The organism is Vibrio viridaestus (assembly GCF_003856525.1).
Classification (GTDB): domain Bacteria; phylum Pseudomonadota; class Gammaproteobacteria; order Enterobacterales; family Vibrionaceae; genus Vibrio; species Vibrio viridaestus.
In genome coordinates this window covers 1-57,671 of sequence record NZ_RJVQ01000001.1, presented here as the reverse complement: position 1 = coordinate 57,671, position 57,671 = coordinate 1, and the positions used below count along the sequence as shown (strand labels likewise).

At 41.6% G+C, this 57,671-nt stretch carries 55 protein-coding genes (1 of these 55 running past the window's edge); 31 read left to right on the top strand and 24 right to left on the bottom strand.

Going from position 1 to position 57,671, the window contains the following annotated elements; genetic code table 11:
- Together EES38_RS00275 and EES38_RS00270 are read left to right on the top strand one after the other, a co-directional pair.
- Window positions 1–1,454, top strand: the 3' portion of a protein-coding gene (locus EES38_RS00275) for a sugar ABC transporter ATP-binding protein (protein WP_124935173.1). Its footprint begins 58 nt before the window's first position; 1,454 of the gene's 1,512 nt are visible here — the last part of the coding sequence; its start codon lies beyond the left edge, outside the window; the stop codon is at window positions 1,452–1,454.
- Between the two features lie 14 nt (window positions 1,455–1,468).
- On the top strand, window positions 1,469–3,511 hold the full coding sequence (locus EES38_RS00270; protein ID WP_124935172.1) for an ABC transporter permease: 2,043 nt from the start codon (window positions 1,469–1,471) through the stop codon (window positions 3,509–3,511).
- A 340-nt stretch (window positions 3,512–3,851) separates the two neighbouring features.
- On the opposite strand, the gene EES38_RS00265 is transcribed toward EES38_RS00270, so the two are convergent.
- Complete coding sequence (locus EES38_RS00265) at window positions 3,852–5,087, bottom strand: MFS transporter (protein WP_124935171.1); 1,236 nt, start codon at window positions 5,085–5,087, stop codon at window positions 3,852–3,854.
- Between the two features lie 284 nt (window positions 5,088–5,371).
- On the opposite strand from EES38_RS00265, the gene EES38_RS00260 reads away from it, so the two are divergent.
- On the top strand, window positions 5,372–5,653 hold the full coding sequence (locus tag EES38_RS00260) for a hypothetical protein (RefSeq protein ID WP_124935170.1): 282 nt from the start codon (window positions 5,372–5,374) through the stop codon (window positions 5,651–5,653).
- 94 nt (window positions 5,654–5,747) lie between these two features.
- Here EES38_RS00260 and EES38_RS00255 read toward each other — a convergent pair whose 3' ends face one another.
- Window positions 5,748–6,074 carry a hypothetical protein gene (locus EES38_RS00255; RefSeq protein WP_124935169.1) on the bottom strand — a complete coding sequence of 109 codons (327 nt, stop codon included), beginning with the start codon at window positions 6,072–6,074 and terminating at the stop codon, window positions 5,748–5,750.
- A gap of 162 nt (window positions 6,075–6,236) precedes the next feature.
- Window positions 6,237–6,893 (bottom strand): class I SAM-dependent methyltransferase, encoded by a 657-nt coding sequence (locus tag EES38_RS00250; RefSeq protein WP_124935168.1) that lies wholly within the window; start codon window positions 6,891–6,893, stop codon window positions 6,237–6,239.
- 307 nt (window positions 6,894–7,200) lie between these two features.
- Between EES38_RS00250 and EES38_RS00245 the strand changes: the two genes are divergently transcribed.
- From EES38_RS00245 to EES38_RS00210, 8 genes are all read left to right on the top strand, one after another.
- On the top strand, window positions 7,201–9,447 hold the full coding sequence (locus EES38_RS00245) for an EAL domain-containing protein (RefSeq protein ID WP_124935167.1): 2,247 nt from the start codon (window positions 7,201–7,203) through the stop codon (window positions 9,445–9,447).
- Window positions 9,444–11,354 carry a sensor histidine kinase gene (locus tag EES38_RS00240; protein WP_124935166.1) on the top strand — a complete coding sequence of 637 codons (1,911 nt, stop codon included), beginning with the start codon at window positions 9,444–9,446 and terminating at the stop codon, window positions 11,352–11,354. The genes EES38_RS00245 and EES38_RS00240 overlap by 4 nt, the downstream gene beginning before the upstream one ends.
- A gap of 215 nt (window positions 11,355–11,569) precedes the next feature.
- A complete protein-coding gene (locus EES38_RS00235) occupies window positions 11,570–12,268 on the top strand; it encodes a FadR/GntR family transcriptional regulator (protein ID WP_124935165.1) in 699 nt (232 codons plus the stop codon).
- Window positions 12,261–13,415 (top strand): aminotransferase class I/II-fold pyridoxal phosphate-dependent enzyme, encoded by a 1,155-nt coding sequence (locus EES38_RS00230; RefSeq protein WP_124935164.1) that lies wholly within the window; start codon window positions 12,261–12,263, stop codon window positions 13,413–13,415. The genes EES38_RS00235 and EES38_RS00230 overlap by 8 nt, the downstream gene beginning before the upstream one ends.
- A 37-nt stretch (window positions 13,416–13,452) precedes the next feature.
- Window positions 13,453–14,736 (top strand): ABC transporter substrate-binding protein, encoded by a 1,284-nt coding sequence (locus EES38_RS00225; RefSeq protein WP_124935163.1) that lies wholly within the window; start codon window positions 13,453–13,455, stop codon window positions 14,734–14,736.
- Window positions 14,737–14,754: 18 nt separating this feature from the next.
- Window positions 14,755–15,678 carry a carbohydrate ABC transporter permease gene (locus EES38_RS00220; protein WP_124935162.1) on the top strand — a complete coding sequence of 308 codons (924 nt, stop codon included), beginning with the start codon at window positions 14,755–14,757 and terminating at the stop codon, window positions 15,676–15,678.
- Between the two features lie 9 nt (window positions 15,679–15,687).
- A complete protein-coding gene (locus EES38_RS00215; RefSeq protein ID WP_124935161.1) occupies window positions 15,688–16,509 on the top strand; it encodes a carbohydrate ABC transporter permease in 822 nt (273 codons plus the stop codon).
- Between the two features lie 4 nt (window positions 16,510–16,513).
- On the top strand, window positions 16,514–17,599 hold the full coding sequence (locus tag EES38_RS00210; protein ID WP_124935160.1) for an ABC transporter ATP-binding protein: 1,086 nt from the start codon (window positions 16,514–16,516) through the stop codon (window positions 17,597–17,599).
- Window positions 17,600–17,663: 64 nt separating this feature from the next.
- Here the strand turns inward: EES38_RS00210 and EES38_RS00205 are convergent, their stop codons facing one another.
- Genes EES38_RS00205 through EES38_RS00195 form a run of 3 tightly spaced genes read right to left on the bottom strand, consistent with a single transcriptional unit; the run spans window position 17,664 to window position 22,424 of the window.
- Window positions 17,664–18,632: an L-threonylcarbamoyladenylate synthase gene (locus EES38_RS00205; protein WP_439333231.1), complete on the bottom strand. Its 969-nt coding sequence runs from the start codon at window positions 18,630–18,632 to the stop codon at window positions 17,664–17,666.
- Window positions 18,633–18,648: 16 nt separating this feature from the next.
- The gene (locus EES38_RS00200) at window positions 18,649–21,054 is read right to left on the bottom strand and encodes a DUF2309 domain-containing protein (RefSeq protein ID WP_166434178.1); all 2,406 of its coding nucleotides are present in this window, start codon (window positions 21,052–21,054) and stop codon (window positions 18,649–18,651) included.
- Window positions 21,054–22,424 carry an NADH-quinone oxidoreductase subunit L gene (locus EES38_RS00195; protein WP_124935157.1) on the bottom strand — a complete coding sequence of 457 codons (1,371 nt, stop codon included), beginning with the start codon at window positions 22,422–22,424 and terminating at the stop codon, window positions 21,054–21,056. Before EES38_RS00195 ends, EES38_RS00200 begins: the two co-directional genes overlap by 1 nt.
- 98 nt (window positions 22,425–22,522) lie before the next feature.
- On the opposite strand from EES38_RS00195, the gene EES38_RS00190 reads away from it, so the two are divergent.
- Both EES38_RS00190 and EES38_RS00185 read left to right on the top strand, forming a co-directional pair.
- Window positions 22,523–23,398, top strand: coding sequence for a LysR family transcriptional regulator (locus EES38_RS00190; protein ID WP_124935156.1), 876 nt, complete (start codon window positions 22,523–22,525; stop codon window positions 23,396–23,398).
- Window positions 23,399–23,477: 79 nt separating this feature from the next.
- Window positions 23,478–24,023: a hypothetical protein gene (locus EES38_RS00185; RefSeq protein WP_124935155.1), complete on the top strand. Its 546-nt coding sequence runs from the start codon at window positions 23,478–23,480 to the stop codon at window positions 24,021–24,023.
- Between the two features lie 31 nt (window positions 24,024–24,054).
- Here the strand turns inward: EES38_RS00185 and EES38_RS00180 are convergent, their stop codons facing one another.
- Complete coding sequence (locus tag EES38_RS00180; RefSeq protein ID WP_208020393.1) at window positions 24,055–24,558, bottom strand: phenolic acid decarboxylase; 504 nt, start codon at window positions 24,556–24,558, stop codon at window positions 24,055–24,057.
- 102 nt (window positions 24,559–24,660) lie between these two features.
- Between EES38_RS00180 and EES38_RS00175 the strand changes: the two genes are divergently transcribed.
- On the top strand, window positions 24,661–25,530 hold the full coding sequence (locus EES38_RS00175; RefSeq protein ID WP_124935153.1) for a LysR family transcriptional regulator: 870 nt from the start codon (window positions 24,661–24,663) through the stop codon (window positions 25,528–25,530).
- Window positions 25,531–25,585: 55 nt separating this feature from the next.
- Here EES38_RS00175 and EES38_RS00170 read toward each other — a convergent pair whose 3' ends face one another.
- The 7 genes from EES38_RS00170 to EES38_RS00140 all read right to left on the bottom strand — a co-directional run bounded on the left by EES38_RS00170 (window position 25,586) and on the right by EES38_RS00140 (window position 33,071).
- Complete coding sequence (locus EES38_RS00170; RefSeq protein ID WP_124935152.1) at window positions 25,586–26,974, bottom strand: amidase; 1,389 nt, start codon at window positions 26,972–26,974, stop codon at window positions 25,586–25,588.
- A gap of 53 nt (window positions 26,975–27,027) precedes the next feature.
- Window positions 27,028–27,846: an ABC transporter ATP-binding protein gene (locus EES38_RS00165; protein ID WP_124935151.1), complete on the bottom strand. Its 819-nt coding sequence runs from the start codon at window positions 27,844–27,846 to the stop codon at window positions 27,028–27,030.
- The gene (locus EES38_RS00160) at window positions 27,843–28,670 is read right to left on the bottom strand and encodes an ABC transporter ATP-binding protein (RefSeq protein WP_124935150.1); all 828 of its coding nucleotides are present in this window, start codon (window positions 28,668–28,670) and stop codon (window positions 27,843–27,845) included. Before EES38_RS00160 ends, EES38_RS00165 begins: the two co-directional genes overlap by 4 nt.
- The gene (locus tag EES38_RS00155) at window positions 28,667–29,485 is read right to left on the bottom strand and encodes an ABC transporter permease (protein ID WP_124935149.1); all 819 of its coding nucleotides are present in this window, start codon (window positions 29,483–29,485) and stop codon (window positions 28,667–28,669) included. The genes EES38_RS00160 and EES38_RS00155 overlap by 4 nt, the downstream gene beginning before the upstream one ends.
- Window positions 29,485–30,429, bottom strand: a complete 945-nt coding sequence (locus EES38_RS00150) for an ABC transporter permease (RefSeq protein ID WP_166434177.1) — start codon at window positions 30,427–30,429, stop codon at window positions 29,485–29,487. The genes EES38_RS00155 and EES38_RS00150 overlap by 1 nt, the downstream gene beginning before the upstream one ends.
- 33 nt (window positions 30,430–30,462) lie before the next feature.
- Window positions 30,463–31,956, bottom strand: coding sequence for an ABC transporter substrate-binding protein (locus EES38_RS00145; protein ID WP_124935148.1), 1,494 nt, complete (start codon window positions 31,954–31,956; stop codon window positions 30,463–30,465).
- A gap of 191 nt (window positions 31,957–32,147) precedes the next feature.
- On the bottom strand, window positions 32,148–33,071 hold the full coding sequence (locus EES38_RS00140) for a LysR family transcriptional regulator (protein ID WP_124935147.1): 924 nt from the start codon (window positions 33,069–33,071) through the stop codon (window positions 32,148–32,150).
- A gap of 163 nt (window positions 33,072–33,234) precedes the next feature.
- On the opposite strand from EES38_RS00140, the gene EES38_RS00135 reads away from it, so the two are divergent.
- From EES38_RS00135 to EES38_RS00120, 4 genes are all read left to right on the top strand, one after another.
- Window positions 33,235–33,783, top strand: coding sequence for a sigma-70 family RNA polymerase sigma factor (locus tag EES38_RS00135; RefSeq protein ID WP_124935146.1), 549 nt, complete (start codon window positions 33,235–33,237; stop codon window positions 33,781–33,783).
- Between the two features lie 79 nt (window positions 33,784–33,862).
- Window positions 33,863–34,846, top strand: coding sequence for a permease (locus EES38_RS00130; protein WP_124935145.1), 984 nt, complete (start codon window positions 33,863–33,865; stop codon window positions 34,844–34,846).
- Window positions 34,847–34,854: 8 nt separating this feature from the next.
- Window positions 34,855–35,094, top strand: a complete 240-nt coding sequence (locus EES38_RS00125; RefSeq protein ID WP_124935144.1) for a thioredoxin family protein — start codon at window positions 34,855–34,857, stop codon at window positions 35,092–35,094.
- Between the two features lie 83 nt (window positions 35,095–35,177).
- A complete protein-coding gene (locus EES38_RS00120) occupies window positions 35,178–35,810 on the top strand; it encodes a tetratricopeptide repeat protein (protein ID WP_124935143.1) in 633 nt (210 codons plus the stop codon).
- A gap of 23 nt (window positions 35,811–35,833) precedes the next feature.
- Here EES38_RS00120 and EES38_RS00115 read toward each other — a convergent pair whose 3' ends face one another.
- Window positions 35,834–36,439: an alpha/beta hydrolase gene (locus tag EES38_RS00115; protein ID WP_124935142.1), complete on the bottom strand. Its 606-nt coding sequence runs from the start codon at window positions 36,437–36,439 to the stop codon at window positions 35,834–35,836.
- 182 nt (window positions 36,440–36,621) lie between these two features.
- On the opposite strand from EES38_RS00115, the gene EES38_RS00110 reads away from it, so the two are divergent.
- A complete protein-coding gene (locus tag EES38_RS00110; RefSeq protein WP_124935141.1) occupies window positions 36,622–37,218 on the top strand; it encodes a HutD/Ves family protein in 597 nt (198 codons plus the stop codon).
- A 13-nt stretch (window positions 37,219–37,231) separates the two neighbouring features.
- Here EES38_RS00110 and EES38_RS00105 read toward each other — a convergent pair whose 3' ends face one another.
- Complete coding sequence (locus EES38_RS00105) at window positions 37,232–38,584, bottom strand: MFS transporter (RefSeq protein WP_243694120.1); 1,353 nt, start codon at window positions 38,582–38,584, stop codon at window positions 37,232–37,234.
- 149 nt (window positions 38,585–38,733) lie between these two features.
- Here EES38_RS00105 and EES38_RS00100 point away from each other — a divergent pair, with 149 nt between their 5' ends.
- From EES38_RS00100 to EES38_RS00090, 3 genes are all read left to right on the top strand, one after another.
- Window positions 38,734–39,681 carry an ADP-ribosylglycohydrolase family protein gene (locus tag EES38_RS00100; RefSeq protein ID WP_208020376.1) on the top strand — a complete coding sequence of 316 codons (948 nt, stop codon included), beginning with the start codon at window positions 38,734–38,736 and terminating at the stop codon, window positions 39,679–39,681.
- Between the two features lie 13 nt (window positions 39,682–39,694).
- Window positions 39,695–40,522: an NAD(+)--dinitrogen-reductase ADP-D-ribosyltransferase gene (locus EES38_RS00095; protein ID WP_166434176.1), complete on the top strand. Its 828-nt coding sequence runs from the start codon at window positions 39,695–39,697 to the stop codon at window positions 40,520–40,522.
- A 119-nt stretch (window positions 40,523–40,641) separates the two neighbouring features.
- Entirely contained in the window at window positions 40,642–41,757 is a 1,116-nt protein-coding gene (locus EES38_RS00090; RefSeq protein ID WP_124935138.1) for a Fic family protein, read from the top strand.
- Between the two features lie 20 nt (window positions 41,758–41,777).
- Here the strand turns inward: EES38_RS00090 and EES38_RS00085 are convergent, their stop codons facing one another.
- The gene (locus EES38_RS00085) at window positions 41,778–42,578 is read right to left on the bottom strand and encodes a Cof-type HAD-IIB family hydrolase (protein ID WP_124935137.1); all 801 of its coding nucleotides are present in this window, start codon (window positions 42,576–42,578) and stop codon (window positions 41,778–41,780) included.
- A gap of 133 nt (window positions 42,579–42,711) precedes the next feature.
- On the opposite strand from EES38_RS00085, the gene arfB reads away from it, so the two are divergent.
- Window positions 42,712–43,122, top strand: a complete 411-nt coding sequence (gene arfB, locus EES38_RS00080) for an alternative ribosome rescue aminoacyl-tRNA hydrolase ArfB (protein WP_124935136.1) — start codon at window positions 42,712–42,714, stop codon at window positions 43,120–43,122.
- A 75-nt stretch (window positions 43,123–43,197) separates the two neighbouring features.
- Here the strand turns inward: arfB and EES38_RS00075 are convergent, their stop codons facing one another.
- The 3 genes from EES38_RS00075 to EES38_RS00065 form a co-directional block, all read right to left on the bottom strand.
- Window positions 43,198–44,232 carry a LacI family DNA-binding transcriptional regulator gene (locus tag EES38_RS00075; protein WP_124935135.1) on the bottom strand — a complete coding sequence of 345 codons (1,035 nt, stop codon included), beginning with the start codon at window positions 44,230–44,232 and terminating at the stop codon, window positions 43,198–43,200.
- 219 nt (window positions 44,233–44,451) lie between these two features.
- Window positions 44,452–45,018 carry a PhnA domain-containing protein gene (locus tag EES38_RS00070; protein ID WP_124935134.1) on the bottom strand — a complete coding sequence of 189 codons (567 nt, stop codon included), beginning with the start codon at window positions 45,016–45,018 and terminating at the stop codon, window positions 44,452–44,454.
- Window positions 45,019–45,086: 68 nt separating this feature from the next.
- Complete coding sequence (locus EES38_RS00065) at window positions 45,087–45,884, bottom strand: M48 family metallopeptidase (RefSeq protein WP_124935133.1); 798 nt, start codon at window positions 45,882–45,884, stop codon at window positions 45,087–45,089.
- 112 nt (window positions 45,885–45,996) lie between these two features.
- On the opposite strand from EES38_RS00065, the gene EES38_RS00060 reads away from it, so the two are divergent.
- The 4 genes from EES38_RS00060 (at window position 45,997) to EES38_RS00045 (ending at window position 49,620) form a co-directional block, all read left to right on the top strand.
- A complete protein-coding gene (locus EES38_RS00060; protein WP_124935132.1) occupies window positions 45,997–46,428 on the top strand; it encodes a hotdog fold thioesterase in 432 nt (143 codons plus the stop codon).
- A 1-nt stretch (window position 46,429) separates the two neighbouring features.
- Entirely contained in the window at window positions 46,430–46,660 is a 231-nt protein-coding gene (locus EES38_RS00055; protein WP_124935131.1) for a DUF3389 family protein, read from the top strand.
- 73 nt (window positions 46,661–46,733) lie between these two features.
- Window positions 46,734–48,428, top strand: coding sequence for an SgrR family transcriptional regulator (locus EES38_RS00050; protein WP_124935130.1), 1,695 nt, complete (start codon window positions 46,734–46,736; stop codon window positions 48,426–48,428).
- Between the two features lie 304 nt (window positions 48,429–48,732).
- Window positions 48,733–49,620 (top strand): LysR substrate-binding domain-containing protein, encoded by an 888-nt coding sequence (locus EES38_RS00045; protein ID WP_124935129.1) that lies wholly within the window; start codon window positions 48,733–48,735, stop codon window positions 49,618–49,620.
- A 31-nt stretch (window positions 49,621–49,651) separates the two neighbouring features.
- Here EES38_RS00045 and EES38_RS00040 read toward each other — a convergent pair whose 3' ends face one another.
- The gene (locus EES38_RS00040) at window positions 49,652–52,324 is read right to left on the bottom strand and encodes a bifunctional acetate--CoA ligase family protein/GNAT family N-acetyltransferase (protein ID WP_124935128.1); all 2,673 of its coding nucleotides are present in this window, start codon (window positions 52,322–52,324) and stop codon (window positions 49,652–49,654) included.
- Between the two features lie 213 nt (window positions 52,325–52,537).
- On the opposite strand from EES38_RS00040, the gene EES38_RS00035 reads away from it, so the two are divergent.
- Together EES38_RS00035 and EES38_RS00030 are read left to right on the top strand one after the other, a co-directional pair.
- Window positions 52,538–53,086 carry an SPOR domain-containing protein gene (locus EES38_RS00035; RefSeq protein WP_124935127.1) on the top strand — a complete coding sequence of 183 codons (549 nt, stop codon included), beginning with the start codon at window positions 52,538–52,540 and terminating at the stop codon, window positions 53,084–53,086.
- 123 nt (window positions 53,087–53,209) lie between these two features.
- Window positions 53,210–54,211 (top strand): D-alanine--D-alanine ligase, encoded by a 1,002-nt coding sequence (locus tag EES38_RS00030; RefSeq protein ID WP_124935126.1) that lies wholly within the window; start codon window positions 53,210–53,212, stop codon window positions 54,209–54,211.
- On the opposite strand, the gene EES38_RS00025 is transcribed toward EES38_RS00030, so the two are convergent.
- Complete coding sequence (locus EES38_RS00025; RefSeq protein ID WP_124935125.1) at window positions 54,208–55,167, bottom strand: tyrosine-type recombinase/integrase; 960 nt, start codon at window positions 55,165–55,167, stop codon at window positions 54,208–54,210. The two genes, EES38_RS00030 and EES38_RS00025, sit on opposite strands and share 4 nt — an antisense overlap.
- 99 nt (window positions 55,168–55,266) lie before the next feature.
- Here EES38_RS00025 and EES38_RS00020 point away from each other — a divergent pair, with 99 nt between their 5' ends.
- Window positions 55,267–55,641 carry a DUF3319 domain-containing protein gene (locus EES38_RS00020; RefSeq protein WP_124935124.1) on the top strand — a complete coding sequence of 125 codons (375 nt, stop codon included), beginning with the start codon at window positions 55,267–55,269 and terminating at the stop codon, window positions 55,639–55,641.
- Between the two features lie 11 nt (window positions 55,642–55,652).
- Window positions 55,653–55,967 carry a stress response translation initiation inhibitor YciH gene (yciH, locus tag EES38_RS00015; RefSeq protein WP_124935123.1) on the top strand — a complete coding sequence of 105 codons (315 nt, stop codon included), beginning with the start codon at window positions 55,653–55,655 and terminating at the stop codon, window positions 55,965–55,967.
- A 62-nt stretch (window positions 55,968–56,029) separates the two neighbouring features.
- On the opposite strand, the gene EES38_RS00010 is transcribed toward yciH, so the two are convergent.
- Together EES38_RS00010 and EES38_RS00005 are read right to left on the bottom strand one after the other, a co-directional pair.
- Entirely contained in the window at window positions 56,030–56,251 is a 222-nt protein-coding gene (locus EES38_RS00010) for a hypothetical protein (RefSeq protein ID WP_124935122.1), read from the bottom strand.
- Window positions 56,252–56,407: 156 nt separating this feature from the next.
- On the bottom strand, window positions 56,408–57,271 hold the full coding sequence (locus EES38_RS00005) for a hypothetical protein (RefSeq protein WP_243694119.1): 864 nt from the start codon (window positions 57,269–57,271) through the stop codon (window positions 56,408–56,410).
- Window positions 57,272–57,671 lie beyond the last annotated feature (400 nt).

The following is a 57,671-nucleotide window of genomic DNA, read 5'->3' as shown; positions in this document are numbered from 1 at the left end:
AAAAAGTGTCAACCCGGATTCAATCCGGGTCTGTTCACGCTTTCCTAGGTGAAAATGGTGCTGGAAAATCAACAACGGTCAAAATGCTGAGTGGACTGCTTCAACCAGATAAAGGCCAACTGATGGTATTCAACAAAGAAGTTGAACTTGCCAGTCCCCAAATAGCACATGAGCTCGGAATTCAAACTGCATTTCAAGAAATGACACAGATACCGGATTTAACAGTAGCACAAAACCTTCTCATACCTTATGAACCTAAAAATCGCTTAGGTCTATTGGCCCGTAAACAGGCTGTACAACAAGCGGAACGAATTCTAAGCTCGCTTAATTTACCTGAAATAAACCCGAACTCGATCGTTGGTGATTTAGATTTGGCGTTAAGACAAAAAATTGAGATAGCTCGTGCTGTATCGCGAAACCCTAAGATCCTATTATTGGATGAGCCAACTTCAGCTTTGTCTGGTAAAGACATGGAATGGCTTGGAGGAATCATACATCGCTTAAAAGACCAGGGTACGACGATAATATTTATTTCTCACCGTATGTTAGAAGTCAGAGACTACTGTGACCGTATTTCCGTGCTGAGGAATGGTAAAACGGTACACGAAGGGCGTGTTGAGGATGTGACTGACGATGAAATTGTAAAACTGATTATTGGTCGAAGCCTTTCAGCCACTTTTCCTGACGTGAGAGACACGGCACTTTCTGGTTTGCCGCCCGCCATTAAAGCAAAAAACATCAGCGTCGGTAAAGAGCTGACAAATGTCTCGTTCGAGTTGAAGAAAGGCGAGGTTTTAGGTGTGGCTGGATTGCAAGGTATGGGACAGCTAGAAGCATTTAAAGCATGTTTTGGTGCGAGTCTCGTTACGTCTGGTTCCATCGAGATCAATGGTAAAGAGACCGTGCTCACGTCGCCATCGGATGCGATTAAAGCAGGAATCGACATTGGATTTATTCCTGAGGATCGTAAAACGGAAGGGTTATTTATGCCACTCAGTGGGCGGCACAATATTAGTCTTCCAGTCATAGAAAAGTATTCTAAATTTGGCATCGTCAATGAAGATCAAGAGTCAACTGATGTTGCTCAGTCATTGGTCACTATGCAAGTAGAAGAACGAGGGCTAGTTCAACCTCCAACGGCATTCAGTGGAGGGAACCAACAGAAGATGATTATGTCTCGTTGGTTGGTCTCTAAAAGCAAAATTTGGTTGATGTACGATCCGACTCGTGGGGTAGATATTGGTACGAAAGCAGAGATTTATAAACTGATTCGTAATTTTGTTGCTGAAGGCGGGGCTGTATTACTTTATTCCACCGAAATTGAAGAAGTAGTTAAGCTATCGGACCGCGTTATGGTGTTTTATGGTGGAGAGTTGGCGGAGACGATGGCACGAGACCATATCTCAGAGGAAGCGATCATGGAAACAGCTCTTGGACAAAACCAATTGCATTGATAGGGAGATCAAGAATGAATAACGAAATGAATCTTGGGAATCTATCCCCAGTTAGTGCAAAACAAAAATCAACCCACAGTCTCAGCTGGGTCAAGCTAAACCAAGGATTGATACTTAGTGTCGTCTTCTTTATTTTCTTATTGTCGATTGTATCTATCGTTAATGGGCGTATGCCAAGCTATTTTGGCATGAGCATGCTTATTGCCTCGTCGGCGACACTGGCATTAGCAGCCATTGGTCAGTCTGTCATCGTAATCGGTGGAGGGTTAGATCTTTCTGTAGGTGCTATTGTCAGTTTTTCACAAGCTGTACTCGCTGTCTATATTACTCAATTTGATTTACCCCCCAGTTTGTTAATTTTGATTGCGATTGGTATTGGTATGTTGGCGGGCTGTATTAACGGGTTCTTTGTCGCTGCGATTGGACTTCAACCGATTATCGTGACATTAGCAACGATGTTTACGTTACAGGGTGTCACGTTGTTAGTGCTACCACAGCCTGGCGGTATGGTACCTGACGACATGGTATCGATGCTGCTCGACGACACAATTATGGATGTAATACCCGGTCCGGTAACTATCATTGTTATTGCGTTACTTGTATGGGGGATTATTAAGCAGACGCCACTTGGAACTAGTATATTTGCAGCGGGAAGCGATCATCAATCTGCTTCTCTTGTTGGTATAAAAGTCAAAAGAGGAATTTGGTTAAGCTATGTAATTGGCGGTGGGTTCTATGGAGCCGCAGGCGCGTTCGCAGCTGCACAATCTGGGGCAGCAGACCCACTTATTGGCGCACCAATGCTCGTTTCGACTTTAACCGCTGTTATGCTTGGCGGTACATTGCTCAGTGGTGGGCGTGGGACTGCGATTGGTTCTGTCTTTGGTGCGCTCACTGTCATTTCGATGGTCAACCTATTGTTAGCCTTTGGCGCTCCGGACTTTCTTGCTTCTGGTATTCAGGCGCTTGTGTTGCTGCTTGCGGTTATTGTAAATAGGCCCGGAGCGAAGAAAACAGAAAGCGAGTTGCGTCGTTTTGGACTGATGCTAAAAAATCTGGGACGAGTTAAATCGACTGCAGTAAACAATACAGCGACTTTTGCGATACCTGGTGTGAAGACTTGGCTACCTAAGACAGATCGTAAATTCATCATACCTGCTTGGGTTGGTTTTATCATCTTAACTGGAATTGCATATGCGTATTATGGTGAGGCATTCAGTTTCATGCGTTATGCCGATCGACTGTTAGTCTTGTCTGCATTCTTAGCAATTTTAGTGCTGGGACAGGGTGTCGTTGTGATGAGTGGTGGATTTGACTTGTCAGTAGGCTGGAGTGTAACAACGTGTGGTGTTATATCAGCAATGATAATGCAGGGTTCAGACTTATCCTTAATTTGGACTATACCGATAGTTTTGCTGATCGGCGCTGCAATTGGCTTAGTTAATGGTTTATTGGTATCTGTCGTACGTTTATCTCCTATTGTTGCGACGTTAGCCATTGGTGGGATCTTGCAAAGTCTGATCATGTTCATTTCTGGTGGTACGCCATCTGGAAGTGCAGCACCATTACTGAAATGGTTCATCAACGGAAAAGTATTTGGCTCGATCTCACCCATCTCTATAGCTATCTTTGTCTTTGTGATATTTGGGGTCGTTTTACTAACGTGTACTCCATTCTCGAGAAGACTAATTGCTACTGGTACTAACGCTAAAGCGGCTTTTTTATGCGGTGTTAATGTGCGTTCAGTTACGATTATGTGCTACGTTATCTCTGGTATTTGCTGTGCACTCGCCGGAATGCTACTTACGGGATTTCTTGGTCGTGCAAGTCTAACCTTAGGTGGTAACTACTTGCTACCGACAGTGGCTGCCGTTGCGATTGGCGGAACTCTCATTTCCGGTGGTCGTGGACATTATCTAGGAATGTTTGGGGGTGTTCTTGCTCTTACAGCCTTACAAATATTACTTAGTGGCACCTCGCTACCACCAGCTGTCCGCGACATTATGTTGGGGTTAGCAGTTCTGTTCGCTGTTATCTCTTTGAGAGACAAAAACTAACAAAGCAATCCAGTATTAATTTTTTAAATCTTAAGCCAGTCAGTTTAAATCTGACTGGCTTTTTCTCATTCACGCTAATCTAAGACACTGCTACATCCCCCCCTAATTTTTTACTGTGACTATGTCAAGATATTCAAATGAATCAGTTCACTACAGGTAAATAACGTTACCAAGTGCTGTTAAAAGGAATAAGCTGGAATGAGCGTATTTGTAAGTTAGGTTTGGTCACAGGATGTAAATGTAAATAGTATGATGATAGGTATCGGTAATCTAGATCTGAAATTGCTAGAGCCCCATCAAGGAGCTCTTTAGACATTAGATAGAAAGATTCCAAAATAAGTCATTGACTAGGCTGTTGCCTCATTTTTCTGGTACAAATGATAAGAACAACTGACACAATAGCTATCCAAGCGGTAAACGAAATAATTGATATTCGAAGATTGAAATGATCGATTAGCATACCTACCAAAATAGCGGGTACAGCATTACCCATAACATAGCCAACCACATAAAAGGCTGATAAAAAGCGAGCTCGTTGTGCAGAGGGGGCATAGGTATTGACAATACCCGTTGCTCCAACAAAGGCAATTCCATAGCCTAGTCCCACGAATAGACTAAAAATTTCGTAAAAAGTGGTATATGAGAATAACGCTGATAAGCACATTAATATTTGTGCTATTGCAGAGAGTATGGTTCCCAAGGTAACAGCGGTTAGTGGATTAAACCTTCTGCTAAATACTTGACCAAAACCAGCGGAAAGTTGAAATGTTGTGATTAAAGCCGCTGCGATAAATGCATCTTTTACAAGAGCGAGGTCTGATGTAAAGAGTTGCCCTGATGACATAAATACTGCGCCTACCGACCAGCTCGTGACCAAGGTCAGTGCAGATACGATGAATGGCAGAGAGCGAAGTGGATTACTGGGAATAACATTATCTAGTTGGGCATTATTTGGGATTGCTCGCTCAACAGGAATTCGAGTTAACATAACTAATGGGATGGCGATGATAGCCATACCAATAAGCACGCAAAACGAAGACGTTGTTGCCACAAAATCTATTTTTTTTAAGAACCCGCTAATTAAAGGACCAGTCGCACTACCGAGAGTAAAAGACAGTGTCGATAAGATAGCAGTAATTTTGGGATCGCGTTTTGGATGTAACTCTAATAATGCGGCATTTGCTGAACCCAATAAGGTACCTGTCGCAATACCGGATATAAATCTACCTAAAATTAATGTGTCTATGTTTGAGGAGAATATCATCAAAGTTGCACTGAGCACGAGTAGTAAAGAGGAAAGTATAATTAATTGCCGCCTGTCCGTGACACGGTCACTAACTGGCATCATGACTAATAGAGTCATTAATACGCCTACAGCATAGGCGCTGAACATTACATTAATCATGGTATTAGAAAGGTTTAACTGTGCTTGATAAATGGAATACAGCGGAGAGGGTAATCCGCTACTCGTTAAGGAAGCTAAGATGACTAGGCAAATCCCGACTCTCGATAGCGTGGTTTTGTAGTGATATTTTGTAGGCATAGTTGTCTCGTATTGTGCTAATGAATCTTTCATGAAGTGAGGTTCTTAGTGTTATTTGGTTATAAAGAGGTCATGGTCCACACTTTGCAACAACTTGCTAGTAATAAAAATCGTCATTATTGTCTATGTTTCGATGAGCTATGTGTTTGGAGTCGCTCTTGTAGATAGGCCGCGTGACGGGTTTAACGGGTAAAGAATTGTATAATTTTGGTCAAAAATTAAGCTAGATCAAAACAAGTTCAATCTCCAATTTACGCAAAATGTATTAAACGATAGGGTGTTCTAAACCGTGCAAAATAAGCAATGGAGTGTGAGCAATGTTAAAAGCATCTAGTGAGTTAGGTAATTCCCATTTTGTCACAATGGACAAAATTGAACATAGTATTGAACATCTCGAAAGAGTCCATCACGTAAAACTTGAAGATATTCGTCAGTACGTGCTAGCTAATCAATCTACGGTGTTAGATCGCCTGAATCTAGTGTCGTGCAGTGAAAGTATTGAGAGCAAATTTAGTACGATGGAAGGAACGTTTTCTGATTTACCAAATTATCGTGATTACAGTCATTATATGTTGGAATTCGCTGTACTTGTTAGCTGAGCAGCAAAACCGATTTTGGTATGGATACCAAATCTAAAAAGCCAGACATCAAGTCTGGCTTTTTCTATTTTGCGATCAGATAACTGATTACCCTTTATTTGTGGCTCGCAAGGTAACGTTGTGTAGTGAAGTGCTCACCATTTGGTTCTTGAACCGTAATTTTAAGGCTTTGGGCTTGATCTGAGTAATTATTGACCAGAACATTACCAGATTCAGTGGTAGTGTAGGTTTTATCGAAATTAGAGCCTTTTACTTCAACCGGCACACCTTTCACTGGTTGGCCATTATTTGATACTTTGACCATTGCTTGGCTATCTAGATTGAATACTTTTACGTCGTATGATTGAGTCGGAGCTGCAAGAGCGCTTGCTGAAACCAGAGTACCTACTAGAAGAGCTGTTGCTGTAAATGCGTTTTTCATAATATCACCTTTGGAATTAGATTTTTATTCGTTATTTTCTAACTACGAGATGTATTATCCACTTTTATTGCGCACTGTTCGATAGTAATAATTCGTCCGACTAATTCAAAAAATTCGAACCGAACAAAATGAGTAATAGAATCCGGATCGAAGTTCTACGTATCAACGATTACGAATGAATTTGAGTATATACCCTTTGAATTTTGATGAAATTGAGTCAGTACTGGTGGGTTTTAATTCACTCGATATAAAACCGAACCCCTTCATTCTGCGTTTGAATTTATTTTTATTGCCTCGACCAGGATCAACGATAATTACCTCGCAATTTGGTTTTGCATGCAGTTGAATGAAGCCAGAGAGTAATTCCGCGTGACTCTCTTCATATAACAAATCACTTCCAATGATGACATCGAATAAGCCTAGATGATCGGAGTGGACTGACCAATCCGTTCTTTCAAATGGTATTGGAGACTGATGGTTAAGCGTTGTGTTTCGTTCAAGAAAGTGCTGAGATTCGGGGTGATAGTCTGTTGCCGTAATATCTTTATGGAGTTTGTTTAGTAGAAGACTTGAAAGTCCGATACCACAACCCACTTCTAATATCTTTTTCGTTCCTAACTTAGAGTGATACATATACTGAGCGAGTATGACACTTGACGGCCATACTACGCCAAAAATGGGCCAAGTGGCTGAACTAATACCCAGATTTTTTGCAGTATTTTCGGGGTCGTAATATTCTTGACGGTTTCGCAGAGTGCAGAGGTGTATGTCAATGTCATCGAACTCGATGGTTTGATAACGTAATCTTAAGTGTTCCATAACCTATAAAAACTTCACGCGTAGCCAAGTATGTAAGGTAAGTGACTTTACGTGTCAATTGTTGGGTGTAAATAGCTTAAACCTATTCGACTACATTGCAACCTCTCACGTATGACCGCTAGATTTTTTCCTTTTATATTCACAGAGTAGGTGTAATTTCTTTGCAAACGATTATTTTGGACTCTTCCACTTTGCAACAATATGCACTTGATACTAAATTTATATCGTTGTAACAAAAATAATAACAATATTCCTATTTGTGTAGTGAATGTAATGTAGTGGATACGGGTATAAGGTTGGCTGGCTTATGTCACAAGAGAACTTTGTGTTTCTTGAAGATGATAATGAAGACTTTGATTCCAGTTCTGTCGAGCAGCGGTCAGAGTTGAATTTGGGTAAAATTCTAACAGTTGATGATGATAAAAGTTATCAACAGAGTTTGTTGTATGCGTTAAATGATTTGGCTGTCATAGGGCAAAAGGTCCAAATAGTAACGGCCAACTCCGGAGCCGAAGCCGCATCTATACTTTCTCGTGATAAAGATATTTCAATTATCTTGCTTGATGTCGTCATGGAAGAAGATGATTCAGGTCTGAGACTGGTTGAGACAGTCCGTAATGTTCAGGGAAATAGTTTAGTCAGAATTATCTTGTTGACTGGGCAGCCGGGAGTTGCGCCACGTAAAGAAGTGTTGGCGAAATACGACATTAACGAATATTGGAATAAGTCAGACATAGACCACGATACCCTAAGAGCTGTTGTCACAGCTAATCTACGCTCTTGGCAGTCTATGCATGAGTTAGAACAAGCGCGATTGGGTTTGCAAATGGTTGTCGATGCTTCACGACAGCTTGCGAGCATTTATGATCGTGATGTGTTTATTCAACTCGTCCTTTGTGAGATAGGAAAAATAATTGGTAGTGGTGAACCAGTATCAATCTGTCTTGCTGAGAGGAATTCAGGGGGAGATTCTCAGTATAACAATGATATAAGAGTCGTAGCGTGTGTTGACGACATCGATGGATGTATTGCAGGTCAGCAACTGCCGCATAGTTTGCGAAGTCGTTTCAATAGCCTTTTGGGAAAATCAATTGAGACCAAAAATCATCAATTTGAAAAAAATCTTTCTGTATTGTATTTGAGTACTGACGTAGAAAATCATCTAGCGATACTGGTACTTGTTGAAACGCATGTTCACTTGAATCGATACCATATGTATTTACTTCAGGTGCTGAGCGAAAATATCAGTTCAGGATTCATGCAGATATCGTTAGTGAACAAGTTATCAAAACTTGCGTATCGTGATTCAGAATTACCGATTTATAACCAAAACTGGCTGCTCAGAGAACTTGATTCAATGAACGAAGTTGATGCAAAGCAATCTGAGCTCATTATGTTTAAGATTGATAACTATGACTCGCATGTATTGTCTTACAGTGAAGCAGTACTCTTTGAAGCATTATCTAAATTATATCAGCTAATAGATGACAGGCTGGGTGATAAGCTAAATATTGCTAGAATCGCCAAGGACTGTTTTGCCGTAATAGCGCTGAAAAGCAGCGATATTCAGAATAGTGCAATTATCGGCCTTTGTGACGAAATACTAGATGTTAATAAGCTTACGATTCGTCTTGCCATGACTTCTGCTCGTATTGATCTCCAATTAGTTCGTAATATGAGTCCGTTACAAGCCCTCCATTTATCGAAAAGTATGCTTTATAACGCTCAACAAAAAGATCAGAAACTTATTATCTATAAGCCCGAATATAGTGAAAAACTGCTTTACGATTACAAGATGGTGGCAGACCTTAGACAGGCAATAATAGACGATGAATTTTGTGTCGCATTGCAACCTAAAGTTGAACTCGCATCGGGTAAAGCTGTTGGATTTGAGGCGTTGATCCGCTGGAGAAAAGGGAAGTCATTTATTTCTCCTGGTGAATTTATACCGCTTGCTGAACAAACAGACTTGATTACTGAACTGGATATGAAAGTGATTGATTTAACCGTCGATGCAATCCAGAAATTACAAAATGCAGGTTATGCTCTGCCAGTTTCGTTCAACGCAACCGTCAAAGATTTACAAAATTCCCAGTATATAAATTTATTATTAACCGATGTCGAAAATGGTTTAGTTTACCCTGACATGTTGGAGCTCGAAGTCACTGAAACACAGGCAATGGCTTCATATGATGATGTCGGTCCAATTTTAAATAGATTACACGATTTAGGTATCAAGGTTAGCATTGATGACTTCGGTACTGGGTATTCATCATTATCACATATTTCTCATTTATCAGCTGACACCATCAAAATTGATATCACATTCGTTAGACATATAGAGACTGATAAGGCCAGCCAGCAAGTTGTCGATTTGGTGATAAGCCTTGCAGAACAACTCGAGTTTTCAATCGTAGCTGAGGGGATTGAAAATGAAGCCCAAAGGCTGGAACTGATGAGTAGGGGATGCAAGTATGGACAAGGCTTTTTATTTGGAAAACCTATGCTAGTAGAGGATTTGATTTTATGGCTAGGTGAGAATCAGAATAAGTGAATACGAATTCCATTTATTTATCGAAAGCAGCAAAAAACAGTAGCCGCCCTTTGATCATTTTGGGTTCGCTAGCATCTATATTGATCGGCTGGATGACGTATGAAGGTATCTTAGATGGTGAACTAGACAAAATTATTAAAGTTCAAGAGATGCAATTGACACGATCTCAAGTCGTCTTTGGTCGTGAGATTGGTGATATGGAACACACTATAACTCTTCTTAAGAATATGCCATCGTTCAAGAGTGCCATTGGTGTTGGTCAGGAAGTAAATCAAGAACTAGCAGGCCAGTTGTTTAGTCAATTTATATCAAGCGTTGATTCGCTACTGCAGGTTCGCTGGCTGGATAAGTCAGGGATGGAAATAATTCGGGTTAATAGTGAAAATGGGGTCGCGCAGATTGTTCCGAAGCCATTTTTACAAAATAAAAGCAACCGTTACTACTTTACTCAAGGGATAGCGGTTCCGGAAGATAAAGTTTACCTTTCTCCACTAGACTTAAATGTTGAGCATAAAAAAATCGAAATTCCATTACGTCCAACCATTCGTGTCACAACTAGGACTGGAAAACTCAATCGCTTACCGGAAGGTTTAATCATACTTAATTATGATATTGGCTATATTCTCGATTATATTCGTTCGTTTAATACCGATGTATCAAAAATCGAAATCGTTGACTCAAAAGGCTTCTGGATCATTAACCCAAATAGGGAGTTAGAATGGGGTCTGGATTTAAAACAGAAGCAACATAATATGAAAATAATGTTTCCGCAATTATGGGAACAAATGCAAACTCGTTCAAATACTAGCGGTGCTATTGTTGATGTGGGTATGCTGAGTTATCAATGTAATGATATCGATAAGTCTTTTGTTAAAAGTGCATCGTTTAGTAATGATAGCCAACTCTGCTTTATATCAGTAACACCAGAGAAAGTACTGATATCATTAAGGTGGCAGGCTGGCTGGAAAGCTGGAATATTTTCTATTTCAATCTTTTTGATTTGGTTTTGGTTACTGAACCGCGAGAAACGAATGAGTCAAGAGCTGATTGACTTGAATTCTCAATTGAATATTGAAAAACGTCAGATAGAAGAAACGTCTAAATATAACCAGGCGTTATTAAAACAGCAGCAGACGTTGCAAGACGATTTAGTTGAGTCACGTAAGTTATCCGCTCTTGGTATGATGGTCGCTGGCGTGGCACATGAACTTAACACGCCTATCGGCGCTGCGATGATGGCAGCGTCAAAAATGAAAGTTGATCACGAAGCATTAACTGTCGCTTTTAAATCAGGACTCACAAAAACAGCGTTGGAAACGTATTTGAAAAATAATGCCCTTGGTTTAGATCTCGTTGAACAAAATCAGAATCGAGCTTCGTTGTTAATCAAAAGCTTTAAGCGACTTGCTATCGATCGAGTGAAAGACGATGTGGTCGCTTTTTCGCTAAAACAGGTTATCGATGATTTACTTCGGACGTTACACTCCACGTTTAAATTCCCAAGCTTAGAAGTGAAGTGTGATGTTGAAGACATAGTATTAAGTGGCTATCCGGGAATATTTTCCCAAATTCTACAAAACCTCATTACCAATGCGATAACCCACGCATTTACACCTGAACATGACAATAAGCTATCGATTACCGCTTATCACATTGCTGATATGGTGGAGATTTCCGTTGCTGATAATGGTAAAGGGATTTCACCAGAAATGAAGCAAACCATCTTTGATCCTTTTGTGACTACAAAGCGTTCTCAGGGAAATACGGGGCTTGGAATGCACTTCGTACATCAATGGGTAACCAAATCACTCAAAGGTACTATTCAAATAGAATCGACTTTAGGTAAGGGAACGACATTTTATATCTCGATACCGCGAGAGATAAAAGTGAACCTGCCTGAAGATTGATCCGTATTTCTCTACTAGATCATTTGATTCTCGATCTGCCCTAAAGTAGAACAAACAACATCCATGTTGGTTCAATTTTGATTATCTATGAAGAAGGTGATCATGCTCTAACTCCAATTAATTTTCATAATTTCATATAGATAAGACATATATACGTACTTTGGTATGCACTTTGCTTACAATTGGTAGAGTTGTTGGACCAATTTTGTGAGCATATGAATAAAGCACTTCAACCAATTAATGTTAAACGTACTGATACATTAGTTCTCGATGAACTGACGCGGTATGTTGCCAATAACAATATTCAGCAAGGACAAAAGCTTCCAGCTGAAAGAGAACTTGCTATCGCATTACAAGTCAGTCGTAACACTGTGAGAGAAGCATTAAAAGAGTGGGAGGCTTTGGGTATCGTAACTAAGGTTAAGGGCAGTGGTACCTACCTAACATCGGATGTGACGATGAACGATAGCCACTTATCTCTGCGTTTTAAAAATGATTCAGAGAATATGTTACATGCACTAGAACTCAGACGCATCATTGAAGTTGAAGCGAATTGCATGGCTGCTAAGAGGGCGACAGATGATCAGATCGTACAAATTGAAAAGCAACTGGTCGTCATGGAAAAAGCACATATTTTACATGGTTCAGCAGGAAGAGAAGATTGGGAATTCCATCTGTCCATATACGAAGCGTCTGGAAACCCTCTTGTAATACATATTATTGCTGCATTTTATGATTCTTTACACGCCTTTTTCGAATCACCAATTGAACAGGCATTATTTAGCGATTCGTTTCCGTTACATCGCAAATTATATGAGGCGATAGCCGCACGAGATATTGAATTAACACGAGCCGTCAGCCACAGCATACTTGACATCACAGAAAGAGATATGAGGGAAATTATCCATGGATGAAATGAGTTTAAATACTATCCTGACACACGATGAAAAATATCCAGAGGGTTCGATAACACCGCCTATATACCAATCATCATTATTTGCATTTACTGACTATGATTCGATGATTGAGAGATTTGAGGGTAAAAGCACCAATTCACTCTATTCAAGAGTTGATAACCCAACAGTCAAAACCTTAGAAAAGAAAATCGCCCAGCTCGAACATGGTGATGGATGTATTGCATTTTCAAGTGGAATGGCAGCAATCAGTAATGCGATTCTTAGTGTTGTTAAACCAGGCGACAAAATAGTGTGCGTAAATCATGTATACCCTGATGCGTATCGCTTTATGCGAGGATTTTGCCAAAGATTTGGGATGGAAACCGTATTTGTCGACGGCACTTCTTTAAGTGCGATCGAATCGGCCATCGAAGGCGCCGCCCTCCTGTATCTGGAAAGCCCCAACAGTTGGGTTATGGAAGAACAGAATCTTAGCGCCATTGCAGAAATAGCAAAACGAAAAGGCGTCGTAACCGCTATCGATAATAGCTGGGCATCTCCGCTATATCAAAACCCGCTTGATTTGGGTGTCGATATCGTTATCCATTCTGCATCTAAGTATATCAGCGGTCACTCCGATGTTGTCGCTGGACTCGTGATCTCTTCGCAACCGTTTATCGATAAAATCAAAAAGAATATAAGCCCATTTCTTGGCGGTAAACTCTCGGCATTTGAGGCCTGGTTGATACTCCGTGGTTTACGAACAATTCACCTTCGGATGGAGCGTCATCAGGAAAATAGCCTATATCTCGCTCAGAAGCTCCTCGATCATCCTTATGTTGTTTCGGTCATGCATCCGGGAATGAATACCTCGGAAACCTCATCACTTAAAGGATTTAGTGGTTTGTTTTCCATCAATGTAAAAGAGCAAGTCAATATAAAGCAGTTTTGTAATGCGCTTGAGATATTTCGGATGGGAGTCAGTTGGGGTGGGTATGAAAGCTTGGTTATGCCAGCGATATCTGTACTGAATCAAGAAGGAGAATTCAACTCCGCGAAAGATTTTGGAGTAAGCCCACAAACCATTCGGCTTTCTATCGGCCTAGAAGATAAAGATGATTTATGGAAAGACATCAGGAATGCAATAGATAAAGCGACACTCTAGTCAATTGAAGAAACATCTAAATAAAAGGGAATTTAAGATGAGCTTGAGATTAAATACAAAGAAGTCACTACTGCTAACCGCTATTTTGTCGATCACTGGTACTCATTATGCCTGTGCTGAAACTAATTTAACGTTGGTCGAAGTGATTACCAGTCCGGCTAGAACCGAATTGTTACAGTCAATATTGACTGACTATAAGAAAGATCATCCAGATACGAATATTGAAGTTATCTCTTTGCCATGGGGACAAGCATTTGAAAAATTGGGCACGATGATACAAAGCGGACAAATCCCTGATGTGGTCGAGATGCCTGATACATGGCAGGGGCTTTATGCTGGCAATCACATGTTGGTCAATCTTGAGGACAAGTTAAAAGCTTGGGATGAAACACCTAAACTTACGGATAAAACACTGGCGATGGCTCGTTTAGCAACAGGTGAGGCAACAATGGTACCGTATGGCTTCTACTTGAGAGCGCTATTCTGGAATAAAAAATTATTTGAGAAAGCAGGTCTTAGCGGTGCGCCTAAAACGATGGATGAATTCAAAGAGTACGCTCAAAAGATCAGTAGCCTTGGTAACGGTGTCAGTGGTTATTGTTTACGTGGCGGTGTAGGTGGTACCAATGCATGGATGATGTTCATGGCCGCGATGAATGGGACAAATAAATTCTTTGATGATAAAGGCAAGAGCACGCTTTACAGTGATAAGGCATTAAGCGGCGCACAGATGCTGGTCGATATCTATAAGGATGGCGGGGCGCCCAAAGACAGTGTGAACTGGGGCTTCAATGAAATAGTGTCGGGATTCTATTCTGGTAAGTGTGCAATGTTAGATCAAGATCCAGACGCATTAATCGCAATAAAAGACAAAATGCCCGAAAGTGACTTTGGCGTTGCACCTATGCCGGTCGGCCCGAGTGGCAAAGCTTACCCAACAATTGGATATACAGGTTGGTCTATTTTCAAAAAAAGTGATCATCAAGATGAAGCATGGGACCTAATCAAGTTTATTTCTAACGAGAAGAACAACCTTAAATGGTCAAAATTTGTTGGTTCGCTACCAATTTATACCGATGCAGTTAAAGACGATTACTACCATTCTGCAGCATTTAAAGGTTGGTTTGAAGAATTGAGCAACCCGAATTACGTTCCTCTTACCATGCCTACTCAACTAAAAGGTTGGGGTTATTTCAACTCTGTGATTGTTAAAGATAGTTCACAAGAAGCTTTACTCGGACAGCGCTCAACGAAAGAGTTAGTGACTGATTGGGCTGACTATCTAACCAAAGAATACAAGAAATGGGCAAAAGCTCAGTAAATTGTTAAAGGACTTAATATGATCAGTAGCATCTCTACGACGCCATCGACATCATTTTCGATATCGCGCAGAGTGAAAGCTGTGTTAGAACCCAGGGCTTATCTAAGCCCAGCTATTGTTCTAATTCTGGCCCTCATTTTCGTGCCAATGATTATCGGAGTATCTTACGCTTTTCAACAAATCGAGCTTCTTAATCCTTTTGAAACTGGCTGGGTTGGCTTAGAGCATTTTGAAACGATGTTTGATGATAGACGTTTTGGCTCAGCACTTTGGCACACGCTGAATTGGACATTTACTTCTGTCGTACTTCAGTTTGGCTTCGGCTTGGGTCTCGCGCTGTTATTAAATCGTCCATTTAAAGGAAGGCGTTTCGTCCAAGCTCTGGTGTTTCTTCCTTGGGCGATTCCTGCCTTTCTCTCTGGTTTATCATGGGCTTGGCTATTTAATCCGGTGATAGGTATTTTGCCTCACTGGCTCGCGGACCTTGGTGTTATTTCAGAACCTTTTAATATTTTGTCGGATCCGGATTTAGCGATATATGGGCCGATCATTGCTAACGTGTGGTTTGGTATTCCTTTTTTTGCGATTACGTTATTAGCTGCCTTGCAATCAATACCTAAAGATCTGTACGAAGCAGCTTCAATCGATGGTGCATCGGCTTTCCAACAATTTAAACGAATAACATTGCCCTTTCTGGCACCAATGATAGCAATTACGGTCATGTTACGAACCATATGGGTCGCCAATTTTGCCGATTTAATTGTTGTTATGACTGATGGTGGTCCCGCGGGGTCGACCAACACACTCGCAAGTTATATTTTTACAACAGCATATCGCCGTCTTGATTTTGGCTATGCATCTGCCATGGCCGTTTTTCTGCTTGTTTTAATGATCTTATACGCTGGTATCTTACTGCGTATTCGAGCGAATCTATTAAAGTGAGGAAATGACATGCTACTCAGAGTAATAGGGCATCGTACTGCAATTATCGCGTATCTGTTCTTCGCACTATTTCCAATATATTGGTTACTAAAAATATCCGTAACGCCAGATCAGTTACTTTACAGTGAAGGTGTAAGATTATGGCCAAGCGGTATTACGTTTGAACATTTTAAAAATGTATTAAAAGACACTGATTTTCCTACATTTTTCAAAAATAGTGTTTTAGTCTCATTAGGTACAGCTCTTGTCACGACCGTTATAGCAGCGTTAGCCGGATATGCATTTTCCAGATTTGAATTTCGTGGGAAAGTTATCGTAGTTACGTTGTTACTTTTCAGTCAAATGTTCCCAGTACTAATGGTACTACCTCCGATTTATAAGATCTTAGCGCCACTGGGACTAACGAACAGTCTCACGGGATTAGTAATTATTTATTCGGCTTTTAACGTGCCATTTGCAACGTTCGTGATGCAATCTTTTTTTGATTCTATACCGAAAGATTTAGAAGAGTCGGCCATGTTAGAAGGGTGCACTCGTTTTCAGGGATTTTACAAGATACTCGTTCCACTAACGCTACCTGGAATGGCAGCGACGCTCGGATTTGTGTTTACCGCTGCATGGAGCGAACTTCTATTTTCATTGATGCTGATTAATAAAAACGAAGTCATGACATTCCCTGTTGGGTTGCTCAGTTTCGTATCAAAATTTGCAGTTTCATGGGGCGATATGATGGCCGCTGCGGTCATGGCATTAATTCCCGCGTGTTTATTTTTTGCTGTTATCCAAAAATATCTCGTTCAGGGACTAACAGCCGGAGCCGTAAAAGGATAGCGATATGTCACGGATAGATTTAAAACAGGTAGAAAAACGCTACGGCGATGTGGAAGTATTGAGAAATATTAACCTCAACATAGAAGAGGGTGAATTCGTTGTCTTGGTTGGACCATCTGGATGTGGGAAATCAACATTACTGCGCTCAATTGCTGGTCTTGAAGATGTCACCGATGGAAACATTGAGATTGGCGGGAAGATCATGAATGATATCGCACCCAAAGACCGCGACATTTCGATGGTTTTTCAAAGCTACGCATTGTATCCCCACCTTTCGGTAGCTCGTAACATGGGCTTTAGCCTAGAGGTACGAAAGTTACCCAAAGACCAGATTGAAAAAGCAGTAAATGAAGCCGCTGATATACTCAATTTAACGCATCTTCTGGATAGGAAGCCAAAGGAATTATCAGGTGGTCAACGTCAGCGTGTCGCGATGGGGCGAGCTATCGTCCGTGATTCGAAAATATTTTTGTTCGATGAGCCACTATCTAATTTAGACGCTCAGCTACGTGGGAAAATGCGCGTCGAAATTAAAAACCTTCATAAGCGACTTGGTAATACAATCGTATATGTCACTCATGATCAGGTTGAAGCTATGACGCTTGCAGATAAAATTGTTGTGCTCAATCATGGTTTAATTCAACAGGTTGGGACTCCACTTGAATTATATGACAATCCGGTTAATAAATTTGTAGCTTCTTTTATTGGTTCGCCGTCAATGAACTTTCTGGACGGTGAGCTCGTTTATCACGATCAACACGTTTGCTTTTGTATTAATGAAACGTCATTAATTCCAATTCCTCAGAGTGATATCACGATAAATCAGTACGGTAATGTGGAAATAGGGATTAGACCAGAGAATATGGTTATCTGTGAAAAGGACGAGCCGTATTCAATACCGGTAAAAGTTAGTTTAATCGAGCCCACAGGTATTTCTGAGTTAATCCATGGAAAAATTGGAGACCAATACGTTACGATTTTTAGTACCGAGCGTTGTGGGGCGGACGTTGGCGACACAATTTATATTAACTGCCAGCAAGATAAAGCACTCTTGTTTGATAAAAGTAGTAAGAAACGCGTTATTATTTAATAAGTTAAGAGCCCCTTTGGGGCTCTATTATTATTGGGGCTCTATTATTATTGGGGCTCTATTATTATATTGGTAGTGCTGCCCGACTGATTCGGTCATTAACAGCATTCCAATCTTCTCCTTTCGGTGGCGTTTCTAGCCATATTTCATCTGCGTTGAGCTTGTCTGCTTCTGCTAGATATCGATACAGTTTTGCGCCGAATTGGTTTGCATCATGGGGCATTGGTATAGAAGACACTCCATCAACAACGCTGATTTCCGAAGTATGAAGTACAACTAATCTTCGTCCTGTATCTCGTTTAAGCAGTGAGTCACTGATATTCTCAACCAAACGAAGAAGTGTTTTAGGTTGGTAGTGGCTTCCAACGTTTCCTGGCACCGATACGTCGTGATGTTCAGGGTATCCGACTGGCATCTGAATGATGTTACTGATTTGACGAGCAGTAATTGGGCCGGCGCGGAGAATATTAATGTCATCGGATGTTAGGTCCAATATTGTCGACTCAAGTCCAAACAGGCAGTCGCCACCGTCAATAACTGCGTCTATTTTTCCATCTAGCCCTTTTAAGACCTGATTTACGTTAGTCGGACTCAATTGCTTATAGGGATTGGCTGATGGCGCAGCAACCGCTAATTTATGTTGTTCAAGCAACTGGAGTATTACCGGGTGAGAGGGCATGCGTATAGCGATCGTATCGAGTCCACCAGTTACTACTGGGGAAACATGTGGTGCTTTTCTCAGTAAGAATGTCAGAGGACCAGGCCAAAACGTCGCCGCAAGATTATAAGCAATGTCTGGAATATCGGTTGCCCAATCAGCAAGTTGAGAGATATCCCCTATATGAACGATAAGTGGGTGATTAGCGGGTCGGCCTTTCGCCGCAAAGATACGTTTAACAGCATCCGGTTGAGTTGCGTCTGCTGCCAGGCCATATACTGTTTCCGTTGGAACTGCGACAAGTTTGCCGCTACTGAGTAACTCAGCAGCGGCTTGAGTATCTTGAGTATTGCTACTCAGAACTAGTGTTTTCAACAAATTATCTCCGGTACTACTTCTGTATCCAGTGTTTCTTGTGGTATTGCCAAACTTGGTTATTCTCATCGATTTGATATAAGAAGAGCCAATTATTATCGATAAGCGATGACACATCGCTATGACGAGCCATGATTGCTTCGATTGCTTCCTTCGGCGCCTGAATAAAGGTGCTTAATCTTACTGGTTGATGACGATACTGTTTTCCATCATGAACCGATTGAGTCGACAGCCCAATACGCAAGTCACCCCCGTTGCCTTCAAAAACACCAATGTGTCCACCTACAACGTTATGCAGTAGTTTATTGCCACTACCATATTTCTCGGGAATTGTGACCGATGCATAATACTGTAAATTTATCCAGTTCATAACCAGCAATGGTGCTGTCATGATTCGTTCTAGCTGCGTGAACTCAGGATCTTGGCTTACATGATATTCATGCAAAAAGGCACGGCCGGAGAAATCGATATCTTTTGTTAGCGTTCTTGGAGCAATAAATACGCCTGCGTTGTTACATAAGCCCCATTCAGGCCTCATTTGTGCCCAGTTAGTCGCTCTTTGTTTAAAGAAACGGTTCACTTCATTTTGAGTGGGTGCTTCTTGAGTATCAAATTGCTTAGCACGGTTATTACGTGCAAGGTTTGATGCTTCATTGATTTCCGCAAGCCAAATAGCGTCCGCTGGTGCATCGAATACAGTAATATCATCGGTCGTGGTATTGTGAATCGCCGCATAGAAGTGGGTATCGTCAGGCACGGTAACATCAAACAGTTTCATCGCCTTCCGAACATCCACGTCATTTAAAAGATGTGCTAAGACTTTAACATTGACTTCTCCTGTTTGACCTCCGCAGGCACCACAATCGAGGCTAGATGATGTGTGGTTATTACATGTTTGACTACCATGTCCGGTGAGAAGAATGTTCTTAGCCAAGCGTTGGCTAATTCCCATTGCTTTGAGAATACCAGCACCTAACTCTGCTTTTTGCTCGACGGATAATGCGATTTGATTCTGTTTCAATTCCCATTGATCATTCGGACGAGCATCACGGTTAACCGGATTCTCTGTTCCATGTTGAAGTACGACACGTTTGAAGAGGCTGACTAGTTTTAATAAGCCACCAGCTTCAACCATACCGAGGTTTGAGGAAGGTTTTTCAAGGCTATTTTGCCATCCTAACTGGGTTAAACGCAGCCAACGCTCTGGTTGCATTTTTGTCTGTTGAGCGACTAAATTAGGTGCTAAAAGTCCTGGTAGCTGAGGTCTTAAAATACTTCCATCACGTGTTTGATAGGCAATCGGAATACCAAAGAAACCCGCAAAGCCCAATGTTTCGATACCTTTCACTTTGGTCTCTAATGCTCGGCGCATAGGTTCTGATCGAACATCGATACAAAAGATCGCTTGCGTGTCCGGACGAGTAAGTTGGTCGGGTTTACTTACCGCTTTAACTTGTTCGATCCACGATGTCTGTATGCTGAGCTCTAAAGCGCGTTGCCAAATCCATAACGGTTCTGACTGCTTTTCTGCCATATAGTACATCTGAGTGATATTCGATGCTTGATTACGAATTACATGGCGTATATTTAACGCTGTTTCAGGACGTTTCTTGAGAAGCCATTGCATTAAAACAGTATCCCAGGCGAGAAGTATTGCCGTTAGACCCAGTGTGTGTGGTACAACCGTATCTTGTTGTTTTAAACCCGCTTGCCAATCTAGCCACGATTGCCAACCAGCCCAACCCGATAGTTGGTGGAGTGATGCGCGCATAAAGGCATATGTGCCATCTTCGTCAACCCACACATCTTGCCACTGGTTACCCGCCAGTTCGAACAAATCCGATATTGTAGCGGGAAGTGCTGAAAAGTAGCTAAGAAGATTCACGCCTAATAGTGTTTTGATCCCTTTGTCACGACTAACAACTTCTAGCCAACTTTGATAAAGATGCTCTCCATTTTTTTCATTCGAATCAAAGCGCTCAGGATATTGGTGATATAAAGCAATAAACTGACTGACTTGTTGTACGATTTCTTGAGCCCAACTATGTCCTTGTGCTGATGGAATCTCTTCATCCATCAACATCGCCAGCGTTTTCCAACGAACGCTGAGTGACGAGTCCTTATCGATATCTTCTTCTAGCTGTTTAGGCGTTAGTTTCGTCCCGGACAATTCGACAGCCTGAGCTAAGTGGATAGGCTGAATTTGTTTTTTCCAAAGCTGGCGATAATAGTCCTTATTCATCAAACCTGTTTCGCCAGTTATTACTGCTTGCTCAGCAAGCGCTTTTTGTACTCTTTCATGGCGTAGAGGCCACCATGGGTTAACTGCAACCGATTGATCCAGCGGCCACGCAGGGGCGATAGTTGATGAGACACGTTGTGCAAGTTGTGCGTATGGAAGCGCTATTTTTTCTTGAATCATTATTTTGCCTCTGGTTTTTCTTGCCATTGTTCGTGTTGTAATTTGATTAGTGATTCGCTTGGCCACCATTTCAGTGTTAAACGTGTAGCCCATTCATCCAAATAAGCTCCCGCGTTTAGCCATATAAACAGTCGTTTCACCCAACGAATGTGAGGCCAGTATTGCAGTGCAATTGAAAGACTGAACAAGGATGCGAATAATAAGGCGACGAAAATGTCAGCATATATATTGAGTGGCGTATCCAGCCCTACAAGTACCGCAAGGTGGTGTTTGGCTGTCGTATATAGTGTAAGTAACCCTGCCGCAAACAGCAGAGTAATGATGACGCGCGGTACAAACGCTCTATCGAATCGAGTCAGACTTGGTAGAATCAGTGCAGCAAGAGCAAAGAGCACAAGCATGGTTGCTGCAGCGCTCGTCATGACGGCAAATTGCCATTGTGCAATCGCGAGTAATAAACACGAAAGGACCAAGGACGCTGTCCAATGCCCAACTTTAGGTTTCACCTCACCAGCCAGCTTCGCTGCCAGATAGTGGTTTACAGTATTGCCACTATTTAGGAACGAGTACGCTTTATAAAATGAGTGGGCAAAAAGATGTAGGAGGGCCATTTCATAAAGCCCCAGCGCGATTTCCACTAACATCAAACCCATTTGTGAGCTTGTAGACCAAGCTAATTTTACTTTGACGCTAATTCTTGTCGTACTCACTAGCCCAGCGATGATCGTACTCACACCCGCAAGAACTATCACTAACCAGCATGCTAGGCTGCACAAAGCCAGGACAGGTGCGAAGAAAAGCAACAAAATGCCGCCTAAATTCACAATACCAGCGTGTAACAATGCTGAAACTGGAGTTGGTGCCTCGACGACTTGTATTAACCAGCCGTGCATTGGTAATTGAGCACACTTGATTAGAGCAACTAGAGCGAGCAGCACGGCTGCGATGGTTAAATTAATTGTCCCATGGCTAAGCAGAGCCGCTTGCGCAGTAATATCGCTGATATAAGGTGTATTAAATTGGCTATAAAGAGCGACAAAAGCACCTGCGAGAAGCAGTTCACTGAAACGTGCGAGTAAGAATTTCTTATGCGCGGCCAATTGAGCTCGTGCCCTGTTGGGATAAAATAGAATAAGGCGGTGAAGACAGAGGCTGACGCTAACCCAAGCGGCCCAGAATACCAACAGATGGTTACTGACGATCACGACCACAACTGCTGATATGGTCATGAGTAACGAACGGATAAACCGAGAACGGTCCGCTTCGCCACTAAATGCGACCCAGCTATAACGTAATATCGTAAAACCCAAAATCGCGATCAAACCCAGTAACATGAGTTTGAGGGGTGTAACTAAAAACACTGAAAACATGACAAATCTCACACATCAAATCTTGTGTGTATTTTGAAATTCTTAATTCGTTAAGTAAAATATATAATTCTTTAGTAATCGTTCACTTTTAGAGAATCATGGGCAGACTTAATTACCACCACCTGTATTATTTCTGGCAAGTAGCCAAACAGGGCAACCTTACACAGACAGCGCAGAGACTGCATATTTCTCAATCAGCATTGTCGGCACAGATAAAGCAATTAGAACAATCATTGGATGTTCAGTTATTTATGAGGCAGGGCCGTTCACTCATTTTGACGGAAAGTGGCTATCATGCTTTGAGTTATGCTGATGAAATTTTTAAGAACGGTGAAGAGCTCGAAACGCTTCTAACAAGCGGTAAAGCATTGCCCGGTGCAACACTAAGAATTGGAATACTTTCAACCATTTCGCGCAACTTTATTGAACAATTTATCCAACCATTGATAAATCAGAACGATTGTCGCTATACCTTACAGTCGATGAGTCAGACAGGATTATTGAATGCGTTGAGTGAATTACAACTAGATATGGCGCTCACGAACATAGCGGTGCGTGGGTCTAACAAGCAACATTGGCAGACGCGCGTTCTTGCCAGACAAGCGGTCGCAATTATTGGTCCCCCTGGACTGGATTTAGACAGTAAACTCGGAAGTAGTTATCAAGAGAGGAAGTGGGTATTGCCTTATGGAGAAAACCCGTTAAGAGCCGCCTTTGATGCTTATGCTGCGCAGTATCAACTTCATCCCGACATTATTGCTGAGTCTGATGATATGGCAATGCTCCGTCTACTTACTCGAGACACTGGAGCATTGGCTGTTATGCCTGAAGTTGTAGTTAAAGATGAGTTAGACCATGGGATATTGAAGAGTTATATGCAACTCCCTAACGTTTATGAGAACTTCTACTCGGTCACGGTTAAACGGAAAGTGGTTCATCCTAAGTTGGATTTGTTGATACGACCATTACTCTAAGGCCCAATATTAAGGGGTTCTTAAGTTTCACCTTGTAATCTGGTGTTTATCAATACGATTTAATCGGAGCACATCAATAGTGAAAAAGGTGATACTGCTGTTTAGTCTGTGTCTTATTGCTATCTTAGGATACAAAGTGTACGGCTATTATGCCGACTTGCATTATTTGCCTATGGATATGACGTGGAAATCAAAGCAGTCAGGGTTCTCTGATAGTCGCTTCCAAATCTCTCGTACTGCCGATACTCACCAACTGGTATTGAGACAAGTCAATCGTAACAGTAATACGGCGCTGTACGTCAGTACGACATTGAATAATCATTTTGATGTCTTTATTAGTATCCAAGCGGATTGTGACAAAGACAAAATATATCCCGCGCAAATAAATAAGCCCAGTTTACGATATATTCAATTTCACTGTGATGCGAATGGGCACAAGCTGTCGTTTAGATATGCTTGGAAAAAAGCACAGCCTTTTGTTATCAATATTGCGGATAAAAAGATAGATTTTGTCCCAGGTGAGTGGGATTTAGCGTTGCTAAAAAAAGATCAGTTTATGCAGTTGCACAGTAACTTTTTTCGTGGAAAAAGTGATCAAATAGTATATGACTGGCGTAGGGACTAAAGAGCCCTTCTGTAAGGGCTCAAAAGAAATATCACTGCAGATTTTTTGGGAAATCTTTAGGTAACTCACTCGCTGCACAATTAATTACCGTTTCATCGTTTTGACCACAGTCTCTGACAAAGGTAATGGTAGCAAACTCATCGATCACTTCGGTTGGATAAGCTGGACCAGCATCTCGGTATGCTTGCATCTGAGGAATAAAGTCGTTTTGAAAGCAGACGGTTTTTTTCGGATCGTTGATTATCCAGCGAGGAAAGAAAATCGTACCATGGAAGACTTTGTCTGCGAGATTCACTATAAGGCTCACGTCTGTGCCTGTTGGTTCTGTCCATGAGATTTTGTAGATATCGGATGCGACTCTAACCAAGAAAATCTTTTGGTCTTTTACCCAGCGGTTACCGACGATACCACTATGGATCCGGTAATCCATAGTTTCAGCGTTTTTAACGTATATTTCGTAATTCCATCCGTTGTCGTAAGTATAAACAAGATGTTTGCCAAGAAGGCCGGAAAGGTCTGATTTATTAAACATAATTCCTCTCTTTTATAGTCGTTTTTATTCGTTAGAAATACTATAATCAAAAATAATTTTATGTAATAACGCTATTTTTGAATAATAAACCTCAAGAATTTTTATATGTTTTCAACAACGTTAGAGCAATGGATGCTTTTGGAGTCCATTATAGAGACAGGAAGTATTGCGAAGGCAGCAGAGAAGCATTGTCGTAGCCAACCTTCTGTAAGCTATCAAATTAACCAGTTACAAGAGAGACTAGGCGTCAAGCTACTCGAATTAAAAGGGCGTAACCTTGTCTTAACCACAATAGGCTCTAAGCTACTCGAGCAGGCTTCTCTTCTTTTAAGAGAATGGCAGGACTTAGAACAGCAGGCTCAAGCTTTAACGGATAACTCTCGGCACTCAATTAGCTTAGTGATCGATAGCCTTTTTCCTAAAAGTAGGCTGTTTAATGCATTGAAAGAGTTTAATAACGATCACCCCTATACTCAGGTGCATGTGAAGGAAATTGTGCGTGACGAAGGTGTATTGCAAATCGATAAGGGTATCGGTGACCTGTATGTTGTTAGTGTTCCTGATGACTACAAACACCCTAAAACACTGACCGCATCGCTGACATTTATTTTAGTCGCTCATAGTAGTCACGAAATTATGCAGATTGATGAATCAAAACGTACCAGCCGACTGTATCGCTATCCAACGATCCAGATTGTCGACAAAGAAAATCAGACGATTGAGCATAATGAAAATCACTATGGGGAAAGTTGGTATTTTACATCCGTAAACTCGGCGATAGAGGCGGTAGTGAATCAATTAGGAATAGGTTGGTTGCCCGAGACCGAGATTAAGCATTTATTGGATGAAGGCGTATTGCAGCGTATAGAGCATACCAATGAGACGGAGCGTATCACAAAACTTTACTGTATCCGAAGTGCCGCAGAAAAATATGATCAATGTATTCAGTCTTTAGCGAATGCAATATTGCGATAGGATTGAAATTCTAGAAAAACCGAAATACGGCGAATATTTCGGTTTTCAATTATGCTTACGAGAACGTTGGCCAGCTGGTAATTTCGCCTCGCCACAGTTCGTACGCTTTGGCTAAAGCGATAACTTTTAAATCGTCAAATCTAGGCGCTACAATTTGTAAACCTATTGGCATTCCTGAGTTTGAGAAACCACAGTTAATCGATGCAGCAGGTTGTTCTCCCATGTTCCAGGGAACAGTGAAAGCAATATGTTCAAACGGCTTGTGTGGATCATTGGTCGGAGAAGGCCATTCTGCCGGATAGGATACATTTGGATTGACTGGCGATAAAACGGCATCAACTTGATTAAAGACTTCCGCGCAAGCATCTCTCATCGACATTGTTGCGTCGAAACCTTTCACAACATCGACAGGGTCTGCATCACCACCAGACTTTGCCCATTCGTAAATATAAGGAAGAATAGATTGACGCTTGGCTGCGCTAAGTTCACGAATATTACCCCAAAATCGTGCACGCCAAAACACATCGAGCCCATCGAGCCATTCGCGCGTTAAAACAGGCTTTATCTCAATGATTTCAGCTCCATGGGCGGTAAACTTTTGTGCTGCTTTAATTACGGCTGCTTTGACTTCTGGTTCTGCCTCTATACCACAACCTGCGTCGAGCATCAGTCCGATTTTCATTCCTTTAACATCAGCAACAGGCACATTCCAGTCAAGAGATTCATGTTTTACAGACGTTGTATCACGCCAGTCGGGTTTCGTGATTGTGGGCATCACCATCACAGCGTCATCGACCGTTTTCGTCATTGGGCCAGCACAACGTCCGGTGTAATAGGGATAGATTGGTATCCGTCCTAACGTTGGCTTAAATCCGAACAAGCCCGTCCAACCAGCTGGTAACCTGACAGAGCCCCCAATATCTGTGCCTATGTGCAATGTGCCAAAACCGGCTGCTCCTGCTGCGGCGGCACCAGCCGATGAGCCTCCTGGATTTTGCGATAAATCCCAGGGATTACGGCTTAAATGATGAAATGTAGACAACCCCGAAGAAAGCATTCCGTAATCAGGACATGTCGTTTTGGCAAAAATGATTGCACCATCTTCTTTTAATCGTGCAGATGTTGGTGCATCGTAACTTGATGGCGTCTTCTCTGTTGCTGCAGTTCCCATAGGCACTGGGTCACCTTTAGTTGCAATCAGTTCTTTTACTGTGACTGGCACTCCGTCAAGTGGTCCCATGGGCTGTTTTTTATGCCAACGGCTTGTCGACGCTTTAGCTTGATTCAATGCTTCTTCAGGATGAAATGCGTATAACGCACATACTTTAGGCTCAACCCGTTCTATTCTGTCTAGCAGCCACGTCATATAGTCAAGAGGGCTAATTTCTCCGTTCGAAAACGCACTGACGAGCGCCCGAGTATTTAGATGATTATAATCACTCATAGTTAAAATCCATTTTAGTTCAAAAGAAACTCATCGACGGTTGGGCGCAGCCATCAAATCAGGTGACTTGAAGCTGCCTGATGGTTTTTTCGTCCAATCTCATTGAGTGTGGGTTCGGCTGATAACAACCGTTTGGTATAGTCTTGTTTAGGGTTATCTAGTACTTGTCGAACTGAGCCTGACTCGACGAGCTTTCCTGATTGCATTACTGCTACACTGTCACAAATCTCATCTACAACACCAATGTTGTGAGTTATAAACAGAATGGAAATTCCATGAATATCACGCATTTCCTTTATTAGGCTGAGAATTTGAGCTTGAACCGTTAAATCGAGCGCAGAAGTAGCCTCATCAGCGACAATGAGCTGCGGTTTGGTTATCAGCGCTCGGGCAATGGCGATACGCTGGCGCTGTCCACCGGAAAATTCATGGGGATACTTATCCATATCGGATGCTTGTAAACCGACCTGTTCGAGTAGATCCCCAATTCGTTTACGTAGTTCTTCACCTCTGGGTTTATCTTTTTCTAAATGCAAAGGTTCTGAGATGATACGTAGGACTTTATGTCTTGGGTTTAGGGAGCCATAGGGATCTTGAAATATCATTTGAAAATGCGCACGAAGTTTGCGCAGATTTGCCGATGTTTGAGCAAAAATATCTTTATTGTTAAAGATGACATTCCCGTCAGTTGGCTTATCCAGTGCCATGACTATACGGGCCAAAGTTGATTTTCCAGAGCCACTTTCACCAACAATACCGAGGATTTTTCCTCGCTCAAGATTGAGTGACACATTATCGACAGCTTTGACTTTTTTATCGCCATGACCAAACTCGCGTGAAAGCCCGACAATTTCTAAAATATTCTTACTCAAGATGCTCCCTCCAAATGAACACTGTCCATGGTCAAACCGTTACGTGTACGCCGAGGTAGGGCAGAGAGTAATTTATGCGTATATTGGTGCTTAGGGTTTCGCAAGACTTGTTCGGTTTCACCTTGTTCCATTTCATCTCCACGATACATCACCAGAGTACGATCAGCGATGCGGGCTATTACGCCTAAATCATGCGAGATAAGAATAAGACTGATACCTAGTCGGGTCACAAGAGAATCGAGGATATCGAGTATTTCTGCTTGCACAGTGACATCAAGAGCTGTAGTGGGTTCATCAGCAATAAGAAGATCTGGCTTTAACGCAATAGCGATAGCGATGCCGACACGTTGTCTTTGTCCGCCAGATAGCTCATGAGGGTAGGCATTCATTTTATTTAAAGCATCTGGTATCTGTACGAGTTCCATAAGCTTCAATGCTTCTTGCAAGGCTTCTTTCTTGCTTAGTTTTTGGTGTAAACGTAAACCTTCAGCGATTTGTGAACCGACTTTCATTGCTGGATTCAATGCCGTCATTGGCTCTTGGAATATCATGCCAATCCGTGAACCCCGAATTTTACACAACTGCTTTTCTTTCATCGCCAAAATATTTTCACCGTTGAAGAGAATCTGACCTGAAGCGCTCGCTGTTTTGGGTAGTAAACCCATTGAGGCGAGAGAAAGCACTGATTTGCCGGACCCACTTTCACCAACGATTCCAAGTGTTTCACCTTTGTCTAACGATAGGTTAATTCCATGAACCACTTCAGTTGATGCACCGCTCTGGTTTGTGAATGAGACTGTTAGGTCTTTAATTTCAAACATCATGTGAGCTGTCTCCGTCTAGGATCCGTTAGATCTCTTAATCCATCACCCAACAAATTAAGTCCTAAAACTGCAATACAGATAGTGAGGCCAGGTACTACCACTAGGTGCGGAGCCTGAGTAAGATACGTTTGTGCATCGGCTAACATTCGACCCCAACTTGGTGTAGGAGGGGCAACGCCCAAGCCTAGGAATGATAGACCAGCTTCAGTTAATATCCCCAAACCGGTTTGAATTGCTATCTGAACAATGATTTGAGACGCAATATTGGGTAGCACGTGCTCAATCGTAATTCTCGTATTATTTTTACCTGCCATTTGTGCCGCAAGAATATAATCTCTTGCCCAGATTTGTAGGGCAGCACCTCGTGTAATTCGCGTGAAAACCGGAATCATAAATACAGCTATGGCAACAATCGTAGTGATGGGACCACCGCCTAAAATAGCGGCTAGTAATATGGCAGACAAAACGGGTGGAAAGGCAAACAGAATGTCATTTACCCGCATGACAATTGACTCAAATGGACCGCGTTTGCTTGCTGCAGTCACTCCGAGTGCCGTTCCTATGAGACCACCGATAAAGATGGATGAAAAGGCAATGCCAAGTGACACCCATGCTCCAGACATGATCATAGATAATTCGTCACGACCAAATTGATCGGCACCTAAAATACCACCGCTTCCCGGGCCTTTTAAACGATTTAGAATATTAATTGCCGTCGGATCAGCGGGGGTCCAAAACTGACTTAAGATGGCACAAAAGACTAAAGCGAATGTAATAATTCCGCCGATAAGCAATGATGCTGAAATCTGTTTCATTATCTGCTCCTCAATCGGGGATCAAGCACGGTATATAACGCGTCGACGATAAAATTGACGACCATAACGATTGCTGCAAAAAATAGAACGACGTTTTGAATAACAATAAGGTCGCGTTGTGCCAGTGCCTGGTACGCAAGTGTACCGACGCCTGGTAAATTAAAGACATTTTCAACCAGTACCGCTCCGGCAATAAGAACAGATATTTGCATGCCCAGCATCGTAATTATTGGGATTAATGCATTTGGCATAATATGACGCCATAAGACGCGGTTTAAAGAGGCGCCCTTAGCTCTCGCAGTACGGACAAAATCATCGTTTGTTATTTCTATAACGGAAGCTCTTGTGACTCTGGTTAATACTGCGGCTTGTGGAATAGCTAATGCTATTGCTGGTAAGCAAAGTGCGTTAATTCCAGCCCAAAATCCCGCATCCCAGCCGGGAAAACCGCCAGATGGAAACCAGCCAAACGTGAGCGCAATGCCCATAATAAGCAGAAGCCCAATCCAAAAATTAGGTACAGCAATACCTAATTGAGAAAAGAAGGATGCAATGATATCAACTATACCGTTAGGTTTGGATGCGGCAAATGTTCCAAGTGGCAGAGAAATCATCACCGAAAGTAAAATAGCTAAACCTGTAAGGGGTAATGTCACGGTCAACCGTTCTCCGATTAACTGTGCTACGGAAGTAGAATAGGTATAAGAATTACCTAAGTCACCCTGTAACAAACCAAGCAACCAATGCGCATAACGCGTCATAAAGGGTAGGTTTAAACCAAGTTGGTTGCGTAATGACTCCAAAGTATCTGGAGCGGCTGACATTCCAAGTATAATTTCTGCCGGGTCTCCCGGGACTGCATCCATAATTAAAAAGATGACAAAGGAGACCACGAGTAGGGTTACAATTAACCCTACTAATGACTTAGTTAAGTGCTTAATCAAAACGTATCCTTGATTTAACCTAGATTGTCAGGATTATTCAGTCCAATAGGCTTCTGTAATATCGTTTGACGGTATCGGTTCATTCGACCACATACCACTAAGACCTTTTTTCCAGATACCAATTTTAGGCGCAGCGTAGAGAAACAAGGCGGGTACGTCATGAGCCAATATTTCTTGCGCATGTTTATACCCGTCTAGGCGCTGCTGTTCTGATGTTGCGTCAGCAATATTCGCCATCGTTTTGTCAAAATCAGCACTTTGGTAGTTGAAGTAATATGGATGGCGAGAGTAGATACCAATATCTAAAGGTTCTGCATGACCAATTATGGTCATATCGTAATTGGTGTCTTTGAATACGTCTTTTACCCATTTTGCTGGGAATTCTGAAGACTCTATTTTCATCGTGACACCGACCATAGAGAAGTAAGCTTGCATGATTTCTGCTGCGCGCTCAGCATAAGTACGAGTGGGAACTTTCATAGTGAAAGTAAAACCGTTCGGATAGCCAGCTTGTGCTAAAAGTTGCTTCGCTTTCGTTGGATCATACGACCACACGTGCGTTAAATCTTCATATCCGGCATCCGAAGGTGAATAATGACTGCCAATCGGTGTTCCGAGGCCTTCATTAGTTGCATCGATAATGGCTTGTCGGTCGGTTGCTAACATTAGCGCCTGTCTAACACGTTCGTCATTGAAGGGCTTTTTAGCGTTATTGATTCCGGCAACCACTTCCATGCTAGTTGTGCCGATAACTGTTTCAAAACTGCTATTTTGTTTGAATTGTTGTACTAGCTCAGGAGCGTTAAATTCTGGGATTGCATCAATACCACCGGAGTTAAGCGCGGCAGCCTGCGCTTGAGGATCCGTGATAAAACGAAACGTTACTTTGTCTAATTTCGCATTTGAGCCCCAGTATCCCGAATACTTGGTTAAGGTAACTTCATTACCACGTTTCCAGTTGCTGAATTCAAAAGGACCTGTGCCAACTGGTTGAGTTGCATTGGTTTTTTCGCTGGATGGCTCTACCATGACAGCGGCGGGATAACCTAAGCGATAGAGTAAATCTGATGAAGGTTTGTTCAGAGTGACGACCAGTGTGTCATCGCTGGGTGCTTCTACAGACTTTATTGATTTATAAAGTGCTTTTTGGGGATTCACCGAATCTGATGCTAGAATACGGTCGAGAGTATATTTAGCGGTAGCCGAATTGAATGGTTTTCCATTTTGGAAAGAAACATCATCACGTAAAGTGAAGGTATAAATGAGTCCATCGTCTGAAATGGTCCAGCTTTTTGCCAGCTCTGGCTTTACCTTACCGTCTTTATCAATTGTTACTAAACCCTCGAAAACGTTCTGCCAAACTACCTGGCCGATCGCTACAGGTGCTGCGGTGGTAGGATCGAGTCCAGATGGCTCCATGCTCATACCCAAAACTAAGTCCGTTCTTGGCTGAGCGTATGCGTTGACAGCAAACAGACACCCCACAACTGACGTTGTGACTAAAATGGTGCGTAAGTGTTGTTTCATAAGTCGGTGACCTCTTTTCAATGCGGTAAAATCCTTTTTAATCGCTATGTTACTACCTTGCCTGAAGTTATAGTGTTATTGCAATGATAATTAATAGAGCACAGTGCACTAAAAACCGTTGCACTCAAAACGTAGGGCTAGTTGGTTTTTGTACGAAAATATTAATGTAAGCACAGATTATATAACGAAATTCAATAAATCTCATGTTGCAAAGATTTTGCTTGCGCCGGTAGAAACTCTTCCAAGAATTCTGCAAGCTTTGTTGCAGCGAAACTGGGGGCTCTCGTTGTTGCTCGACCCAACTGTAAATCAGTCTTAATTTCAGATGCCTTAATAAATGGACGTACCACTAATTCCCCTGAACGCAGTTCTCGAATGACCGACATCGCAGGAAGTATTAAGACCGCCGCTCCGCGAAGAGCCAATTCTTTTTGTAATTCGAGCGAGGATGTAGTGAAGGCTGGCTCTAATGCAGTCAACCCAGCCGATCGCTGTCTTTGTTCAAAGTTACGTCTAATCCCAAATGATTTGTCTGGCATAGCAATGGGATAATGTTGCATCGTATCCAGTGCAACTTCACCGTATTTCGCTAAAGGATGATTTGCAGAGATGATCACTTCATGACGCACTGGCAGTTTGAAACGCACGTCTACTTGCGGATCGATAGGTGAAAACATAGTAACAGCCATATCTGTATCCCCATTGATTACCGCATTCATTGCTTCTTGAGCCGACGTAACTGTAACGGCAATTGATACACCTGGATACTGTGAATGAAATTCAGATAAAGCAGGCGCTAAGATAGCATTGATCGCCGCGCCATTGACGTAGATAGAAACGCTTCCTCGTTTTAAACCACGTAAATCATCTATTACCTGTCTCGCATTTTCTAAATCTCGCATCATACTTTTAGAGCGAGTTGCGAGTAACTCTCCAGCCGCAGTCAGCATTATGCCTCTTGCGCCTCGGGTAACGAGTGGGGCACCGAAGTAGTGTTCTAGGTTTTCTAATTGGCGTGTAATGGCAGTAGGCGATACACCCAAGGTTTCCGATGCCTGCCTGATTGAGCGAGAACGAACGAGCTCATTAAAATAGGTAATTGCCTGAAGTTTCATTCATTTCTCCAACACGAAATCATGAAGTATTAAATCGAAGAGTACGCGTTCAGGCAAGAAATTTTGTAACCAGACCCGATGCTGTTTCTACAGCGATCTGTATCAAATCTATGTGTTTAGAGATTGTGTATTCTTTAGATTCACTTATTTCATTGGTTACACGATGACGACTCCTCCTTGTCTTCTCAGCTCATGGCACCAATACGAGTCAGAGTTATATTACTGGCTACTCAGTCGCACGGCTGATGGTGTAATGAGCTTTGATCTGTTACAAGAAACGTTTTTACGTGCTCTTCAATTGCAAACTGACTTTTGTAACGTGAGGAATCAAAGAGCGTGGTTATACTCCGTTGCACACCATTTGTTGGTTGATGAACAGCGAAGAAGCGCAAAGCTGAGTGAGCTGTGTGAGGAAGATTTCCTTAATACTGAAATGTCAGCGGAAGTTGTTGAACCGATTGATAGTTTGGCTCAATGTTTGCCTAACGTATTGTTACACCTGAATGCAAATGCCCAAGATATTCTCAAGCGGTGTGATATAGAAGGAATGCCACAGAAAGCTTATGCCAAGTTACATTCTTTAAGTCTATCGGCGACTAAATCGCGTTTGCTCAGAGCCCGGAAACAGTTAAAATTAATACTAAAGTCACAGTGTCACATTAAATTCGATGAAAATAACCACGTATGTTGTTTTTATTCAGATACCAAATAATGTCTAAATAAAATGCATCCTTTTCATGGCTCGTCCGTCTTATTCACAGACATAAGGCTAAAACGGGGATGAAATCGAGATGTTAGCTGTCTTCACATACTTGGCGGACTGGATAACGTATCAGATCATTGGGCTGAACGAACACGATAGGGTCGCTCAAGCACTGCATTTCTTTATTGAAGATACCACTAAAATCTTAGTATTACTCATTGTTATGATTTATCTCATCGCGCTCATTAGAGCGGGACTTGATGTCGAACGTGTGCGTAATTATCTTGCTGGCCGCAGACGTGCTTTTGGTTACTTTTCGGCAAGCTTCTTTGGTGCCATTACACCATTTTGCTCATGTTCTAGTATCCCGGTGTTTTTAGGGTTCACCACCGCAGGCATCCCTCTGGGTATCACTATGGCATTTCTTATTACCTCGCCATTAATTAACGAAGTCGCTGTTTTATTGCTTTTTAGTTTGCTCGGCTGGAAATTAACAATGCTCTATATCGTATTAGGAATGAGCATCGGTGTATTGAGTGGTTGGCTTCTCGATCATTTCCGTGCAGAGCGTTGGTTGAAACCTTTTATCACACAGGCGAGGAACAAAAGAAAACAAACGATTGTATCAACCAAACCAATTAACCTTACGTTGAAAGAACGTCATCAATTTGCCAAAGATGAAGTACGAACTCTTTTTTTGCGTGTTTGGTTATGGGTCTTCATCGGCGTTGGTATTGGCGCGGGTTTACATGGTTTCGTGCCTGATGGATGGATTAACCAAAACCTTGGCGATGGTCAATGGTGGACTGTTCCGCTGTCTGTCCTTATCGGTATTCCTCTCTATTCAAATGCGACTGGCGTCATTCCTGTTATGGAAAGCTTAATCAAAAATGGTCTACCCGTTGGGACCACTTTGGCCTTTTGTATGAGCACGGTAGCAGCCAGTATTCCGGAATTTGTCATGCTTAAACAGGTGATGGAGTGGCGTTTACTTGTCATTGTATTTTGTCTACTTCTAACCGCTTTTAACATCATCGGTTGGATGATTAACTTTCTACAAATTGTTATTTAGGAGGATTTATGAAAACGTTTAAAGTATTAGGCTCTGGATGCAGTAACTGTGTTAATACCGCTAAATCAATTGAGTCTATAGCCAAAGAATTTCAGATCTCCGTATCGGTTGAAAAAGTAACCGACCCAGAAGCTATCATGAATTATGGTGTAATGAAAACTCCAGCGGTTGTTCTGAATGAGGAAGTTATACATGCTGGAGGCGTACCGAAACGAGAGCAAATTTTAGCATGGTTAAAATGTGAATAAATAGGAATAGCATGTTGGTTGTTCATTAGAATGCAACATACCAATATCAGACTCTTGTTGTTGTTTTCTAGTTTGGTATTGGTATGAAAATTGGACTAAACATATGCTTGATTTTATTGTTATATCAGGTCAGTAATGCATCTGAAGTGAACAATATTAATGCTATTGATGAAGCGCAGATTCGCTGGGCAAAATGCCAATATGAGATGGCCAACCAACCTGCACAGGAAGCATGTTTTATACATGAAATCGACTTTTTATCCGCGAGAAGCAACAAAAATATGTCGGACGAAATGTCTGTCATGCTAGCTGTTAATTATGCATCATTAGCCGGCGTCTATGGCGGCTCAAAAGGGCTTTCTCTTGCTCGCGAAGCCAAAGACCGATTAGAGCCAATTGTACAAAATACACCTAATGTTTTGAAAGGAGCAGCATTGGTTACGTTAGGTGCTCTCTATTATCGCGTGCCTTCTTGGCCAATTAGTTTTGGTGATGACAAGAAGGCAGGACGATATCTAGCTAAGGCTTACGATCTAGATTCAAAAAACTTAACAACTAACTATTTTTACGCCGATTACCTGGTCGAAACCGGCGACAAGCATCGTGCCATTGCTATTTTAGAATCTGTCATCGTTCAACAAACATCGCCTGAATCTTCGGTGATGGTTAGGGGGCGTATCAACGATATAAAAGAGCTGCTATCAAAAATAAAATAAATAGTATTCTATGCACTGTTATCTTATAGCTTCAAAAGTTTTAGCATAAATTCGGCTGCTTTTTTTGCTCCATCTATAGAGATTGTATGTACAGTACTTTCTTCAAAAAATGTTTCTACTTCGTGACCGAGACTGTTTAATCTAGATGCCGCCGATTCACTTTCGAACCAAGGTATAACGGGATCTTGTTTACCATGTACCAAGAGGACAGGGACGCTTTTGTTCGCGATATATGGCTCTGGTGATGCCAGGCGACCAGAAAATGCGACAATACCTTTAACAGGGAACCGCTCGCTACTAAGTATATCCATAGCCATTATAGATCCTTGAGAAAAGCCGACCAAAATTACATCATCTACTTGAGGATCAATTTTATGCTCTTTGAACACTTCGTTCAGCAATTCGTCGCATGCGGAGCGTGCATCGACGATTCGTTTAGGTCGAGACTCAGGTGTGACTCCCTGAATACTAAACCATTGATAACCATCGCCAAAGTCTGCCTTATACGGTGCATTTGGAGAGATAAACTGCACATTAGGGAATAACGGTTGCCATAGTGAACCTAATTCTGCCATGTCAGCGCCATTGCTACCGACACCGTGCATTAAAATAACAACGTGTTTGCTCATCTGATTTTCCTGCGGTTTATTATCATACTTATAGTGTAACTTATTCTTGTACGTGGATTAATTGGTGAATTAATTAATGATTATCAACGTAGAGGCGATAGTGTTTGCGATAACTATAATTGTATATATATTTGTGGGAGGGTTGATTAAGATGGTGTCAATCAAATTAAAGGACAGGGAATATGTCAGACATAACGTATATTCCAAGGAATCAGTTTGCTGAAGTACCTTGGAAAAATGGTAAGGGTGTTACGCTTGAGATAGACAGAAAAAATGTACTTAACAGCGAGCGTTTCAAGTGGCGTTTATCAATTGCAACCGTTGATCATGATGGGGCTTTTTCTTACTTTGAATGCTACCAAAGAATCATCAGTGTATTGCAAGGAAAGGGAATGATACTTGATGTCGATGGGCAGAAAAGCGGATCGTTATTACCATTTCATGCCTTTGCCTTCTCTGGTGATGCGAACACTCAATGTCAATTATTGGATGGAGTTATCGCAGATTTCAATGTTATTTATGACCCTTCACAGTGTTCGGCTCAGGTTGAATGGTTAGAAATACAGTCTGCTGATGACCTGCATCTAGTTCTTGATAGTAACGTCACTTATATTATTTCGGGCCAATCCAGTGTAGACCTTGTGTTAAGAGAAAAGACGTATCAATTACAGACATGGGATATCCTAAAAATTGCAGGGTCTGGTGACGCTGTCACGCTTGCTAGTGGTGATAAAAAGACGACTAACAATATGATTGGCATAGTTAAAATTAATTATTAATAACACGTCTTTGCTATTTCGTTTTCCAGCGTAATCCGCTGACCACCGCAGCAATGATTGCGAATAGACTGGCTACAACTAATGAATAATGAGTGCCGTTTTCGGTAAACATATTGAACAATAAAGCGACGATGGCTGTCCCTGTTGTTTGACCGACGAGCCTCGCTGTTCCAAGCATTCCACTGGCGCCACCACTGCGATGTTTCGGTGCGGAACTGATTATTGTGAGGTTATTTGGTGATTGAAATAACCCAAATCCGGCACCGCACAAAATCATCCAAATAGTGATCGTTATATATCCTGAATTTGGTGTGAGTTGAGAAAGCGCAAACAGGCCAGCTGAGAATAAAACCATTCCCGCGGAGCCCAATAGTCCAGCATGAATTCGCTCGACTAGTCGTCCTGAAATGGGTGCCAGAACCATTGTCGCGAGCGGCCAAGGTGTAAGAAGTAAACCCGTCTCGGTTTCACTTAGTCCCAAAGTCCGTTGAAAGTAAAAAGGAATCGACACCATCGCAAGCATCTGAGCACAGAATGAGCAGATAGATGTGCAAAGTGAAAGCGAGAAAATGGGAATTCGTAATAAGTCGACTGGTAAGAGCGGAAGCGGGTTTTTAAGTTGATGACGAACGAAGTACGATCCGATTACTAATGTCACAAACAGTTCTATAGCGACGACCCAAGGATTAACATTATGTGAAAAACTAGTGAGGGCGATAAAGAACAGCCCAAATGTAATGGCATTGAGTAAAGCACTTAAACCATCGAAGCGCTGCTTTTGCTTAATTTCATTTTGTGGCAGATATTTCATCGCCATGATGAACGCTGCGATACCGAGCGGAACATTGATTGCGAACAGCCATTGCCATGATGTAACAGCGAGTATTGCTGCCGCAACAGTCGGACCGGCAGCAGTAGATATAGCAACAACGAGCGCATTGATTGCGAGACCACGTCCCAATCTTGCTCGTGGGTAAATAAGTCTGATTAGAGCGGTATTCACACTCATTAACGCTGCGGCTCCGAACCCCTGAAGAATTCTTGCGATGGTGAGGGTGAGCAGAGAATCGGATAGGGCACAAAATAACGACATGATGGAGAAGAGTGCGAGTCCGATTTTATAAATTCGTCGGTATCCAACGATATCACCAAGCGATGATAATGAAAGTAATGTCATCGTTATGACAAGTTGATAACCATTAACTATCCAGATTGATGCGCCAGCAGACGTGTTTAAATCTGTTGCGATACTAGGGAGCGCGACGTTTGCAATTGTTCCATCTAATACAGCCATCGTGATACCCAGTGCAATTGTTAATATCGCACCTAGCCTCTGTGGCATAGGAAGTCCATCATTCGTGGTCACGCAGTCCCCTTTAAAAAATCCTTTAATTACAGTCATAGTACGTTTGCATAGGGTTTTAGTCACGCTATACCTGCGTGGCGTCAATGAATATCAAATCTTGTCTTTATAGACTTGTTCTGTTTATCCCTATTTTCCGAAGGAGTGGCATATTGGGAACGCATGCAGAGCAATTTGATATAAAGGGACTACAAGATCGAACTAGAGGCGCACTGATTGGACTTGCTGTAGGTGATGCAGTTGGAACAACATTGGAGTTTTTACCCAGGGGCTCATTTGAACCAATCAATGATATGGTTGGTGGCGGACATTTCGCGCTTAAAAAAGGCTACTGGACTGACGATACCTCAATGGCTCTTTGCTTAGGGTATAGCCTTATTGAGGCTGGTGGGTTTGATCCATCTGATCAAATGACACGTTACTGCGACTGGATGGACTATGGTTATTTAAGTAGCACTGGTACGTGCTTCGATATTGGTATTACCGTCTCATCCGCGTTAGGTCGTTTCAAAAAAAATGGTAATCCATTATCTGGCTCAAAAGCTCGCTGGAGTTCCGGTAATGGTTCTATTATGCGTCTCGCCCCAATACCGATGTATTACCAGCACTCTATGGAAGAGGCCGTTTTATACGCGGCAGAAAGTTCTCGCACAACTCATGGTTCTGACCTTTGCCTAGACGCATGCAAGCTTATGTCTTCTATTATCGTAGAAATGATCAATAGCGGAAGAAAGGTTTATCCCAGCGATTGTAAATTCATTCCCCAGACTGACGAGATAATGCTTTTGCGGCAGGGAATGTTTCTAGAAAAACAAATTGACCAGATAAAAGGGAGTGGCTACGTCGTTGAAAGTTTAGAAGCTGCAATGTGGTGCTTTTATAACACATCTACTTTTGAGGAATGCGTCTTACGTGCGGCTAATTTGGGTGATGATGCCGACACCACCGCAGCGATAGCGGGTCAACTAGCCGGTTCGTACTACGGTGTCAGTGGGATTAAAAAAAGCTGGTTAGAATCTCTACATAAATATGAGTCTATTCAGCTTCTTGCGGATAGAATTTTTGATGTTTCATATAAACGTCGCCTCAGTAGCTACTAAGAATATAACGAAGATGTCCGACACTACCCTCTATGAAATCACGCAAGAAGAAGCGCAGTATCTAAAAAGATTAACTGTATCGTTAAACCGTATTAATATTCCGTCTGCTTTGTTTGCGAGCCTGAGTTATCAGTCTAATCCTATCCCTGTTGAACTAGACGGCGTTTCGAATTGGTACGCTCAATTATTCGCCGACCTCAAAGGTATGACAAATAAAACTGAACGCTACCATCTTTTTTCAGAATTTATGTCGCATCGGTTCTCGCTAAAGGCAAATTTACAGGCCGATAGGGAAGAACACCGTATCCTTAGGTCCAAGTTAAGCTATAAGCGAATTATCCTTGGGTGGTTATTTGATTCAAATAGCGAGCAGGGGGCAGCGTTACGTGGCTGGGTCGAGTCGCGGTTTGGATTACAGACTAATTACCATTCTGGCCTAGTGGCAGATTCTGATAGTGACACGTATTGGGCATATCGGCAAAAGTGGCATAAAGCGACTCATAATACTAATGAACTGTTCGCCCAGTTAGACCTATTATATTGTTACTGCCAATTAGAACTCTCGCTTTTGTATCCGCATAGCGACCATGTGACATTGTATCGCGGGTGTATTAATTCACCTGAAATTGATTCTCACCCCAATATTAGTCTAATGAGTAACATCAGCTCATTTACGTTTGACCCTGAAACCGCAATGTTGTTTGGATCTAAACTGTATGAAGTATCGGTGCCTCTCTGGAAAATTGTCTGTTTTGATGACCTTTTACCTGGCTCATTAGCTGGTGAAAATGAATATCTCGTACTGGGAGGTCTATATAAAACCCACACTCTTCGCTTATAAACAGCCTCAGTGAGCCAAAAAATTCAGTACATTTGGCTCGTTATATGATTTGAATGGAAATGTTATTCGAATCATATTATGATTTGAATATGATCGCTATTCGAATCAAAGGAAATAATATGTGGATATGGCAACATCAACAATGGCCTAACTTTACCTGGAAAGAAGAAGCGATAGTTGAATTACTGCGAAAAACACGATTAAAACAAGGCGTATTTCTCGGTAAAATCGGTGCTCAGGGCGAAGATACCCAGTCTAAGATGTTGGATACGCTACTCGCGAATATCGTGCATTCGAGTGCGATAGAGGGAGAGAAATTGAATGCATTCTCTGTACGTTCCTCTTTAGCACGTCGACTCGGTGTATCTGAGTCCAACCCATTTCCCACGACAGAGCAGACCGACGGACTAGCGGAGATCATGATCGATGCAGTCAGTAATTACAATGTTGAGTTAACATCAGAGCGGATTTTATATTGGCATGAAAAACTGTTTCCAGAGGGCGCCTCGTTACTAAGTAATATTGAAGGCGGGAAATGGCGCGGAGAAGACGTGATGCAAGTGGTTTCTGGTCGTATCGACCGGCCCACAGTCCACTTTGAAGCACCTCCCGAGAATAGGCTGCACAGCGAAGTGGAGCAATTTGTTCGTTGGTTTAATCATTCCAGAACACAACTTACGTTAGATCCACTTATTCGAGCAGCTCTCGTTCATCTAAGGTTTGTAACCATACATCCACTTGATGATGGTAATGGGCGCATTACACGTCTGTTAACTGATCTTGCTTTGGCACAAGCAGAGCAACAATCGGTCCGGTTCTATGCTATGTCAGTTGCCATTCTTAATGACCGAAAGGGGTACTATCAAATATTAGAGCAGACACAAAAAGGGGACATGGATGTAACTGAATGGATTGTTTGGTTTTTAAGTACGCTCAATCATACATTTGATGATGTTCTAAGAGATATAGATCGCTTTAGTTTTAAAACGCATTATTGGAATCGTTTCGATCAAACACGACTGACGACAGAGCAAAAAAAAGTCATCAATCGCATGTTAGATGGAGATTTTGCAGCAGGTATTAACGCAAGCCAGTATCAAAAGGTCGCTAAGATTAGTAAGCCAACGGCAACTCGTCATTTGTCTCGCTTAGTTGAGTTGGGTTGTCTAGTCAAAACAGCCGCTGGAGGACGGAGCACGAGATACGTACTCAGCAGAAAAGATGACGAGGTATAAACTCGTCATCCTATTAAACCTCAGCTTAATACTTGTTCCATAATGACTTTCAATACGCCTTCATCTTGATTACTTGGTGCATGATAACGCGCCAGTGCCTTAATCTTGGGATGCGCGTTGTCCATCGCATAGGAATAGTAGCTTTCTTCAAGCATCTCTGTATCGTTAAGATAATCGCCAAAGCTCATCGTTTGTTTAAAAGTGAAACCTAGTTTTTCTCGCAATTGCCTAATAGCAGCTCCTTTTGATGCGTCGATATTCATTACATCAAGCCAAATTTTTCCACTAACAACCACTTTGTGCGTATTGCCAAACAGTGGGTTCATGACAGGGAAGACATGTTCCTCGGTCCCGCTAAAATGACAAATAGCCACTTTAATAAACTCGTCATCAACACTCAGGAGATCGTCAACGTATTGGCAACGTTGATAGTATTTACTGAACTCTTTAAGGGCTTGTGGATCTTGTGTTTCGATATAGGCTGAATTGATGCCACATAAAACTAAATGCGTGTCTAGTATAGTTCTGGCTTTTTCGATTAATGTTACGATTTCAGATTTTGGGATTGAGCAGCTGTAAAGCTGTTTACCTTGGAACATAACTAATGTTCCGTTTTCTGCAATAAATAGCATTTCATCTTTAATTGGATCAAATGTGTTTATCAGGCTGTAGTACTGCCTGCCTGATGCGGCAGCGAAGTAAATGTTGTTTTTTTTTAGATGGTTAAATACATCAAAGAATCGTTCAGGAAGCTGGCTTTGTTCATTTAAAAGTGTACCGTCCATATCGGCGGCGATAAATTTCACATCTTGTTTAGGCATATCATTCCTGTAAAGTTTTGAGTTCGTCATTGACTCTGATTTATAATGCCAGTATACGATTGCATACGAATTTCATGCAAGTTCGGTTACTTTAACTAATGATTGAATTGAAAAGGAAAGGTGCTATTAAACAATGATTAAAATATCAAACAACGTTAGCTTGCCCGATAGCGAGCTGGATTTTAAAGCCATCAGAGCTCAAGGTGCGGGTGGTCAAAATGTCAATAAAGTCTCGTCTGCGATTCATCTTCGCTTTGATATTGTGAATTCTTCGCTACCAGACTTTTATAAAGAAAAGCTACTGCGTTTGAAAGACAGTCGATTAACGACAGAAGGTGAAATTGTCATCAAAGCACAGCAGCACCGAACGCAGGAAAAAAATCGTATCGATGCTATTGAGCGTCTAGTGGATATTATTACCAGTGTCGCGAAAGTAGAGAAAGTGCGAAAGGCGACAAAGCCAACCCGTTCTTCGAAAATGAAGCGATTAGATAAAAAGAAGCAGCGTAGTTCTATTAAAGCGACAAGAGGAAAAATTCTATGATAAATGACCGTCAATTATATACCTACAATGATGAACGAGATAAAAGAGCCGCCCCAGAAAACCGAGGCGGCTTTTTTACATGTTTTCCTTGGTAATAATATCGAATTTAAGAATCACCTTCTCGAAGCCTGTCTTTTCACCAGTAACCAAATCCTGACAGAGTTGCATAATTCTAGCAGTAAAGTCTGTTATCGGATGGTTAAACATTAGATCGATTGTTCCATCAATAAATTTCAGCTGATAATCAATGATTGGACCGTGGCAAATTAATTTTATCGACTTGTTCTTACCTAAGTCTGTTAGAGCCTGAGCAATACCTTCTACACCACCACACGGAGCATAAATTAACGATAAGTCAGGGTGATCATTCAGAAGCTCAACTGTTGCTTTGTATCCACCTTCAATTGACTCATAGCTTTTTACCGGCTCAAGGACTTGGTACTGAGTTTCAATTTCTCTTAGATAAGAGCGAAAGCCTATCTCGTAGGTCTCTTGGCACAGAAATCGATTATCACCGATGACGATACCGATCTTGACAGCGTTTGGGAAAAAATGGTGGACTGCCCATCCTGCTGTTCGGCCAACTTTTTTATCATCGAATCCGACTGTGGCTGAATGGTTACAAGGGGATAAATCTGAAACGATAGTAAAGACCTTTACTCCCTTTTTGGCAACTTCTTCTACCGCGTGCCTGACTAATGGATGGTCTAGAGAAATCAATCCAATGGCATCCATTTCTTCACCAAACTTCATTATCGTATTGGCTACTTGGTCAACTTCGCTAAGATGAAAAAAAGCAAACTCTGGTGTAGCAGTGGTAAATTGCCGCGCAGTTTCCATTAGAGATTCTGACAAGGAACGGTAAAAAGAATGGGTGTCCGATAAGAGAATGAATCCAACCCGAAAGGATTTTAGAGATTTAACCTGTTGTTTAGCTTCTGTCGTAAGAAGTTGGGATTGCTTCACACGATAACCAAGGTCGCGTGCTGCTGCTAAGACTTTGTCCTGCGTTTCAGGGCGGGTGGAGCTCCTTCCGTTCAGTACTCTATCGACAGTTGCTGTACCTACGCCCGCTAATTTCGCCACATCAGCGATGGTTATGTGCTTCATAATTACATCCAAAGATACAAAAAGTTGATGGAATTATATCACCTAAATGAGATTAAAATGAGATCCAATGATAGAAAACGAGATCCTCTATATTATTAATTATCATTAAGATAGCTTTATTATGCACTATAATGAAGTCGATATGTATTCAATTGCGCACGAGCGGGGTAAATAAAGGGGTTGATGAAAACCCCTTGAAAAAACATCAGAGGAAATAACTTATTTCTTACGCGTGTACTCAGCGATGATGTACATTGACTGACCGTTTGCTTTACCTGAAATGAGTTTAGGATCGTCTGCGAGGCTGATACCACGAACGACGGTTCCTTGTTTGATTACTTGGGAAGAACCTTTTATTGGTAGGTCTTTGATGATTGTTACATCGTCACCTTTTTTAAGTTCAACACCGTTAACATCACGAGGTTTCTCCGCGTCATCATCCATGCCAATGATAGCCCAATTTTTGGTTTCATCTTCCATGTACATCATATCAAGCAACTCAGTCGCCCATTGCTCCTTATTTGATAAATGCTTTAGCTGACGCCATGCAAGTACTTGAACGGGTGGAACTTGACTCCACATACTATCATTAAGGCAACGCCAATGATTTACATCCATACTTTCTGGGTCTTCTACCTGGCTTTTGCATGTATCACACAAGATGACAGCATGATCAACAGTGAGCTGAGTATGAGGAGCTACGACAAAAGGGGATAGAGAAGAGGTGGCTCCGCACAGTTCACATTGTGAACCACAACGTTCTAAAAGAGTTGCTTCTGTAGACATTATGATCGCCTCGAAATAAAAAATGAGGGCGTATTATCCATATTACGCACAAAATTAAAAGGGTTTTGTTAAATACCACACTGAGGTCGAGATTGATTTGATTTACCCAACTGGCTTACTTCAGCAGTTAAATCGCGGATCCTTGTTTGGTTTGAAGGGTGGGTAGATAAAAGCTCTGGAGGTTGATTTCCATTTGAAGCTGCAGCCATATTTTTCCATAATGCTATACTCTGATTTGCGTCAAAGCCCGCCTTATTCATGAGTTCTACACCGATCATATCTGCTTCTGATTCTTGCTTGCGACTGTATGGCAGCAAAACACCATATTGAACGCCGACACCGAGTGCGCCCATAGCTAACTGTTGGTATTGAGCATACTGACTAGCGCCAATAACAACACTGGTTAATTGAATACCCGTGTTGGCCAACTGTGATTGTGACATACGTTCATTACCATGTTCTGCAAGAACATGTGCGACTTCGTGTCCGATAACCGTTGCTAACTGATCTTCATTTTTGGCCACTTTCAATAAGCCAGTGTAGACGCCGATCTTACCACCGGGTAATGCGAAAGCATTAATCTCATCACTTTTAAAAACAACCACTTCCCAGGCATCAAATCCCTCTTTAGGTACCGATGCAGTAACTGAGTTTGCCACACACTGTACGTAGCGATTTATGGTGGGGTCAGTTTCTATAGTCTGCTTTTGTTTTAGCTCATCAAACGATTGTGTACCTAACGTATTCATCTGAGAGTCAGAGAACAAAAGAAGTTGGTTACGCCCAGTTGGCGAAGAGGTACACCCAGCGATAAACGTCGCTAGAGAGACTAAAGTTAACGAACGTATGTATTTAAAAGTAGGCATGGTTTATATAGTCATTTCATGTCATGTTGGGACAAAATATCGCATATATGAATTTATAGATTCAACTTAAAAGATTAAAATAGTGGATAAAGTCCAAGGAATTAGAATTAAAATGCGTATTTGGAAAAAAAAAATCGATCTCGATACATTAAATGCAACATCAAAAAACACACTAATTGAACACCTAGGTATTCAATACTCTCAAATTACAGATAATACATTGAGTGCAACAATGCCAGTTTGCTCAATTACGCATCAACCTCTGGGAATGCTACACGGAGGTGCTTCGGTAGTATTAGCTGAAACATTAGGTTCATTGGCCGCTAATTTTTGTGTTCCAGACGGTTTCTTCTGCGTCGGATTAGATATCAACGCTAACCATGTTCGTGCAGTTAGAGAGGGGATTGTTACGGGAACAGCAGAAGCAATACATTTGGGAACCAAAACCCAAGTATGGCAAATCAATATCAATAATGATAAACATCAACTCGTTTGCAGCAGTCGCTTAACAATCGCAGTAATGAAAAATAAAACGAGAGGTTAGTATGGTATTAACTCTTTCCGGAGGGAAAATTATTATTACGAACCACGAGTTAGTCATTAAAATTGATTCCCCCATCAAATTGACAATGCAGGCACAAAATGAGGCGATTACTTTGTACAAAGATGCCTTAGTGATAGTGGCACATTCCTCTGATACTTCATGGAGTTTTAAGCTCGAAACGATAAATCAGCTTCACCTAATCGCTCAGGAAATTAGTGCTGAAGTTAAATAACACGTTTCGCTTGTTTTTTTTGTTTAAATGAGGAAAATGTAATCTTTCTATTTTGAGCTAGGTTTCCGCTTTTATGAGTAGCCATCGTTTACGTTCTCAATTTGAGGCTTTATTTGAACGTTATCAGGGTAAAGATTCAGAAATTCAACTCGAAGATGTGACAGAACTGCTCTTCTGTACGAGGCGTAATGCGCGGATTGTTCTCAATAAAATGGAAGAAGAAGGATGGATTGAATGGCATCCTGCTGCGGGGCGGGGAAAGTTATCCAAACTTCTGTTTAAACAAAGTCGCAACGATATTAGTGAAAGCCTAGCGAGACGTTACCTTGAAGACGGTAAATTTGGTAAAGCATTAACCGTCTTAGATAATGATGCAAGCAAACTGACCCAAGTTATCCAGCATTATCTGGGGGTACAAAATCAAGAAGGAATTCAGGTTGTTAGGCTTCCTTATTACCGACCTCTTACCAAACTCAACCCCAGAACGAATATAAGACGTTCAGAGCAACACATCGTTAAACAAGTTTTTAGTGGTCTTACAACGCTTGATGAGCATGAGCAAGTCGGTCCTGATATTGCCCATGATTGGCAGGTTCTAACACCTCAGCACTGGCGGTTTTATTTACGCCCTGGTGTAAGATTCCATAATGGAGAACCTCTCACGATCGATGTCATACTGGCGAGTATTAAAGCCGTTTCTAAATTTCCTCTACTTGATCACATATCAGACGTTGTAGCTGTGAGTGATTGGGTTATAGACATCCACTTAGACAGGCCTGACTTTTATCTCGATTTATGGTTGGCTGAATCCTGTGCCAAAATAACATTACCAGAAGAATGGTTGAATGAAAGCAGTGAGTTACTGCCTATCGGAACTGGGCCTTACAAAGTTGTACAAAATGACGAGAAACGTCTCGTTTTAACTGCGTTTGATGGTTACTTTGGCTTTCGACCACTTTTAGATCAGGTCGAAGTTTGTGTTATTGATGAATTGCATTCAACGTTAGTTTTCCCAAGCCTTACTAATCCTTCCCAGACTGAAAGAGGGTCGATAAAGGAAGACGTTGGACTTGATCCTGGATGCCTACATTTGCTTCTGGATAGGCGCCATGGATTAGCGAAAAGTGATGCCTGGGCGCAATATTTTGCCCAGCGGCTAAATGCTCTAGATATATTCAGAACGAGCTCCAATGAAAGTGTTGTCGACCTAGGTATCGTACCCGCGTTAGGTTTAAAACCAGGGTGGTATCACACCCAAAGCAATGTGACATTGTCACCTCCTCCGGAGGCTAATAAAACGGTTCGTATTGCCTACCAAGCTCGACACCCCATGTTTCCACAGCTCGTGGTTCAGTTGGAACGTATTTTAAAAACAGATAATTTAGTGGTTGAATTACTTGCTTATGATGAAGAGCCCGAAACACTCGGGAATATTGATATTTGGGTGAAAGCAATGGGTATCTCAAATTATCGTGATGATGCATTAGCTGGCTGGATACTCAATTATTCGGATATCAGTCAAGTGAGTAAAACTGAACATTTTCAGCTTTGGACTGATATGGTAGACGCATGGCGCCGCGAACCGGATAGCAAGTTTCCAGCGATGGAATTGGGGAAATCATTGGTATCTAATTATCAAATCATTCCTTTGTTCCATGTTTGGATGGGCATTAACCACGACCAATGCGGAGCGTTACAGAATGCGAAGTGTAATGCTTTGGGATGGTTTGATTTTAGTAAGGTCTGGGTTAAACCTGATTTAGGCTAAAAAAACACAGCCTAATGATCTATGTCTATAATTTACACAAATAATTCTTTTAATCCGTTTTTTTAGAGAAATTATTGATAGAATGTCGTCAGTTTTAATTAGTTATAAGGTCAAATCTTATGGAACTCGTATTAATTGTATTTTTTATCATTGCTAGCGTTGTTATGTTTAAACATGAAACATCGAAAAATAAGTAATTTATTCCTCTTAAAGTGGTAAATTTTCAACGAAAGATTGTTACTGGCTCAATTTCATATTCTTTTTATAAGTAGCATTCATAAACGTTAGGTTAGGGTTAATACACTTGCATAGTCCAATTACATTGGAAGCGCTTCACATTCTCGATGCAATTGAGAGAAGAGGCAGCTTCGCTGCAGCTGCAAATGAACTAAATCGTGCTCCAAGTTCACTGAGTTATCAGATTCAAAAACTTGAGCAAGATCTCGACATAATGATATTTGACCGTTCTGGTCACAAGGCAAATTTTACTGATGCCGGAAAACTAATACTGGAACGCGGTAGAGCAATCCTTAACGCAACAGATAAGCTAGTTAACGACGCTACGATTCTCGCAAACGGATGGGAGCTTGATATTACGTTAGCGTATGACGGCATTGTTCCTGTCGAAAACTTTTTTCCTCTGGTTGATGCTCTTGGAAATGTGAGTAAAACTCGGATTCGTCTGCAGGAAGAAATTTTAGCGGGCAGTTGGGAAGCGTTAGCTTCAGACAGAGCTGATCTGTTGGTTTGTCCCAAAATAGATTCACTGCCTCATGACGTTAAAGCAGAGAGCTTGGGCAAAATGGAGATGGTTTGGGTCGCAGCGGCAGAGCATTATGTTCATAAACGTAAAGGCGTTTTTGATGAAGAGGCGCGACAAAAGTTCCGTGTCATTGCCATTGCGGATACCGCGCGTGAACAACCTGCGATCAGTGTCAACATACTTCACAAACAGCCCAGATTAACGGTAACCAACTTTGATGCAAAGTGTCGCGCGCTTCTTGATGGTTTAGGTATCGGAACAATGCCCAAGCAAGTAGCAGAGAAGTATATAGAACAAGGGCGATTAAAGGTTATTGAAGGTTCTCAATCTGTCGAGACTGAAATCATTATGGTCTGGCGCAGAAATAAAATTGGCGAAGCGAAATCTTGGTGTATTCAGTATCTTAAAAAACACTGGAGTCTACGCTAAGTGATATAAGAGTAATGTTTTCGATAAAACATTACTCTTGCAATTTCTTGTACATTTCTGCTACACCTTCCTCAAAATCAACTGCGACATTAAAGCCAAATTTTTTCGCTAAGCTAATCATTCCCTGATTAGTTGGCATGGTAATTCCAGACATTTTCTCTGTTTTTTTTCTTTTACAGTAATCAATGATTTGTTCCATCAATAACGCGCCTAGACCCAGTCCCTTAAGGTCTGTTCTAATCAAGATTGCAAACTCAGCATTACTGTTGTCTGGAGAAATAAGAGCTCTGGATACACCGATGATATGGTCACTCCTCAACGCAACAAACGCCATCTCTCGGTCAAAATCTATTTGAGTCAGATTAGCTAGAGCTTCATGATTAAACTCGCCAACTTCACTAAAAAAGCGCTTGTAGAGATCCTCTTTTGAAACATGGGCAATGAAATCAGCATGTACGGGTTCATCTTCTGGAAGAATAGGGCGTATTGTGACGCTGTCACCATTTTTTAATTGGAGTTGTTTAACCAGCTCTGTCGGGTATGGTTTGATAGCAAGGCGATTGTTATAGCGCTTACCTAAGGGGTTGAGAGTTAAATCTGCATCTATGATGGTCATTTCTCGACCATTGATCAGCAGGGGATGAATATCTAACTCATGAACTTCTGGGCATTCAACAATTAGTTTGGATAGTTTAACTAAAAATTCGCATAATGCCGGTATATCAATAGGTTGTGGTAATCTCTGTAATTTTATACGCCCATGTTTTATGGCTCGGACAATCGTATACTTAGCCAACGCGTCATTTAATGGCGGAAGTGCAGCCTCAGCATCGGATTCTACCCATTCTGCGCCGCCCTGTCCGATTAATATGACTGGGCCAAACGTTTCATCATGCTTAATTTTAATCCGTAATTCTTCTCCGCCAGCAGACTTCGCCATTGCTTGAACGTTTAAGCCCTCAATAATCGCATCGGGATAGTGCATTTGTGTTCTATCCAGGATAGAGATTGCGGCACTTTCTACCTCGCTGCGGCTGCTCAAACCGAGCATAACACCCTGCACGTCGGATTTATGAGCGATATCAGGGGAGCGCAGCTTAACTGCTACTGGATAACCAATGGTTTCTGCAATATGTATTGCCTCCACGGCATCCTGTGCGACCCATGTCGTGAGAACATCGAAGCCGAAATAACCTAAAAATTTAACAATTTGGTGCGTATCCAAATTGACGTGTGTTTCAAGAAGAGATTTCTCAGCTAACCACTGATGGGCGTTTATCAAGTTTTGCTCACTAATCGTTTTACTGTTGGTCGGTGTCTCCATTAATTGCTTCTGATTACGTCGATACTCGACGATGTGCATGAATGCCGTAACTGCACTCTCTGGCGTTCTGTAGGTGGGAATACCACATTGGTTGAAAACCTGCCTAGCTTTACGTGCAGTAAGTTCTCCCGACCAGTTTGTTAGCATCGTGACACGCTTTTTATTGGGATGGTTATGATAGGCGTTTGCTACAGCTCGTGCAGTCTCTTCAGACTCTGCAATAGCTGAAGGACTATGCATGACCAAAACTGCATGAGTATCACTACTATTCATAACAACGTTAACAGCGTCGATATATCGTTGCTGACTTGCATCACCGACTAAATCGATAGGATTATGTTGTGACCAGCTTTCAGGTAACAGTGAATTTAGTTCGTTTATGACGACATCTGAGAGTGGAGCCAATTTGCCTCCCCGTGATAGCAATTCATCGATTGCCATGATAGCGGGCCCTCCGCCGTTCGTAATGATAGTAAGACTTTCGCCTTTAAGTGCAACAGAGTGGGTCAGCGTCTCTACAGCCGCAAACAATTCGTGTGTATTGTTGACTCGCAGCATACCTGATCGCCTGATCGCTGTGTCATAAATATTGTCCAACGTATCGATACCACCGGTATGCGCCCGAGCGGCTTGACGGCCTTCCTCTGTTTTTCCACCTTTAACTACGAGAATGCGTTTATTGCGAGAAGCGGCGCGTGCCGCAGAGAGAAATAGGCGTGCATCTCGAACGCTGTCAACGTATAAGAGGATTGAGTCTGTGTGACGGTCGACACTTAGTGAGTCTAGCAACTGAGGAAAATCTATATCGCTCGCGTTACCGAGTGATATAAATGCTGAGAATCCAATTCCTTTGTCATTAGCCCAGTCAAGAATCGTTGTACACACCGCAGCAGACTGAGAAATAAAAGCGATGTTTCCTTTTAGTGCGGTGACGGGTGAAAACGACGCATTGAGGCCAATCCACGGTAGTATAATTCCTAGGCTATTGGGTCCTAGCACTCTCATATTAGCTGATGACGCGATATCCTCACACTGCTTTTGTATCTGGTTACCTTTTGCATCAGCACTGTACATGTCGGACGAAAGAACAATCACAAACTTCACATTTTTTAAGGCGAGTTGTTCAAAAATAGAGATATTTCGTTTGGCGTGGGTACACAAGATAACGATGTCGGGTATCACTGGTAAACTGGCAATATCAGGATAAGTTAAAACGCCACAAACTGAAGAATAGAATGGATTTATCGGCATAATAGGGCCATCAAAACCGGAAGCCAGCAAATTGGACATAACAATTTTACCAGCTCTGTTAGGGCGATTTGAGGCACCAACGACAGCGATAGATTGGGGAGAAAACAATCCAGATAACGCACTATTCATAATTAAACCTGTAAAGCATGAGTTATACTTTTATTATGTTATTGATAGCGTATTAAGTCTCGCTGGTCACGAAATGGATCGGTTTATGTGAGCACAGTTTAAACACTTTGTGTTAGGTATCACAGCTTGTTTACGTTAAATCATTGTATAAGCTTGATTATCTTGGTCTCAATGTGCATGATTGAACTACTAGGTTTCAAAGGCATTCATTTTATGAAAAATACTATAATTATCGGACTTTCAGCGATCCTGGCAGCATGTTCATCTGGAACATATGTGAGTGATGTTACCTCAGAGAGCTATAAAGAGGATTATCAGGTTGATAAAGTAGAGCAACCGATCGTAACTCAAAATGGAATGACAGATGGCATAACAGAGTCGCATATGTCTACCGCTCAACAACAACCTGCCGCTGCGGCTAAGCCGAAACCAGCAGTAATGATTAAGGCTCCTACACGAGATCAGATAGCGAAGAATCCACGTTACGGATTTACTATTCAGGTTGTGGCTGTTGGCGAGCAAAACAAAGTTGACCAGTTTGCTTCTCGTTTGCCAAGAGATGGCCAACCGATCTGGGAAAACTACAAAGTTGTTAACGGTACAAAATGGTACACCATCATGTATGGTGATTACGCTACTAAAGAACAAGCTAAATCAGCGATTAATGAATTACCTGCAGACTTCAGAAATTTGAAGCCGTTTGTTAAGAGTATCGACTCTATCAAAAACTCACAATATCCAACTTTAAACAAGCTTAACTAATACTGGACTGACCAAATGTCTATAAAACAGGCATTTGGTCTTTGTGATTGGCAATAAATCTGTACCTTCACCCTGATTTGATTATGATAGGTGTCGACATCGGAAGTGACAGTAGGAAAGTACATGAGTCAAATTAATATTCTTTTGCTTTGTGGCGGTGGTTCTTCGGAACATGAAGTTTCACTGGTTTCTGCAAACTACATCGAACAAGAACTGCAAAAAACGGAACAGTTTGATGTTGTTCGGATTGAGATGAAGAAGGAAGGTTGGTTCGACAGTCAACAACGTCTTGTCTATTTCGATATCAACACCGCGACGTTAAATTCCCAGGAACATTCTGAACATGTCGATTTTGTTGTACCTTGTATCCACGGCTTTCCGGGTGAAACTGGGGATATACAATCCATGTTTGAATTAGCAGGTGTCCCTTATCTTGGCTGCGGCCCCGAAGCCAGCTCTAATAGTTTCAACAAAATCACCTCTAAACTTTGGTATGACGCGTTAGGTATTCCTAATACGCCTTATTTGTTTCTTTGCCGAAATAAAGAGGATGAATACGAGAAGGCGATTGAAGCTTTTCGTAAGTGGGGAAAACTGTTTGTTAAAGCCGCAAGGCAAGGGTCGTCCGTAGGATGTTACAAGGTAACGAAGGAAGAGCAGTTGATACCTGCTATACAACAAGCATTTGAGTTTTCAGATCAGGTGTTAGTTGAAAAAGCGCTAGTACCTAGAGAGCTAGAGGTAGCGGCTTACGAATTCGATGGCGAGTTGTTCATCTCAAAACCAGGTGAAATCATCGCTCCGCAAGACACATTCTATTCCTATGAAGAGAAGTACAGCCAAAACAGCCATTCGTTGACAAAAGTTGTCGCTGATAATCTAACCGAATCACAAATCGATAAAATTCAAGGCTATGCAAGACGTGTATTTGAGCAAATGCGACTGAGACATTTGTCTCGAATCGATTTCTTTTTGACGGAGTCGGGTGAAATTTACCTAAATGAAGTCAACACCTTTCCTGGTATGACTCCAATATCCATGTTTCCGAAAATGCTAACAAATAATGGGCATTATGTAAGTCAATTCCTGGCCAACTGCGTCTTCGAAGGACTGAAAAAGTCTTAATTCCACGGTTTGAATTTCTTATAGCGTAATTGTAAATTCTGCGATTGCGCTGTTTGACCTACATATTGGGTGGGCATCACCGGGCTCAGCCAACGGCCAAATTGCTGAATATCTCTCAGTTTCTCTCCTTGTTTATGTAATTCCTTAGCGGCACCTATTCGTGCTGACTGACCAGAAAAGTGTAGTGACTTGTTATCGAGCAATTCTGCGGCTCGCCTGAATATTCGGTATATCGAAGAATCATCAAGATTAGTGTGAGATATGTTTCCATGACGATCTATGGCACGAAATACATATTCTAAATCATCATTGATGAGCGATAGCCAGAGATGTAGAGCTTTAGTTGCTTGCTCTGAAAGAGTATACGAAAACTCATGTATGGTTATAATAGCGTTTTCATCGTGAAGCGCTAGCTGAGAACGTGTTAATTCTCGTAATTCAGAACGACGCAGAGCACATTCAAACATTACGTTAAATATGGCTAAGTCTCTAATATCACGATGTTTTGTGCTTTTAGCCAAACTGTGATTTAAATATTTTAGGTGGGTTGAGGTAAACGCGTCTGACTGTTTTTGATCGCCAGCTTTTTCTAACCTTAGGTCTGCGAGTAATTGCCTGACCTGAGTGTTTCTTAATGGATCTGTTTCTGATAATAAGCGATAGATAGTGCTTAATGTTAGGCTATATCGTCTAATTGATGCATATTTCCTTTCTCTGCTTTCTTCTTCTAGAAACATTCTAATTGTGTCCGAGTGGTGAGGAAATATTGCGGCTCCTTTTCTATAACAGAAGTCCACATATCGATTCCAATCAGAGCGCATCGCGAGCAATGAACTCTTCGAATAAAGATTTTGTGTATACTCATCAAGTGTGTCCAAATCGACGTATTGACTAAATTCACTTTTAGCTTGCGTTAAAATCTGTGAATTATCGATTATTTTAAGACCTTTTTTCATATTAATGCACTATAACTATATATACATAAGACCAATATACTTGATAACATTGCAAAATAAAACAATACTAATAACAAACGCGGCAGAGGATTCTTTAATATGGCAGTAGCAACTTACCGAGGGTTCACTTTAAAGTCGACCGATAATTCAAACGAAGTTTGGCAGGTACAGATAAAAACACATCTATTATCTGGTAACTTAGCCGCTGTAAAGAAGAGTATTGATTGGTGGTGCGATACTGCGTCATTGATCGACCCTAAAGAATTCGAATCCGTTGCGGGTAAAAAAGGAGCTTCAGGAGGACCCGCTCAAGAACAGTTTGGTGGTTTTGTATTAAGGAACGATACTGGAGAAGCCAACGAATGGTATTGTATGTTTAATGGTAAGTTGATCAAAGGTTCCAAGATTGCTATTCAAAAACATATCGAATCTTACATTCTTGCTCAACGAAGAGCTGCACAAGGCGGAAAATAAGAGCGTTATACATGACATTAGTTTACTCAACTGAAACTGGAAGAATCAAAGAAGAACAGCCGGCAGCCGAAAGGCCAAAAGGCGATGGTATCGTTAGAATTGTCAAACAGACTAAAGGCAGAAAAGGGAAGGGTGTGAGTATTATTACTGGCTTAGACCTAGATGATACTGCGCTCAAACTACTCGCTGCTGAGCTTAAGAAATTGTGTGGCTGTGGTGGATCCGTTAAAGACGGTACGATTGAGATTCAGGGTGACGCTAGAGATAAAATTAAAGCCTTTCTTGAACAGAAAAAAGGTATGACTGTTATGTTGGCTGGCGGTTAATCTCATGCTTTTAACTTGACTAAGTAAAGATATACAAAGCCCTTACTTAGTCAAATTATCACTTACTCATCGATATCTAGGGGATTAGTCGACGCAGATTTACGATTATTAGCCTCATAGATACCATCGAAAGAAATTAATTTAATTTCGAGTTTAGCACCAAAGTATTCAAGCTGAACTGTTGGCTCATCGCTCACTTCAATCTTATCGTTAAACTGCTCAAGTAAATCCGCAATAAAGTTGCGGACAGGCTGACTGTCATTTTCCAACAAATTATCATTCATTTTTGTATTAACCATCTGACGTATATTTATTAGTGCATTACTGTGTAACGCTATAGTTTTATGAGACTAATTGTCTGATGATTTAGGGAATTGGTCAATTAATAGGTCTGCGCAATTGAATGCAAATATGTTCAAACTAATGTTTGATATCACGTATTATATGTAAATCTTTGCAATCTCTAACAGAAGGTTAATGACGTGAGGTTTATGTTTGGCCGGTACATGTCTCAGCACTTCAATAATTAAGGCATCACGAAATTGCTGCGCTTTACGTAACTCATGAAATTCGGGAAACATACGCATTTCGCTAGTGAAGTTTACATGACTGGCTAGCTTAAATCCAAGTTTTACTCGAAACCCGATAGCTACAGGAAAAGAGGTTGTTTTATACTGATCTTCTAAAAGGTCATATTGATAACTAGATAAGCCTAGCACCCGGGCTATCGTTTCCTTGGTAATATCATTTTTCTCGCGGAAGATTTTCACTGTAATAGCGATAGATCGGTAGTAATCCATAGCAAATGCATCTAAATCGAGAACTTGAGGCGGGAAAAGGTCGTCGTAATTGTCGATAGAACCAAATTCACTTTCTAAGTCCTTGCAATAGGAACTGATATGTTGATTTTGGTCGGTATCTAACAAATTACGAATCAAGCTAACGATGTGTTCGAACTGATTAGAGGGTAATCGACCCACACACATTAATGCCTGAACAGCGTCATCATCCATACCTCTATAATATTCTTTTAGCCGAAATCCATAATAGAAACTGGTCATTGGCACCATCATGACCCAGGACATTGCCGCAACCAGATGGATTGGCCGAATTGAGGGATAACTTTGTTGCATGTAACGCTTGATAGTTGAGACATTAATGCCTGAAAACTTCTCGCCCAATTGTTCAAATGTGAGTCCTTGAGCGCGACGAACGTACGACATAGAAACAGAGATATCGCCATTGATATCTTTCAACATCTCGTCTAAATATTCTATTTCTTTATCTGACACTTCGTACGGCATTAGAGTCATTCCTTTTACATAACACGCAAAGGATATACCTAGTTAAGTGGAATTACCAAATTGATATTATTAAGATTGTATTGCCGTATGAATGGCTTAAGCTGATAGTCATACCGTAAATCTATGATTATACGGATGATTATTAGCTATTTTATGGTAAATACAGTTATGTTTAATAGATTGCGCAAGGAGAGCTATGTAACAGAACAAAAGGGATAAGATTAGAGTTTATAGAAATACTATTTAACATAAGATAGATAATGCGCACTACGGAATAGAAATTTAACATTTAGACATTTTTGTTCGTTGTCAATCTCTCAAACCTCCACAAATCAACATCTTACGAATCTTTACTTAAGAATTTCTTAAAACTGCCGCGCTAATGTGCCTCTGTGCGTTG

Excerpts from the sequence above, each read along its gene's own strand:
- EES38_RS00270 (WP_124935172.1), top strand. The coding sequence starts at position 1,469 with ATGAATAACGAAATGAATCTTGGGAATCTATCCCCAGTTAGTGCAAAA.
- EES38_RS00265 (WP_124935171.1), bottom strand. The coding sequence starts at position 5,087 with ATGAAAGATTCATTAGCACAATACGAGACAACTATGCCTACAAAATAT.
- EES38_RS00260 (WP_124935170.1), top strand. The coding sequence starts at position 5,372 with ATGTTAAAAGCATCTAGTGAGTTAGGTAATTCCCATTTTGTCACAATG.
- EES38_RS00255 (WP_124935169.1), bottom strand. The coding sequence starts at position 6,074 with ATGAAAAACGCATTTACAGCAACAGCTCTTCTAGTAGGTACTCTGGTT.
- EES38_RS00250 (WP_124935168.1), bottom strand. The coding sequence starts at position 6,893 with ATGGAACACTTAAGATTACGTTATCAAACCATCGAGTTCGATGACATT.
- EES38_RS00245 (WP_124935167.1), top strand. The coding sequence starts at position 7,201 with ATGTCACAAGAGAACTTTGTGTTTCTTGAAGATGATAATGAAGACTTT.
- EES38_RS00235 (WP_124935165.1), top strand. The coding sequence starts at position 11,570 with ATGAATAAAGCACTTCAACCAATTAATGTTAAACGTACTGATACATTA.
- EES38_RS00230 (WP_124935164.1), top strand. The coding sequence starts at position 12,261 with ATGGATGAAATGAGTTTAAATACTATCCTGACACACGATGAAAAATAT.
- EES38_RS00225 (WP_124935163.1), top strand. The coding sequence starts at position 13,453 with ATGAGCTTGAGATTAAATACAAAGAAGTCACTACTGCTAACCGCTATT.
- EES38_RS00220 (WP_124935162.1), top strand. The coding sequence starts at position 14,755 with ATGATCAGTAGCATCTCTACGACGCCATCGACATCATTTTCGATATCG.
- EES38_RS00215 (WP_124935161.1), top strand. The coding sequence starts at position 15,688 with ATGCTACTCAGAGTAATAGGGCATCGTACTGCAATTATCGCGTATCTG.
- EES38_RS00210 (WP_124935160.1), top strand. The coding sequence starts at position 16,514 with ATGTCACGGATAGATTTAAAACAGGTAGAAAAACGCTACGGCGATGTG.
- EES38_RS00200 (WP_166434178.1), bottom strand. The coding sequence starts at position 21,054 with ATGATTCAAGAAAAAATAGCGCTTCCATACGCACAACTTGCACAACGT.
- EES38_RS00195 (WP_124935157.1), bottom strand. The coding sequence starts at position 22,424 with ATGTTTTCAGTGTTTTTAGTTACACCCCTCAAACTCATGTTACTGGGT.
- EES38_RS00190 (WP_124935156.1), top strand. The coding sequence starts at position 22,523 with ATGGGCAGACTTAATTACCACCACCTGTATTATTTCTGGCAAGTAGCC.
- EES38_RS00175 (WP_124935153.1), top strand. The coding sequence starts at position 24,661 with ATGTTTTCAACAACGTTAGAGCAATGGATGCTTTTGGAGTCCATTATA.
- EES38_RS00170 (WP_124935152.1), bottom strand. The coding sequence starts at position 26,974 with ATGAGTGATTATAATCATCTAAATACTCGGGCGCTCGTCAGTGCGTTT.
- EES38_RS00160 (WP_124935150.1), bottom strand. The coding sequence starts at position 28,670 with ATGATGTTTGAAATTAAAGACCTAACAGTCTCATTCACAAACCAGAGC.
- EES38_RS00155 (WP_124935149.1), bottom strand. The coding sequence starts at position 29,485 with ATGAAACAGATTTCAGCATCATTGCTTATCGGCGGAATTATTACATTC.
- EES38_RS00145 (WP_124935148.1), bottom strand. The coding sequence starts at position 31,956 with ATGAAACAACACTTACGCACCATTTTAGTCACAACGTCAGTTGTGGGG.
- EES38_RS00140 (WP_124935147.1), bottom strand. The coding sequence starts at position 33,071 with ATGAAACTTCAGGCAATTACCTATTTTAATGAGCTCGTTCGTTCTCGC.
- EES38_RS00135 (WP_124935146.1), top strand. The coding sequence starts at position 33,235 with ATGACGACTCCTCCTTGTCTTCTCAGCTCATGGCACCAATACGAGTCA.
- EES38_RS00130 (WP_124935145.1), top strand. The coding sequence starts at position 33,863 with ATGTTAGCTGTCTTCACATACTTGGCGGACTGGATAACGTATCAGATC.
- EES38_RS00125 (WP_124935144.1), top strand. The coding sequence starts at position 34,855 with ATGAAAACGTTTAAAGTATTAGGCTCTGGATGCAGTAACTGTGTTAAT.
- EES38_RS00120 (WP_124935143.1), top strand. The coding sequence starts at position 35,178 with ATGAAAATTGGACTAAACATATGCTTGATTTTATTGTTATATCAGGTC.
- EES38_RS00115 (WP_124935142.1), bottom strand. The coding sequence starts at position 36,439 with ATGAGCAAACACGTTGTTATTTTAATGCACGGTGTCGGTAGCAATGGC.
- EES38_RS00110 (WP_124935141.1), top strand. The coding sequence starts at position 36,622 with ATGTCAGACATAACGTATATTCCAAGGAATCAGTTTGCTGAAGTACCT.
- EES38_RS00095 (WP_166434176.1), top strand. The coding sequence starts at position 39,695 with ATGTCCGACACTACCCTCTATGAAATCACGCAAGAAGAAGCGCAGTAT.
- EES38_RS00090 (WP_124935138.1), top strand. The coding sequence starts at position 40,642 with ATGTGGATATGGCAACATCAACAATGGCCTAACTTTACCTGGAAAGAA.
- EES38_RS00085 (WP_124935137.1), bottom strand. The coding sequence starts at position 42,578 with ATGCCTAAACAAGATGTGAAATTTATCGCCGCCGATATGGACGGTACA.
- arfB (WP_124935136.1), top strand. The coding sequence starts at position 42,712 with ATGATTAAAATATCAAACAACGTTAGCTTGCCCGATAGCGAGCTGGAT.
- EES38_RS00075 (WP_124935135.1), bottom strand. The coding sequence starts at position 44,232 with ATGAAGCACATAACCATCGCTGATGTGGCGAAATTAGCGGGCGTAGGT.
- EES38_RS00070 (WP_124935134.1), bottom strand. The coding sequence starts at position 45,018 with ATGTCTACAGAAGCAACTCTTTTAGAACGTTGTGGTTCACAATGTGAA.
- EES38_RS00065 (WP_124935133.1), bottom strand. The coding sequence starts at position 45,884 with ATGCCTACTTTTAAATACATACGTTCGTTAACTTTAGTCTCTCTAGCG.
- EES38_RS00060 (WP_124935132.1), top strand. The coding sequence starts at position 45,997 with ATGCGTATTTGGAAAAAAAAAATCGATCTCGATACATTAAATGCAACA.
- EES38_RS00055 (WP_124935131.1), top strand. The coding sequence starts at position 46,430 with ATGGTATTAACTCTTTCCGGAGGGAAAATTATTATTACGAACCACGAG.
- EES38_RS00050 (WP_124935130.1), top strand. The coding sequence starts at position 46,734 with ATGAGTAGCCATCGTTTACGTTCTCAATTTGAGGCTTTATTTGAACGT.
- EES38_RS00040 (WP_124935128.1), bottom strand. The coding sequence starts at position 52,324 with ATGAATAGTGCGTTATCTGGATTGTTTTCTCCCCAATCTATCGCTGTC.
- EES38_RS00035 (WP_124935127.1), top strand. The coding sequence starts at position 52,538 with ATGAAAAATACTATAATTATCGGACTTTCAGCGATCCTGGCAGCATGT.
- EES38_RS00030 (WP_124935126.1), top strand. The coding sequence starts at position 53,210 with ATGAGTCAAATTAATATTCTTTTGCTTTGTGGCGGTGGTTCTTCGGAA.
- EES38_RS00025 (WP_124935125.1), bottom strand. The coding sequence starts at position 55,167 with ATGAAAAAAGGTCTTAAAATAATCGATAATTCACAGATTTTAACGCAA.
- EES38_RS00020 (WP_124935124.1), top strand. The coding sequence starts at position 55,267 with ATGGCAGTAGCAACTTACCGAGGGTTCACTTTAAAGTCGACCGATAAT.
- yciH (WP_124935123.1), top strand. The coding sequence starts at position 55,653 with ATGACATTAGTTTACTCAACTGAAACTGGAAGAATCAAAGAAGAACAG.
- EES38_RS00010 (WP_124935122.1), bottom strand. The coding sequence starts at position 56,251 with ATGAATGATAATTTGTTGGAAAATGACAGTCAGCCTGTCCGCAACTTT.
- EES38_RS00005 (WP_243694119.1), bottom strand. The coding sequence starts at position 57,271 with ATGCCGTACGAAGTGTCAGATAAAGAAATAGAATATTTAGACGAGATG.